This window comes from Chromobacterium sp. Panama, assembly GCF_003052555.1.
Lineage (GTDB): Bacteria > Pseudomonadota > Gammaproteobacteria > Burkholderiales > Chromobacteriaceae > Chromobacterium.
In genome coordinates this window covers 2,930,318-2,987,050 of record NZ_QARX01000001.1, presented here as the reverse complement: position 1 = coordinate 2,987,050, position 56,733 = coordinate 2,930,318, and the positions used below count along the sequence as shown (strand labels likewise).

At 63.0% G+C, this 56,733-nt stretch carries 52 protein-coding genes (2 of these 52 only partly in view); 34 read left to right on the top strand and 18 right to left on the bottom strand.

Features of this window, described 5'->3' with window-relative positions:
• Positions 1-253: the end of an AMP-binding protein gene (locus DB032_RS13500; RefSeq protein ID WP_107799947.1), read on the top strand. It extends 1,436 nt beyond the left edge of the window; the window shows 253 of its 1,689 coding nt (coding positions 1,437-1,689); the start codon falls outside the window, past its left edge; it ends in the stop codon at positions 251-253.
• Between the two features lie 93 nt (positions 254-346).
• Positions 347-1,018 (top strand): UPF0149 family protein, encoded by a 672-nt coding sequence (locus DB032_RS24615; protein ID WP_146176675.1) that lies wholly within the window; start codon positions 347-349, stop codon positions 1,016-1,018.
• 89 nt (positions 1,019-1,107) lie between these two features.
• On the opposite strand, the gene DB032_RS13490 is transcribed toward DB032_RS24615, so the two are convergent.
• The 4 genes from DB032_RS13490 to DB032_RS13475 all read right to left on the bottom strand — a co-directional run bounded on the left by DB032_RS13490 (position 1,108) and on the right by DB032_RS13475 (position 4,541).
• A complete protein-coding gene (locus tag DB032_RS13490; RefSeq protein WP_146176674.1) occupies positions 1,108-1,530 on the bottom strand; it encodes a hypothetical protein in 423 nt (140 codons plus the stop codon).
• Positions 1,531-1,963: 433 nt separating this feature from the next.
• Positions 1,964-3,064: an N-ethylmaleimide reductase gene (nemA, locus tag DB032_RS13485; protein ID WP_107799944.1), complete on the bottom strand. Its 1,101-nt coding sequence runs from the start codon at positions 3,062-3,064 to the stop codon at positions 1,964-1,966.
• 48 nt (positions 3,065-3,112) lie between these two features.
• On the bottom strand, positions 3,113-3,853 hold the full coding sequence (locus DB032_RS13480; RefSeq protein WP_107799943.1) for an NADPH-dependent oxidoreductase: 741 nt from the start codon (positions 3,851-3,853) through the stop codon (positions 3,113-3,115).
• Between the two features lie 91 nt (positions 3,854-3,944).
• Positions 3,945-4,541, bottom strand: a complete 597-nt coding sequence (locus DB032_RS13475) for a TetR/AcrR family transcriptional regulator (protein WP_107799942.1) — start codon at positions 4,539-4,541, stop codon at positions 3,945-3,947.
• 369 nt (positions 4,542-4,910) lie between these two features.
• Here DB032_RS13475 and DB032_RS13470 point away from each other — a divergent pair, with 369 nt between their 5' ends.
• The 8 genes from DB032_RS13470 to DB032_RS13435 all read left to right on the top strand — a co-directional run bounded on the left by DB032_RS13470 (position 4,911) and on the right by DB032_RS13435 (position 14,157).
• A complete protein-coding gene (locus tag DB032_RS13470; protein ID WP_107799941.1) occupies positions 4,911-5,753 on the top strand; it encodes a ChaN family lipoprotein in 843 nt (280 codons plus the stop codon).
• Positions 5,754-5,844: 91 nt separating this feature from the next.
• On the top strand, positions 5,845-6,615 hold the full coding sequence (gene exbB, locus DB032_RS13465) for a tonB-system energizer ExbB (protein ID WP_233246708.1): 771 nt from the start codon (positions 5,845-5,847) through the stop codon (positions 6,613-6,615).
• The gene (exbD, locus tag DB032_RS13460) at positions 6,616-7,035 is read left to right on the top strand and encodes a TonB system transport protein ExbD (protein ID WP_107799940.1); all 420 of its coding nucleotides are present in this window, start codon (positions 6,616-6,618) and stop codon (positions 7,033-7,035) included.
• A 1-nt stretch (position 7,036) separates the two neighbouring features.
• Positions 7,037-7,801 (top strand): energy transducer TonB, encoded by a 765-nt coding sequence (locus DB032_RS13455; protein ID WP_107799939.1) that lies wholly within the window; start codon positions 7,037-7,039, stop codon positions 7,799-7,801.
• 86 nt (positions 7,802-7,887) lie between these two features.
• Positions 7,888-10,023 carry a S9 family peptidase gene (locus DB032_RS13450; RefSeq protein ID WP_107799938.1) on the top strand — a complete coding sequence of 712 codons (2,136 nt, stop codon included), beginning with the start codon at positions 7,888-7,890 and terminating at the stop codon, positions 10,021-10,023.
• Between the two features lie 159 nt (positions 10,024-10,182).
• Complete coding sequence (locus DB032_RS13445; RefSeq protein ID WP_199225892.1) at positions 10,183-12,438, top strand: TonB-dependent receptor domain-containing protein; 2,256 nt, start codon at positions 10,183-10,185, stop codon at positions 12,436-12,438.
• 170 nt (positions 12,439-12,608) lie between these two features.
• Positions 12,609-13,457: a 5'-nucleotidase, lipoprotein e(P4) family gene (locus DB032_RS13440; protein ID WP_107799937.1), complete on the top strand. Its 849-nt coding sequence runs from the start codon at positions 12,609-12,611 to the stop codon at positions 13,455-13,457.
• Positions 13,458-13,593: 136 nt separating this feature from the next.
• The gene (locus DB032_RS13435; protein WP_107799936.1) at positions 13,594-14,157 is read left to right on the top strand and encodes a MarR family winged helix-turn-helix transcriptional regulator; all 564 of its coding nucleotides are present in this window, start codon (positions 13,594-13,596) and stop codon (positions 14,155-14,157) included.
• 10 nt (positions 14,158-14,167) lie between these two features.
• Here DB032_RS13435 and DB032_RS13430 read toward each other — a convergent pair whose 3' ends face one another.
• Positions 14,168-14,647, bottom strand: a complete 480-nt coding sequence (locus DB032_RS13430; protein ID WP_107799935.1) for a VOC family protein — start codon at positions 14,645-14,647, stop codon at positions 14,168-14,170.
• Between the two features lie 297 nt (positions 14,648-14,944).
• Here DB032_RS13430 and pgaA point away from each other — a divergent pair, with 297 nt between their 5' ends.
• The 4 genes from pgaA (at position 14,945) to pgaD (ending at position 21,111) form a co-directional block, all read left to right on the top strand.
• On the top strand, positions 14,945-17,368 hold the full coding sequence (gene pgaA, locus DB032_RS13425) for a poly-beta-1,6 N-acetyl-D-glucosamine export porin PgaA (RefSeq protein ID WP_107799934.1): 2,424 nt from the start codon (positions 14,945-14,947) through the stop codon (positions 17,366-17,368).
• A complete protein-coding gene (pgaB, locus tag DB032_RS13420) occupies positions 17,368-19,326 on the top strand; it encodes a poly-beta-1,6-N-acetyl-D-glucosamine N-deacetylase PgaB (RefSeq protein WP_107799933.1) in 1,959 nt (652 codons plus the stop codon). Before pgaA ends, pgaB begins: the two co-directional genes overlap by 1 nt.
• Positions 19,327-19,393: 67 nt before the next feature.
• On the top strand, positions 19,394-20,641 hold the full coding sequence (gene pgaC / locus DB032_RS13415; RefSeq protein ID WP_227107376.1) for a poly-beta-1,6-N-acetyl-D-glucosamine synthase: 1,248 nt from the start codon (positions 19,394-19,396) through the stop codon (positions 20,639-20,641).
• A complete protein-coding gene (gene pgaD / locus DB032_RS13410; protein WP_107799932.1) occupies positions 20,638-21,111 on the top strand; it encodes a poly-beta-1,6-N-acetyl-D-glucosamine biosynthesis protein PgaD in 474 nt (157 codons plus the stop codon). The genes pgaC and pgaD overlap by 4 nt, the downstream gene beginning before the upstream one ends.
• Position 21,112: 1 nt before the next feature.
• Here pgaD and DB032_RS13405 read toward each other — a convergent pair whose 3' ends face one another.
• Positions 21,113-21,688, bottom strand: a complete 576-nt coding sequence (locus tag DB032_RS13405; protein ID WP_158274302.1) for a YIP1 family protein — start codon at positions 21,686-21,688, stop codon at positions 21,113-21,115.
• 82 nt (positions 21,689-21,770) lie between these two features.
• On the opposite strand from DB032_RS13405, the gene DB032_RS13400 reads away from it, so the two are divergent.
• Positions 21,771-22,193 carry a MarR family winged helix-turn-helix transcriptional regulator gene (locus DB032_RS13400; RefSeq protein WP_107799930.1) on the top strand — a complete coding sequence of 141 codons (423 nt, stop codon included), beginning with the start codon at positions 21,771-21,773 and terminating at the stop codon, positions 22,191-22,193.
• Between the two features lie 238 nt (positions 22,194-22,431).
• On the opposite strand, the gene DB032_RS13395 is transcribed toward DB032_RS13400, so the two are convergent.
• Together DB032_RS13395 and DB032_RS13390 are read right to left on the bottom strand one after the other, a co-directional pair.
• On the bottom strand, positions 22,432-23,184 hold the full coding sequence (locus tag DB032_RS13395; protein ID WP_107799929.1) for an ABC transporter substrate-binding protein: 753 nt from the start codon (positions 23,182-23,184) through the stop codon (positions 22,432-22,434).
• A gap of 80 nt (positions 23,185-23,264) precedes the next feature.
• Positions 23,265-23,870, bottom strand: a complete 606-nt coding sequence (locus DB032_RS13390; RefSeq protein WP_107799928.1) for a LysE family transporter — start codon at positions 23,868-23,870, stop codon at positions 23,265-23,267.
• Positions 23,871-23,970: 100 nt separating this feature from the next.
• On the opposite strand from DB032_RS13390, the gene DB032_RS13385 reads away from it, so the two are divergent.
• Positions 23,971-24,843 (top strand): LysR substrate-binding domain-containing protein, encoded by an 873-nt coding sequence (locus DB032_RS13385; RefSeq protein ID WP_107799927.1) that lies wholly within the window; start codon positions 23,971-23,973, stop codon positions 24,841-24,843.
• Between the two features lie 141 nt (positions 24,844-24,984).
• Here the strand turns inward: DB032_RS13385 and DB032_RS13380 are convergent, their stop codons facing one another.
• The 4 genes from DB032_RS13380 to rtcR all read right to left on the bottom strand — a co-directional run bounded on the left by DB032_RS13380 (position 24,985) and on the right by rtcR (position 28,489).
• A complete protein-coding gene (locus DB032_RS13380) occupies positions 24,985-25,389 on the bottom strand; it encodes a hemerythrin domain-containing protein (protein WP_107799926.1) in 405 nt (134 codons plus the stop codon).
• Positions 25,386-26,477, bottom strand: coding sequence for a hypothetical protein (locus tag DB032_RS13375; protein ID WP_107799925.1), 1,092 nt, complete (start codon positions 26,475-26,477; stop codon positions 25,386-25,388). Before DB032_RS13375 ends, DB032_RS13380 begins: the two co-directional genes overlap by 4 nt.
• Positions 26,474-26,806: a metal-sulfur cluster assembly factor gene (locus tag DB032_RS13370; protein WP_107799924.1), complete on the bottom strand. Its 333-nt coding sequence runs from the start codon at positions 26,804-26,806 to the stop codon at positions 26,474-26,476. Before DB032_RS13370 ends, DB032_RS13375 begins: the two co-directional genes overlap by 4 nt.
• Before the next feature lie 78 nt (positions 26,807-26,884).
• Positions 26,885-28,489 (bottom strand): RNA repair transcriptional activator RtcR, encoded by a 1,605-nt coding sequence (gene rtcR, locus DB032_RS13365; protein WP_107799923.1) that lies wholly within the window; start codon positions 28,487-28,489, stop codon positions 26,885-26,887.
• Between the two features lie 549 nt (positions 28,490-29,038).
• On the opposite strand from rtcR, the gene DB032_RS13360 reads away from it, so the two are divergent.
• The 6 genes from DB032_RS13360 (at position 29,039) to DB032_RS24875 (ending at position 35,229) form a co-directional block, all read left to right on the top strand.
• A complete protein-coding gene (locus tag DB032_RS13360; protein WP_304529383.1) occupies positions 29,039-29,299 on the top strand; it encodes an RtcB family protein in 261 nt (86 codons plus the stop codon).
• Positions 29,300-29,537: 238 nt separating this feature from the next.
• Positions 29,538-30,704: a tyrosine-type recombinase/integrase gene (locus DB032_RS13355; protein ID WP_107799922.1), complete on the top strand. Its 1,167-nt coding sequence runs from the start codon at positions 29,538-29,540 to the stop codon at positions 30,702-30,704.
• Between the two features lie 6 nt (positions 30,705-30,710).
• On the top strand, positions 30,711-32,321 hold the full coding sequence (locus tag DB032_RS23750) for a hypothetical protein (protein WP_146176673.1): 1,611 nt from the start codon (positions 30,711-30,713) through the stop codon (positions 32,319-32,321).
• Complete coding sequence (locus DB032_RS13350) at positions 32,318-34,183, top strand: tyrosine-type recombinase/integrase (RefSeq protein ID WP_146176672.1); 1,866 nt, start codon at positions 32,318-32,320, stop codon at positions 34,181-34,183. Before DB032_RS23750 ends, DB032_RS13350 begins: the two co-directional genes overlap by 4 nt.
• Positions 34,183-34,602, top strand: coding sequence for a hypothetical protein (locus tag DB032_RS24425; RefSeq protein WP_199225891.1), 420 nt, complete (start codon positions 34,183-34,185; stop codon positions 34,600-34,602). The genes DB032_RS13350 and DB032_RS24425 overlap by 1 nt, the downstream gene beginning before the upstream one ends.
• 264 nt (positions 34,603-34,866) lie before the next feature.
• Complete coding sequence (locus DB032_RS24875) at positions 34,867-35,229, top strand: helix-turn-helix transcriptional regulator (RefSeq protein ID WP_370445198.1); 363 nt, start codon at positions 34,867-34,869, stop codon at positions 35,227-35,229.
• On the opposite strand, the gene DB032_RS13335 is transcribed toward DB032_RS24875, so the two are convergent.
• Both DB032_RS13335 and DB032_RS13330 read right to left on the bottom strand, forming a co-directional pair.
• Positions 35,226-39,845, bottom strand: coding sequence for an NACHT domain-containing NTPase (locus DB032_RS13335; protein WP_233246707.1), 4,620 nt, complete (start codon positions 39,843-39,845; stop codon positions 35,226-35,228). The genes DB032_RS24875 and DB032_RS13335 overlap by 4 nt on opposite strands.
• Positions 39,846-40,045: 200 nt before the next feature.
• Positions 40,046-40,924, bottom strand: coding sequence for an HNH endonuclease (locus DB032_RS13330; RefSeq protein ID WP_146176671.1), 879 nt, complete (start codon positions 40,922-40,924; stop codon positions 40,046-40,048).
• A gap of 280 nt (positions 40,925-41,204) precedes the next feature.
• Here DB032_RS13330 and DB032_RS13325 point away from each other — a divergent pair, with 280 nt between their 5' ends.
• From DB032_RS13325 to DB032_RS24805, 4 genes are all read left to right on the top strand, one after another.
• Entirely contained in the window at positions 41,205-42,182 is a 978-nt protein-coding gene (locus DB032_RS13325) for an RtcB family protein (RefSeq protein ID WP_304529382.1), read from the top strand.
• Positions 42,183-42,326: 144 nt separating this feature from the next.
• Positions 42,327-43,151: a nucleotidyltransferase domain-containing protein gene (locus DB032_RS13320; RefSeq protein WP_107799918.1), complete on the top strand. Its 825-nt coding sequence runs from the start codon at positions 42,327-42,329 to the stop codon at positions 43,149-43,151.
• A 104-nt stretch (positions 43,152-43,255) separates the two neighbouring features.
• Positions 43,256-43,888, top strand: a complete 633-nt coding sequence (locus DB032_RS13315; protein ID WP_107799917.1) for a lytic polysaccharide monooxygenase auxiliary activity family 9 protein — start codon at positions 43,256-43,258, stop codon at positions 43,886-43,888.
• A 67-nt stretch (positions 43,889-43,955) separates the two neighbouring features.
• On the top strand, positions 43,956-45,386 hold the full coding sequence (locus DB032_RS24805) for a glycosyl hydrolase family 18 protein (protein WP_107799916.1): 1,431 nt from the start codon (positions 43,956-43,958) through the stop codon (positions 45,384-45,386).
• Between the two features lie 66 nt (positions 45,387-45,452).
• On the opposite strand, the gene DB032_RS13305 is transcribed toward DB032_RS24805, so the two are convergent.
• Together DB032_RS13305 and DB032_RS13300 are read right to left on the bottom strand one after the other, a co-directional pair.
• Complete coding sequence (locus DB032_RS13305; protein WP_107799915.1) at positions 45,453-46,487, bottom strand: ABC transporter substrate-binding protein; 1,035 nt, start codon at positions 46,485-46,487, stop codon at positions 45,453-45,455.
• A 395-nt stretch (positions 46,488-46,882) separates the two neighbouring features.
• Positions 46,883-47,467 (bottom strand): cupin domain-containing protein, encoded by a 585-nt coding sequence (locus tag DB032_RS13300; RefSeq protein ID WP_233246706.1) that lies wholly within the window; start codon positions 47,465-47,467, stop codon positions 46,883-46,885.
• 138 nt (positions 47,468-47,605) lie between these two features.
• Between DB032_RS13300 and DB032_RS13295 the strand changes: the two genes are divergently transcribed.
• Positions 47,606-49,561, top strand: a complete 1,956-nt coding sequence (locus tag DB032_RS13295) for an FAD-dependent oxidoreductase (protein ID WP_107799914.1) — start codon at positions 47,606-47,608, stop codon at positions 49,559-49,561.
• Between the two features lie 37 nt (positions 49,562-49,598).
• Here DB032_RS13295 and DB032_RS13290 read toward each other — a convergent pair whose 3' ends face one another.
• Complete coding sequence (locus tag DB032_RS13290; RefSeq protein WP_107799913.1) at positions 49,599-50,480, bottom strand: NAD(P)H-dependent oxidoreductase; 882 nt, start codon at positions 50,478-50,480, stop codon at positions 49,599-49,601.
• A 94-nt stretch (positions 50,481-50,574) separates the two neighbouring features.
• Between DB032_RS13290 and DB032_RS13285 the strand changes: the two genes are divergently transcribed.
• The 7 genes from DB032_RS13285 to DB032_RS13245 all read left to right on the top strand — a co-directional run bounded on the left by DB032_RS13285 (position 50,575) and on the right by DB032_RS13245 (position 56,060).
• The gene (locus DB032_RS13285) at positions 50,575-51,510 is read left to right on the top strand and encodes a LysR family transcriptional regulator (RefSeq protein WP_107799912.1); all 936 of its coding nucleotides are present in this window, start codon (positions 50,575-50,577) and stop codon (positions 51,508-51,510) included.
• A 726-nt stretch (positions 51,511-52,236) separates the two neighbouring features.
• Positions 52,237-52,758 (top strand): hypothetical protein, encoded by a 522-nt coding sequence (locus DB032_RS23745; RefSeq protein WP_146176670.1) that lies wholly within the window; start codon positions 52,237-52,239, stop codon positions 52,756-52,758.
• Positions 52,759-52,921: 163 nt separating this feature from the next.
• The gene (locus tag DB032_RS13270; RefSeq protein ID WP_107801856.1) at positions 52,922-53,398 is read left to right on the top strand and encodes a peptidylprolyl isomerase; all 477 of its coding nucleotides are present in this window, start codon (positions 52,922-52,924) and stop codon (positions 53,396-53,398) included.
• Between the two features lie 514 nt (positions 53,399-53,912).
• Positions 53,913-54,176, top strand: coding sequence for a type II toxin-antitoxin system Phd/YefM family antitoxin (locus tag DB032_RS13260; RefSeq protein WP_019101444.1), 264 nt, complete (start codon positions 53,913-53,915; stop codon positions 54,174-54,176).
• Positions 54,176-54,430 (top strand): Txe/YoeB family addiction module toxin, encoded by a 255-nt coding sequence (locus tag DB032_RS13255; RefSeq protein WP_081575981.1) that lies wholly within the window; start codon positions 54,176-54,178, stop codon positions 54,428-54,430. The genes DB032_RS13260 and DB032_RS13255 overlap by 1 nt, the downstream gene beginning before the upstream one ends.
• Before the next feature lie 433 nt (positions 54,431-54,863).
• A complete protein-coding gene (locus tag DB032_RS13250) occupies positions 54,864-55,109 on the top strand; it encodes a hypothetical protein (protein WP_233246705.1) in 246 nt (81 codons plus the stop codon).
• A gap of 537 nt (positions 55,110-55,646) precedes the next feature.
• Positions 55,647-56,060, top strand: a complete 414-nt coding sequence (locus DB032_RS13245) for a hypothetical protein (protein WP_146176669.1) — start codon at positions 55,647-55,649, stop codon at positions 56,058-56,060.
• A 119-nt stretch (positions 56,061-56,179) separates the two neighbouring features.
• Here DB032_RS13245 and DB032_RS23740 read toward each other — a convergent pair whose 3' ends face one another.
• Positions 56,180-56,733, bottom strand: the 3' portion of a protein-coding gene (locus tag DB032_RS23740; protein ID WP_146176668.1) for a hypothetical protein. Its footprint extends 61 nt past the window's final position; 554 of the gene's 615 nt are visible here — the last part of the coding sequence; the start codon falls outside the window, past its right edge; it ends in the stop codon at positions 56,180-56,182.

Genomic DNA, 56,733 nt, shown 5'->3' with positions numbered 1-56,733 from the left:
GCAGGTGATCGGGGTGCCGGACGAGCGCTTCGGCGAGGAGTTGTGCGCGTGGATCCGGCTGCGCGACGGCGAAAGCGCCGACGCCGACGATATCCGTGCTTTTTGCCAGGGGCAGATCGCGCATTACAAGATTCCGCGTTACATCGAATTCGTCGATAGTTTCCCGATGACCATCACCGGCAAGATTCAGAAATTCGTCATGCGGGAGAAGATGAAGGAGAAGTTGGGTCTGGCGGACGGCAAAACCGCCTGACCCGTCTCAAACAATGGGAGCAAAAGCCCCGGCTTGCCGGGGCTTTTTGGCTTACAATGCCGCCAGACTGATCTTTAAGCTGAGGAATCCATCATGACTACCGTATTCAACGACGCCGATCTGCTGCGTCTGGAAAACCTGCTGACCCCCTTGTCCGCCAGCGGCAGCACCATGCGCCCGGACGAAGTGCAGGGCTTTTTCGCCGCGCTGGCGTGCGGTCCGGACGCGGTGGACGCCGATTTCTGGCTGGAAGAAGTGCTGGGCGACGCGCCGGCCTTTGAAAACGCGGACGACGCGGCGGAACTGAAAACCCTGCTGCAGAAGCTGTACGACGCCACCGCCGCCGCGCTGGCGGCCGGCGACGAGCTGGATCTGATCCTGTACGCGGAAGACGACAGCGACAGCGACGAGCCGGACTACTGGCCGTGGGCCAACGCCTTCCTCTACGCGCTGGACGTGGTGGACACCGATTGGTTCGAAGTGGCCGACGAGGACGAGGGCTTTGAAAGCCTGATGATGCCGATGCTGGTGTTGGGCGGCGCTTTCGAGCAGGAAGACGGCGAAGACCTGCTGACCTTCAGCGACGAAGAAGTGGAAGGCTACAAGGAAGAAATGCTGGAAGCGCTGGCCGCGGTCCACACCTACTGGCGCGCCAAGGAACAGGCGCCCAGCACCGTGCGCCGCGAAGGCGACAAAGTGGGTCGCAACGACGTCTGCCCGTGCGGCAGCGGCAAGAAGTACAAGGCCTGCTGCGGCCGCAACTGATTGTCCCGCGCGTTGCGCCGGGCGTTAAAAAAAGGAAGCCGGGAGGCTTCCTTTTTTCATGCCGGCGCGCTTGGCGCTTGCTGAAATTGTTAAGTACCGGCCGCGGCGGCGGGCTTTAGCGCGCGTTCCGCGGCCTCCCGGGCGTTGAGCCGGTCGATGTAATCGAATACGTCCAGCAGCGAGGTGGTCAGCGCCAGCACTTGCTCAAGCAGGCTGAAGAAGCCTTCCCAATAGCCTTTGGCGGCGCTGTCGTCGCTAAAGTCTATGTCCGCGGCGATTTGGGCGAGCAGGTTTCGCAGCCCGTCGTCGGGATTGTCCTGCAGATACTTGATGAAATGTCCTGCGAATTCGCGGCCCAGCAAATGCGCGGCGTGTTGGTCGTCTATGGGCGGAACTTGCCAGCAATGAACGCCGCGCCGGTTGGACGCGTTGGCTGCAAACGGCAATTCCGCGCGGGACGTCGGGTCCGGGTCTGGACGGTAATGGCGGCGGGATGGGGTTTTGATCGACATGATCACCTCCGTGTAGCGGTTTTTCATTGCCACCCCCACGGCCAAGCGGAGGTGGCAGACCGAACAGGGTTGGCCGACCGGACTACACGACTCCGGCACACCCGCTAAGGTGTCCCCACCCGGCCCGCCATTGTGAGCGCGCACGAGTGCAGCGATCCAAACGCAAAGCTCAAGCGCTTGTTCGCAGTGTAGTTCGCCGGACGGCCAAGTCCGGTGCCGCGAGGAACGGCACGGCAGCGATTGTGCACAGTTGCCCGCTGCCCGGTCAAGGCGCAGGCCGGGCGTTAAAAGCCCGTCAATGCTCGCTTACGCGGCCGGTATCGGCCGCGGGCGGAAAATAGCCGGCCGGCAAGCCCGGATGGGTGCGGCCATGAAAAAGCGGCGCGCTCCCTTGGGGGGAGGCGCGCCGCGTGCCTGGCGGTGAGCGGCAGGCTTAGCCGTTCAGCGCCGGGTAGTCGGTGTAACCGCGCGCGTCGCCGCCGTAGAAGGTGGCCAGGTCCGGCGGGTTCAGCGGCGCGCCGCTTTGCAGGCGCTCGGCCAGGTCCGGGTTGGCGATATAGCTGCGGCCGAAGGCGGCGGCGTCGATATAGCCTTGGCGGATCAGGGTTTCCGCCTTTTCCGCGGTGTAGGCGCCGGCGCCTATGATCACGCCCGGATAACGCTGGCGCAGCGCCTGGCGGAAGCCCTCGTCCAGCACCGGGCCGCCGGCCCAGTCCGGTTCCGAGATGTGCAGGAAGGCCAGTTTGCGCTTGGCCAGTTCCTCGGCCAGATAGAGCGCCATCTCCAGCTGATCGGTATTGCTGATGCCGTTGAAAACGCCCAGCGGCGAGATGCGGATGCCCACGTGCTCGGCGTCCCATTCCGACACCACCGCGTCCACCACCTCCAGCAGGAAGCGCGCGCGATTGGCCACGCTGCCGCCGTATTCGTCGGTGCGGACATTGGCTTGCGGCGACAGGAACTGGTCCAGCAGATAGCCGTGGGCGCCGTGGATTTCCACCAGGTCGAAGCCGGCGCGGCGCGCGTTGTCGGTGGCGCGGCGATAGTCTTCCAGGATGTCGGCCAGCTCGGACACTTCCAGCGCGCGCGGGGTGTCGCACTGCTCGCGCACCAGGCTGCCGTCCGCGGCGCGGATATTGGTGCGGCTGTCGGCCTGGATCGCCGACGGCGCCACCGGCGCTTCGCCGTCCGGTTGCAAGGAGCGGTGGGAAATGCGGCCGGTGTGCCACAGTTGCAGCGCGGTCAGGCCGCCCTTGGCGTGCACCGCGGCGTTGACCTTGGTCCAGGCCGCCACTTGCGCTTCGCTGTAGATGCCCGGCGCGCCGGCGTAGCCCTTGGCGGTGGGGGAGATGTGGGTGCCTTCCGCCACGATCAGGCCGGCGCCGGCGCGCTGGGCGTAATAGGTTTCCGCCAGCGCGGTGGGCACGTCGCCCGGCTCGGTGTTGCGCAGCCGGGTCAGCGGCGCCATCGCCACGCGGTTTTTCAGGGTCACGGCGCCTACGCGCAGCGGGGTGAACAGTTTGTCGGCTTGCATTGCGATGTCCTTGGCTCTATTTAAGCGGGGAAAAGTGGGCGGGCGCGATCACAGATCGAAACCGAAACCCTGTTTGCGCGCCACCGGCGCGACCTGCGGGAAATACACGTTGCGGTAATACTGCGCGGTGTTGGCGGACCAGGGCTGGCCGTCGGCGCGCTGAATGCTCTTCCAGTAATCCATGATGGACGCGTCGTACTGCGCGATCATAGCCGGCAGTTCCGCCGCCTGGTAGCGTTCGCGGTGCACAAAGCTGGCGCGCGGCAGCCGCGGCTTGACCGCGCTGTCCTGATCGGCGTAGCCCAGCACCACGCCCACCAGCGGGAAGGTCAGTTCCGGCAGCTCCAGCAGTTCCACCATGGCTTGCGGGTCGCGGCGGATGCCGCCGATGGGCACCACGCTCAGGCCGGCGGAACGGGCCGCGGTCATGAGGTTGCCCAGGGCGATGCCGGCGTCCACCGCGCCGACGGCGAAGGCTTCCACGCTGTTGTGGATCACTTGCTCGGCGCCGGCTTTTTCCACGCCGATCCGGGTTTTGTAGAAGTCGGGAACAATGGCGACGAAGACCGGCGCCTGGGCGATCCACGGTTGGCCGCCGGCGATTTCGGCGATTTTTTGGCGACGCTCCGCGTCCTGCACCACCACCAGCGACACCTGCTGGCCGTTGATGGAGGTGGGGCCTTTCCAGGCGGCGTCCAGCACCGCGTCCAGCACCTCGGCGGGAATGGGTTTGTCCTGGTAGCTGCGCACGCTGCGGTGCTCTTGCATTAGTTCCAGTGTCGAGTTCATGCTTGGGACTCCTTCAAGTAGACCAGTCGTCTAGTTTTAATGTCAAAATAACCCGCTCCGGGGAGCGGGGGAGGGCGCGGCCTCGCCTTGGTTAGGGCGCGCGCAGAATTTGTTGCGTGTGCGCCATCGCCGCCAACAGCGGCGCGCGCGAATGTTGAGTCTTGAACAGCAGCGCGCTGCCCACCCACAGGCTGTACAGCGCGCTGGCGGTCTCGTCCGGCAGCAGGTCCGCGTCCAGCGAGCCTTCCTGCTGGCCGCGGCGGATGCAGGCGGCCAGATTGCGCACCACGAAACCCATGCCTTCCGCCAGCGCCTCGCGCATCGGCTCGGACAGGTCGGAGACCTCGGCGGCCAGCTTCACCGCCAGGCAACAGCGCTGCGGCTGATCGCAACGGTGGGTTTCCAGCCAGCCGTCGAAATAATGCAGCAGGCAATCGCGAGCGCTGCCGGCGTCCTTGGACAGAAAGCTCACCAGTCTGCCGTCGTATTTCTCAAAATAACGACGCAGCAGTTCCACGCCATAGCCTTCCTTGCTGCGGAAGTAATGGTAGAACGAACCCTTGGGCACCCCGGCCGCGCCGAGGATTTCCGCCAGGCCCACGGCGGAGAAGCTCTTGCCGAGGATGATGGCTTCGCCGGTGGCCAGCAGGTGTTCGCGAGTGTCTGAAAACTGGTTGGGACGTGACATGGGCTGAAGTCTACTAGACCGGTCGTCTAGTTTCAAGAAATTTTTCAATCCTTGGGAGAGGCGCGCGCTGGCGACAAGGGCGAGGCCGGCGAATCAGGCGGGCTTGGCATGCTTTTAGCATGGTAAATATTGATAATAAGAATCAATTGCAACTACAATGCCGGGTTTTACGCTAAGCGCCTGTTCATGATCCCGCGAGTAAGAGCGAGACAAGGCGAAAACGAGCGAAAAGACAAGGCGAAAACGAGCGAAAAGCGGAAGGTACGCGTGGCATATGAGTATTTTGAGCGGGTGCTCACCGTGCAACGCTGCACGAAGCGCAGCAGATTTTTGAACAGGTTCTAAGCCGACGATGCGAGAGGAAACCCTATGAAGTCAATCTGGAAGCTGCTGGCCATCGTCCTGCTGAGCGGCTGCGCGGCCCTGTCTCAGGAGGCCGAACCGGCCGGGGACCCGCCCGGCCGCATTGTGGACCTGCGCAGCGGCGAAGTTTTGCAGCCGGCACAATTGTTGCAGCGGCTGGCCCCGGCGCCGCGGCTGCTGGTGGGGGAAAAGCACGACAACCGCGAGCACCACCGCATCGAACGCTGGCTGGCGACGGAACTGGCGGCGCAGCGGCCGCAGGGCAGCGTGCTGCTGGAAATGCTGACCCCGTCGCAGCAGGCCAAGGTGGAACAGGCGCAGGCCCGGCTGCGCGCCGGCCAGCCGCTGTCCGGCGCCGCGCTCGCCCAGGCGGTGGATTGGCTGCCGGGCTGGCCGTGGCCCTTGTACGGCAAACTGGCCGAGCATGTGATGCGCGCGCCTTATCCGGTGCTGGCGGCCAATCTGGACAGGAACGAGATGCAGGCGGTATACCGCAGCCAGGTGCAATTGCCGGGCCAGGCCTCCACGCGGCCTGAGGTGCGCGCCAAGCTGAGCGAACTGATCCGCGAGGAGCACGGCGGGGAGGTCAAGGCCGAGCACCTGGCCTCGATGCTGGCGGTGCAGCAGGCGCGGGACCGGCGCATGGCCGAGCGGCTGCTGGCCGCGCCGGCGCCGGCGCTGTTGATCGCCGGCGCTTATCACGCCGCCGCCGACATCGGCGTGCCGCTGCATGTGCGCGATTTGCAGCCGCAAACGCCGTTGCGGGTGCTGATCCTGGCGGAAGAGGGCATGAAGTTGGACGCGCGCCAGGGCGATTACGCCTGGTTCACGGCGCCGGCCCGGCCTTGAGCGCGGTTGCGCTGCGCTTATATATTGATAATGATTCTCATTACGTACAACATTCTCAACTCGAACAAATAAAACTTCGCTTGGATTTCCGATGATGAACACCATGAAACGAGCGGCGACAGGCTGCGCGCTGGCAGGCGCGTGCTGGCCGCTGACGGCGCTGGCGGAAGCCGGCGCAGCCATGCCGGCCGACCTGAGCGCGCTGGGCATGTACCGCGCAGCCGACCCGGTCGTGAAGACCGTGATCCTGGGCCTGCTGCTGGCGGCGCTGGCCTGCTGGGTGGTGCTGCTGGTCAAGGGCGCGGCGCTGTGGCGCGCCGACCGCGCCACCGGCCGCGCGCTCAGCCTGCTGGGCGAGGCCGCCACGCTGAGCGAGGCCCGCGCCGGCTGCGCCGCGCAGCCGGCGCACGAGCCGGCCCGCGGCTTGCTGGCCGAAGCCGACGCCGAGCTGCGCTTGTCCTCGCCCGGCGCGCCGCGCGACAGCGTGCAGGCGCGGGCGGGCTTCCGGCTGGAGCAATGGCAGGCGGAGCAGGGGCGGCGCTTGGCCGCCGGCATCGGCCTGCTGGCCACCATAGGCGCGGTGGCGCCCTTCGTCGGCCTGTTCGGCACGGTGTGGGGCATCATGAACAGCTTCGTCGGCATCGCCCGCAGCGGCAGCAGCTCCTTGGCCACCGTGGCCCCGGGCATCGCCGAGGCCTTGCTCGCCACCGCCGTCGGCCTGGTGGCCGCCATCCCAGCCGTGGTGATCTACAACCTGTTCAGCCGCGCGCTGGCCCGGCACAAAGGCCGCAGCCAGCAGGCGGCCGGCCTGGCGCTGTTGCTGCTCAGCCGCGAGCTGGATGTCCGCGCGGAGACCGTTTGAATGGCCGGCGGGTTTCCCAGCAGCCAGGACGAGGGCCTGGCGGAGCTGTCCGATATCAACGTCACCCCCTTCATCGACGTGATGCTGGTGTTGCTGATCATCTTCATGGTGGTGGCGCCGCTGTCCACCGTGGACACCCGGATCGAACTGCCGGCCTCCAGCGCGCGCCAGCAGCCGCGGCCGGACAAGCCCCTTTATTTGACGATGAATCAGGACCGCTCGCTGCAACTGGGCAAGCAGCCGGTGACCCTGGCGGAGCTGGCCGCGAGGCTGGACCGCGACAGCGGCGGCCGTCGCGACACCCCGCTGTTTTTCCAGGCAGACCGCCAGGCGCGCTACGAAGACGTGATGGCGGTGATGGACGCTTTGCGCGAGGCCGGCTATCTGAGCGTCGGCCTGGTCGCCCGCGAGGGCGGCTGAGATGGCCGTCGCCGCATGGGACCGTCCGCCGCTGCCGCTGGCCAGCTGGGGCAACGCCTGTCTGCTGACCCTGGGCGCGCCGCTGCTGGCGCTGCGCCTATACCTGTCCGTGGCCGAGCCGGTTCCGGCCCCGGCCGCGCCGGCCGCCGTGATGCGGGTGTGGGCCGCGGAGGTCAGCGCCGAGCCGTCCAGCCGTCCGCTGCCCACCGGCGCGCAGCAAAGCCTGGCCGCCGCCGCCAGCCGGCCCAAGGCCGAGCGCCGTCCGGAGCGGCTGCCCAAACTGGCCGAGGCGGAAGCGCCGCGGCTGTTGGCGGCGCGGCAAAGCCGGGAACCGCCCGCGGACAAGGCGGAGGCGCGGGACAGCGAGCAGGCCTCGCAATCCGCGCCGGCCGCCAGCAGCGCCGCGCCGCGGGCCGACGCCGGGGAGGTCGCCGCCGCGCCGTTCAATAGCGAGGGCGCGGCGCGCGCGCTGAAGCAGAGCTGGGAGGGACGGGTGCAAAGCCATCTGGCGCGTTTCCGCCGCTATCCGGAAGACGCCAGCCGCCGCCGCCGCGACGGGGTGGTCAAGATGAGCTTCGTCGTCGACGCCGACGGCCGGGTCTTGTCCAGCCAGCAATTGGCCGGCTCCGGCACCGCCTCGCTGGACCGCGAGGCCGCCGCCATGCTGCAGCGCGCCCAGCCCTTGCCGGCGCCGCCGGCGGATCTGCTCAAGGGCGGCCGGGTCAGCGTCAGCCTGCCGATGCGCTTCGAGCTGAGCGAATCTTAAGCCCGGTTCCGCTCCCGTCCTGTAGCGCCTATCCATCCGGTTTTTCGCGTCGCCGCCGGCGGCGCGCATCCTGAATCGAGGTTCGCATGAAGTTGAATTCCCATCTGTCCGCGGCGGCGCTGGCCGGCGTCTTGCTGGCGTTCGCGCCGGCCGCGTCCGCGGACGCGCCGCCGCAGGCCGAACGCCGGCCGCAAAAGTTGGAAGCGCACGGGGACGTGCGCGTCGACGACTACGCCTGGCTGCGCGACGACAGCCGCAGCCGGCCGGACGTGCTGGCTCATCTGGAAGCGGAAAACCGCTACGCCGAAGCCCAGCTGGCGGCCGCCGCGCCGCTGCGCCGCACGCTGTTGGCCGAGATGCGGGCGCGCATCGGCGAGCGCGACAGCTCGCCGCCCTTTGTCGACGGCGGCTGGCGCTATCGCGAAAGCTATGCGCCGGGCGGCCAGCAGCCGCGGCTGGAGCGTCAGCCCGCCGCCGGCGGCCGCTGGCAGTTGCTGCTGGACGGGAGCGAACGCGCCGCCGGCCAGCGTTACTACCGCTTGGGCGCCTGGAGCGTGGCCGCCGGCCGGCCCATGCTGGCGGCGGCGGAAGACCTGGGCGCGCGCGGCGCCTCGCGGCTGTCGCTGCGCGATCTGTCCAGCGGCCGCTGGCTGCCGGAAACGCTGGAGCAGGCGTCCGGCAGCCTGCAGTGGAGCGCAGACGGCGGCAGCCTGTTCTACGTCAAGCTGCACCCGCAAACCTTGCGCCCCTACCAGCTTTACCGCCATCGCCCCGGCCAGCCGCAGAGCCGGGACGCGCTGGTTTACCAGGAGGACGACGAGGCCTTCTCGCTGAACCTGTCCAATACCGCCTCGCGCCGCTATCTGCAATTGATCGCCAGCAGCGCCGACAGCTCGGAAACCTGGCTGCTGGACGCGCATGCGCCGGACGCGCCGCCGCGGCGCTTCGCCGCGCGCCGGCCGGGCCGCGAATACTATCTGGATCACTACCGCGACCGCTTCTACCTGCGTTCCAACCACGAGGGCGGGCGCTTCGGCCTGTACCGCGCGGCGGCGCCGGACGCGGATTGGGAGGCGGTGCTGCCGCCCGACCCCAAGCGCGAACTGGACAGCTTCCAGCTGTTCCGCCGCTACCTGGTGGTTAAGGAGCGCGCGGACGGGCTGACCCGCATCCGCCGCATCGCCTGGCGGGGCGGCGAGGAGCGCAGCCTGGCTTTCCCGGACCCGAGCTACCGCGCCTGGCTGGCCTACAACCCGGACCCGGACAGCGGCCGCCTGCGTTACGGCTATTCCTCGATGAGCACGCCGACCTCCACCTATGAATGGGACATGGCCGGCGGTGGCAGCCGTCTGTTGCAGCGCAAGGCGATCGCCGGCTATCGGGCCGGGGACTATCGCAGCGAGCGGGTCTGGTTGACGATGCGCGATGGCGCGCGCGCGCCGGTGTCCTTGGTCTACCGCAAATCCTTGTTCCGCAAAGGCGGCAATCCCTTGCTGGCCTATGGCTACGGCGCTTACGGCACCAGCATGGACGCCGCCTTCGGCAGCCAGCAGCTCAGCCTGCTGGATCGCGGCTTCGTCTTCGCCATCGTCCACGTGCGCGGCGGCGGGGAACTGGGCGAGGACTGGCACCGCCAGGGCAGGCTGGAACGCAAGAGCAACAGCTTCAACGATTTCGTGGACGCCGGCCGCGGCCTGCTGCGCCAGGGCTACGCCGCGCCCGGCCGCTTGTACGCGATGGGCGGCAGCGCCGGCGGCCTGCTGGTGGCCGCGGCGATGAACCAGGCGCCGGAGCTGTTCCGCGCGGTGGTGGCGCAAGTGCCCTTCGTCGACGTGCTCTCCACCATGCAGGACCCTACGCTGCCGCTGACCACGGGCGAGTACGGGGAGTGGGGCAATCCGGAACGGGCCGACGCCTATCGCTGGATCAAGGCTTACAGTCCTTATGACAATGTGGCCGCGCGACGCTACCCGCATCTGCTGGTCAGCGCCGGCCTGCACGACGGCCAGGTGCCGTACTGGGAGCCGGCCAAATGGGTGGCCAAGCTGCGCGAGCGGCAATGGCCGGGCCAGCGCCTGTTGCTGTTCACCGACATGAGCGCAGGCCATCGCGGCCAGTCCGGCCGCTTGAACCGGCTGGAGGCGGCGGCGCGCGATTACGCTTTCCTGCTGACGGTGGACGCCGAGCCGCCGTCCCCGCCCGCGGCGCAAGCCGGAAGCTAATCTTGATCCCCGCCGCCGGCCGCGCCGGCGGCGGGCTGGAGCCTGTCGCCATGTCCATTTCGTCCCCCGCCTGGCCGCCTGGCCCGCGGCTCTCCTGTTCCAAGCCGTCCGTTTTCGCGCCTGACGCGGCGGACGGCGATCACTGTGGAGAGTTTGCTTGTGAAAAAGAAAATGATGGTCCGGCTGGTCGGCGCCGCGCTGGCGGTGGCAGCCGCTCCGGCCAGCGCGGCGGAGAACGCCGCCGGGCAGGGGAATGTTGAATTCAAACCTTTGGTGGTGTCCGGAGACGCGCTGAGCGACGAGCAGCGCGCGCTGGAGAAACCCGGCGCGGTCAGCAGCCGCGGTGAAAACACCAAGCTGCAATCGCTGGACAGCATCCTGCGCGGGATTCCCGGCACCTATACCCAGATCGACCCCGGCCAGGGCGCGGTCAGCGTCAATATCCGCGGCCTGAGCGGCCTGGGCCGGGTCAACACCATGATAGACGGCGTCAGCCAGAACTATTACGGTTCGGCGCCGTCTTCCTTGAGCCACGGCGCAGCGCCGTCAAGTTCCTTCGGCGCGCTGATCGATCCCAACTTCATCGTCGGCGTCGACGTCACGCGCGGCACCGGCGGCGGCGCCAGCGGCGTCAACGCGCTGGCGGGCAGCGCCAACTTCCGCACCTTGGGCGTGGAAGATGTGATCTTCGACGGCCAACAGCAGGGCGCGCGCCTGAAGTACAGCGTGGGCAGCAACGGCCTGGGCCGCAGCGGCATGGCGGCCGGCGCGGCGCGGACGGAACTGGCGCCCGGCGTGCGCTTAGGCTTGCTGGGGGCGATCAGCAGCAGCTCGATAGGCGGCAATTATCGCAACGCGCAGGGCGTGGACAGCGAGGCCTTCGGTTTCGGCTACGACGAGCACTTCCCCCAGAACCCGCAGTCGCAGATGTTCAAGGCCAATCTGCGCGTGGGCGATGTCCACGAGGCGGAACTGTCCGCGCGGCGCTATCGCAACAACTTCGTGCGCCGCGACATCCAGAGCGACGACTTCTACCTGAAGTACAACTACACCCCGCATTCGGAATGGCTGGACTTTTCCGTGCTGGCCAGCCACGGCCGCGGCCGCCAGGCCTATCAGCGCGGTTCGCTGTTCAGCTTCTACAACAGCAGCACGGACAACATCGGCGACGCGCTGGAAGCGCGCAACAGCAGCCGCTTCAGCCTGGCCGGCGGCGACGCCACGCTGAGCGTCGGCGGCAAGTGGATGCGCAACCGCTTCACCCGCAATGTGAACAGCATGGTGCAAAGCACCGACGACAACCCGGACGCCAACCAGCAGGCGATAGAAAACAATATATTCGCGCCGGCCGGCCGCCAGGAAATCCGCAGCCTGTTCACCGGCCTGGAGTTCCGCCGCGGCATTTACTCGCTGCAGGCGGATCTCAACTACAGCCGCTTCGCGCTCAGCGGCCATAAACCGGCTTGCGATCCGCGCGTGGAATGCTTCCCGCAAGGCGCGGCCGACATCAAGCTGGAAGAAAGCGCGTTCAACCCCTCGCTCTTGCTGTCCGCCGAGATCAAACCCTGGTTCCAGCCCTTCGCCAGCTATGCGCGCACCATGCGCGGGCCGAATCCGCAAGAGGTCTTCTTCGCCAATTCCGGCGGCCAGTCGATGAACCCCTTCCTGAAAAGCGAACGCGCCGAAACCTACCAATTGGGCGTGACGTCGATGTTCCACGGCCTGCTGAGCGAGCGGGACACCCTGCGCACCAAGGCGCTGTTCTACCGCAGCCGCATCGCCGATTACATCTCCAGCCAGGCCTTCAATGTGTGCAAGGGCGGACGCAAGTGCACGCTGGACGAGTTTTGGTCCAATAGCTCCGACGACTACAACGACGGCATGACCATCTACACCAATTCGCTGACCCCGGTGCGCACCCGCGGTTTCGAGCTGGAGGCGGACTACGACGCCGGCTTCGTCTACGCGCGGCTGTCTTACAGCCGCGAGCACACCAGCCAGCCGACCTCCTTCGCCAGCGGCATGTTCTCCGTCGGCAATGTCAGCGAGCTGCCGGACGAGTACTACACGCTGGATCTGGGCAGCCGCTGGCTGGAGCGCAAGCTGGAAGTGGGCGCGCTGTTCAAGCGCGACGGCGCCAACCGCCGGCTGTCGCCGGACCAGTTGCAGGACGACAGTACCAGCGCCTATCTCAAGGAGGAGCAGAAGGCCAATCCGGTCATCATCGACCTCTACGCCAGCTATCGCGTCAACAAGCAATGGCTGATCCGCGCCGGCGTGCGCAACCTGGCCAACCGCAGCTACTCCGAGCCGCTGAACACCTTGAATTCGCTTCCGTCGCAGTCGCCCGACATTTCGCCCAACAGCACGGCGCGCGGCCGCAGTTATATGCTGGCCACCGAACTGCGCTTTTAAGAAGCTGCGTACGATTTGCTGCGCGCCGGCGATACGGCGTTGAAAACGCCTTGTCTCGTCTGAGCTCGCGAGATCATAAACAGGTTCAAAGCCAGGTGGTCTCAGGGTAGATTGTCCAGGTTCCGGCATGACCGGAACCTGGACAAGACCAAACGACAAAGGAGATCTCCATGAACAAGCTCAGCCGCGCGGCCATCGCCGCCTTGTGCGCGCTCAGCGTAGGACACGGCGCGCAGGCCGCCGAGGCCGACAATCGCAACGGCCCGTCCGGCAACGGCGGCAATAATCTGCTGATCGCCGCCGCGGCCTGGAAGCAGACCGCGGCGGAATACCGCGCGCTCTACCATCAGGCTTTCAATCTGGCGCGGATGCGGCTGGATCAGGCGCTGGCGGCGCGCAAGCCCGGCGACAAACCGCTGGCGGTGATCACCGACATCGACGACACCGTGCTCAACGCCGTCAATTACTGGGGCTATCTGATCCAGCAGGACCGGGATTTCTTCGACGACGCGATCTGGGACAAATGGATTCCGGAAAACAAGCTGACCGCCACGCCCGGCGCGCTGGACTTCTTCAACTACGCCCAATCCCAGGGGGTGGAAGTGTTCTACGTCAGCAGCCGCGACCAGGGCGACAAGACCTATGAGTACGCGCTGGGCAATCTGCGGGCCGCCGGTTTTCCCTTCGTCGACGAAAAGCACGTGACCATTCTGCGCGACAGCTCCAACAAGGAGCCGCGGCAGAAGGAGATCGCCGCCCAATACCATGTGGTGGCGATGTTGGGCGACAATCTCAATGATTTTCAGCGCAAATACTATGTGAAGGATGTGGACGAGCGCGCGCGTTTGATGGAGGAGGACCGCGAGCTGTTCGGCCGCAAATTCATCCTGATGCCCAATCCTACCGACGGCCACTGGATGCGGGCGATCTTCGGCGATTCCGAGCCGCCGGCCACGGACCGCAACCGCGAGATCTTCAAGAAGGCGGCCAGCAAGTCCGCCTGGAAGCCGGCGCCTTGAGCGGCCGGGCCCGGCGGGCGTTTGCGTCGCGCCGGGCCGGCCACTATGATAGCCGCGGGAGCGCCGCGCGCTGCCCTCGCTTCCGCGGCCGGCAAGGCCCGCCGCGGGTTTGATTCCTCCTCAATGTCTTGAAGCCATGTCCGCCGACGCCACCGCCCCTCTTTCCCCGTCCGATTCTTCCGCCGCGCGCGAACTGGAGCCGGCCATCGCCCCTCATTTGCAATTGCTGGCGCACAGCGCCGGCGAGGAGGTGAGCCGGACCCGCGCCGGGCTCGGCCTGCTGCTGCTGTGGCTGAGCGACGACGTGCTGGGCGCGGTGAACGCGGATTTGCAGGCCTTGGACGTGACCGAGAGCAAGCTGAACGTGTTGATGCTGTTTTCGCTGCAAGAGCAGGGCTGGTGGCGGAACGGGCCGCTGACCCCGTCGGCGATCGCCGATTATCTGGGCGTGACCCGCTCCACCGTCACCGGCCAGCTGGACTGGCTGGAACGGCGCGGTCTGCTGCAACGGCAACTGCGCGACGAAGACCGCCGCAGCCTGGGGCTGAGCCTGACCGAGGCCGGCCGGGAACTGCTGAGACAGGCGCTGCCGGGCTTCTGGCGCGCCTGCCAGCGCCTGACCGAGGCGCTGGACGAGAGCGAATGCGCGGCGCTTTGGCCTTTGCTCGCCAAAGTGTGGTGCCGGCTGAAAGCGGACTGAGGCCGCTTTCTCAGCGCGGCGCGCTGGGCTGAGCGCCGGACGCCGCCAAGGCGTCCGCGCGGGCGCGGTCGCTGGCCTTGCAGCGGCAATGGCCGATCTGGTGCAGCTCTATCAGGTGGCCGGCCGGATCGCGCAGGAACAACTGCGTCAATTCCGGCGCGGCGACGTTGGCCTGCCGCCAGTGGGCGATGCCTTGCCGCAGCAATTCCGCCTCCGCCTGGGCGATGTCCCGCACCGCCAGCGCCACATGATTGTCCACCGGATCCTGATCCGCGCCCTGAGCGTACGGCGACACGCCGTCGTTGCCCAGCAGATGGATCTGGCAGTCGTTGCCCAGGTCCAGGAAAAACCCGGGCACCCCGGGGATGTGCCAGCGGCCGGCGTCGGCGTCCAGGCCCAGCACGTCGCGGTAAAACGCGCCCATGGCCTCAACCAGGCTCAGAGGCATGCGCAAGCCATGATGGTGCAATTCCAATACTTCGATAGCCATTAGTGTGCTTCCTTAAGTGGAGGGTGACGATAGAGGCGGCCGCCTGTCGCTATATAGTACGTTATACGTACTATACGTCAAGCGTATTTTAAGCGGGACAGACGGAAACCTCAGCCAAGCCAGCAAGCCGCGCGCCAACGGCTATATTGCCTTCATGCAATGCGGGTAGTTTTTCATGCGGATTATTTTAAATAACAAATTTAAATAGAAAAAAAATTTGCTATCTAATTGGATGGAATCTAATATCTGTTTAATGACTTGTAACTTGATGTTGAGATAGACCTTGACGGGCCAAGCATGACGCGAAATCTATTCACCAGCCTGGCGGCTGGTTTGTTGTTGGCCGGCGGCGCGGCGGGAGCGGAAACGCCGGTCTGGAAACAGCCGGAGTACGCGGCGGCCATCGTCCAGGCCCGGGCGGGGCAGACCGCGCCGGCGCTGGCGCTATTGGAGCGGGAGCGCGCGCGCGGACCGCTGCCCGCGCCCTTGCTGGACGATTATCTGACCCTGCTGTGCTGGAGCGGACGCGGCGCGGAGGCCCTGCGGCTGCTGCCCGGACATGAGGCCGAGATGTCGGCGGACACCCTGGCGCGCTTGGCGCGAGCGGCGCGCGATCAGCGCGACGCGGCGGAAGCGACGCGGCTGTACCGCGTGTTGCTGGCGCGTCAGCCCGCGGCCGGCTATCGCGCCGGCCTGGCCATGGCCCAGGCCGAAGCCGGACAGGCCGCCGCCGCGCTGGCCACGCTGGACGCCGCGCCGTCCGGCGCGCCGGCCGACGAACTGGAGCTGAGCCGCGCGCGCGCTTACGTCTTGCTGCAAAGCGGGGACCTGACCCAGGCGCTGGATTATCTGATCCGCGCGCGGACGCGCTTTCCCGGTGACCCGGAACTGGAACGCAGCTATCTGGGCTGCCTGTTGCGCCTGGGCGCGCCATGGCAGGCGGACCAGGCGTCCGTCGCGGATCCCCGGCTGGCTTTGCAGATCGATTTCGACCGCGCGGCGACCTTGAGCCGTTGGGGACGCATTCAGGAAAGCCAGGACAGCGGGCCGGGCCGGCACACGCAAACCGACGCAGCGCTGAAGCTCAACCAGGACATCGCGGCGCGGCCGGAAGCCGCGCGGCCGCCGTTCGCCGCGCTGGCGGCGGACGACCGCGTGCAAATGCTGCAGCAGCGCGGCCTGTCGGCGCAGGCCGTCGCCCTGGACCGGCAGAGCGCCGGCCAGGCGTGGTCGCCGTACGCCCGCGCGGCCTTGGCCGACGCCTATCTCAACCAGCGCCAGCCGCTGCGCGCCGAGGAACTGTACCGCTCGGCGCTGCGCGACGCGCCGCAGGCGGACGAGGCCTTGGATTGGCGCATCGGCCTGGTCTACGCCCTGCTGGAGTCCGGCCAGCACGCAGCCTGCCGCCGGGAACTGACCGCCTTGCAAGCCGCCACGCCCCGGCAGAAGACCGAGCGCGCCAGCGGCCGGCGCGTGTTCAATCCGGCGTTTCAGCGCGTGGCCTTGTTGGACGCGATGGTCACCGCCTATCAGGAGGACACCCGCGGCGGCTGGGAGCGGATGGAAGCCCTGCTGGACGAGGCGTCGTTCAACCCGGAGCTGCGGCAGAACCAGGGCAGCCTGGCCCTGATGCGCGGCTGGCCGCGGCGGGCGCGCGGCGTGTTCACCCGGCTGGGCGTGGACGAACCGGACCAGCCGGAAGCGGCGGCGACCGGCTTGGCCGGCGCGGCGCTGGACCTGCAGGAGCTGGACGAGGCGGACCGTCAGTTGCAACGGCTGAACGAACTGGACGTGGACAACGCCGGCGTGCGCCAGTTGCGGGAGCGCGCCCGGCTGGAACGGCGGCCGGAGCTGGTGCTGGAAGGGAAGAAGGATTTGAGCGGCGGCCAGGGCGCGGGCGAGCAGAACGCCTGGGAGAGCTCGGCGCGCTTGTATTCGTCGCCGTTCGGCCACTGGCGCTTGTTCGGCCTGCATCAGCTGCAACGCGCCAGTTATGTGAACGAGACGGCGTCGGCCCGTTACGAGGCGCTGGGCATGGGCGCGGAATGGCGGGGCGAGCAGGGGCGAGGCGAATTCGGCCTGACCGGCCAGATCGACGGCGGACGGCGCGGCGGCGCTTTCGCCGGCTACGACTGGACGCCGGACGACTATTGGACGCTGGGCGCGCGCTTTGAATTGAACAGCGCCGAAGCGCCGTTGAAAGGCCGCCTGGACGATGTGCGCGGCAACCGGACCCAACTGAGCCTGCAGTACCGCGCCGACGACTACCGCAGCTACGCCTTGCAAGCCGAGGCCCTGTCCTTGTCCGACGGCAATCTGCGCCGCGCGGTGTCCGCCAACTGGGACCAGCGCTGGGTCAGTGGACCGCGCTACAAACTCAACACCATTTTGACGCTGGCGGCCAGCGCCAACGACGCGGTGACGTCCGCCCGCTATTTCAATCCGCGCGCCGACGGCGAGGCCTCGGTGACGGCGATGCAGGAATGGAAGCTGTGGGGCGAATACGAAACCACCTGGCATCAGCGCCTGGGGCTGACGCTGGGCACTTACACCCAGCGCGACTTCGGCGCCGGCGGCGTGTGGGGGCTGCTGTTGGAACAGGAGTGGCGTTGGGGCAGCCGCGGCAGCCTGCGTTACGGCTTCACCCGGGTGCGCCACCCCTATGACGGCAAGGCGGAAACCGGCAACAAGGTTTATCTCAATCTGGATTGGCGCTTCTGATGAAAATGAAACAATGGCTGGCGGCCCTGACGACGGCCTGCCTGTTGTGGACCGGCTGGGCGCAAGCGGCGGCCGGGCGCTTGGTGATTCTGTGCTACCACGAGGTGGACAAGACCGACAGCGACGCCTCGGACCCGTTCGCGGTGGACGCCCGCGCGCTGGTGAAGCAAATGGAGTGGATGCGCGGCCAGGGCTACAGCTTCGTCAGCCTGCAACAGGTGCTGGACGACCGCGCCGGCGGCAAGCCCTTGCCGGACAAGGCGGTGCTGCTGACTTTCGACGACGGCTACCGCAGCGTGTACACCAATGTCTATCCGGTGCTGAAGCTGTTCCGGGCGCCGGCCGTGATCGCGCTGGTGGGCAGCTGGCTGGAAGCGGCCGAGGGCAGCCAGGTCAGCTACGGCGACGGCGTGGCGGGGCGGAGCAAATTCCTGAGCTGGGCGCAGATCCGCGAAATGCGGGCCAGCGGCCTGGTGGAAGTGGCCAGCCACAGCTACGCCTCGCATCTGGGCGTATTGGCCAATCCCCAGGGCAATCTGGAACCGGCGCTGACCGCCCGCGCCTTCCGCGCCGGCGGCTATGAAAGCGAATCGGCCTATCTGGCGCGCATCCGCGACGATTTGCGCCGCAACAGCGCGCTGCTCAAGGCGCGGCTGGGCGTGGCGCCCAGGGCGATGGTATGGCCCTACGGCAGCTACTCGCCGCAAGCGGCGGGGGTGGCGGCGCAGGAGGGCATGCCGGTGACCATGGGTCTGGGCGCGGGCATCAACGTCCGCGACACCCCGCTGTCCTCGCTGCGCCGGGTGTTGCTGGACGCCAATATGGATCTGGGCGATCTGGCTTATCAATTCAAGCAGCTGAACGGCTGGCCGGACGGCGTCCGGCCGGAACCCAGCCGCATCATGCACGTGGACCTGGACTACATCTACGATCCCGATCCCAAACGCCAGGACGAAAACCTGGGCCGGCTGCTGGACCGGGTCAAGGCCATGGGCGCGAGCACCGTTTACCTGCAGGCCTTCGCCGATCCCGACGGCGACGGCGTGGCGCAGGCGCTGTATTTCCCCAACCGCCATCTGCCGATGCGCGCGGACCTGTTCAACCGCGCCGCCTGGCAATTGCAGACCCGGGCCAATGTCAGGGTCTACGCCTGGATGCCCTTATTGGGCTTCGCGCTGCCGGCCGGCCATCCGCTGGCCGGCGAGCGGGTGCTGGCGGAGCAGGGCGGCGGCGCTCAGGCCAAGGTGCAGGGCTATGCGCGGCTGACCCCGTATTCGCCGCCGGTGCGCCAACTGATCCGCGAGATTTACGAAGACCTGGCGCGCAGCTCGCGTTTCAGCGGCCTGCTGTTCCACGACGACGCCACCCTGTCCGACTTCGAAGACGCCGGCCCGGCGGCGCGGCAGGCGCGGCAAGGGCGGGGCCTGGCCGCCAGCGTGGCCGACGTGCGCGCGGACCCGGAGCAGATGGTGCGCTGGACGCGCGACAAAACCGCCTTGCTGGACGATTTCAGCATGGAGCTGGCGGCCGTGGTGCGCCAATACCAGCCGGATTTGCGCACCGCGCGCAATCTCTACGCCGAGGTGGTGCTCAATCCGGAGTCGGAAACCTGGTTCGCCCAGTCCTTCGACAGCGCGCTGAGCCGCTACGACCGGGTGGCGGTGATGGCGATGCCCTATATGGAAAACGCGGCCCAGCCCAAGGCCTGGCTGCGGCGGCTGTTCGACAAGGTGGCGGCCAAACCCGGCGCGCTGGAAAAAACCGTGTTCGAACTGCAGGCCGTCGATTGGCGCAGCCGCAAGCCGATTCCCACCGCGGAGCTGGCGGCCACGGTGCGCGAACTCAACACCCTGGGCGCGCGGCACATCGCCTACTACCCGGACGACCTGTTCCAGGACCAGCCCAGGCTGAAGACGTTCAAGCGAGTGTTTTCGCTGACGGCGAGGCCGGAAGAATGAAGGCCGGCGGCGGGAGACCGCATGGACGATTGATGACCCGTCGCATCAAGGGGCGAGGAGAAGTGTTGTGAACCTGGCATTGATACTGCTGCTGGCATATGCCTTTTTTTATCCGTTGTTCATGGCTTATCTGTGGATGGTGGGGGCGGTGCATTACTACCTCCACTACGAAAGAAAAGATCCGCCGCTCAATCAGCCGCCGGCGCTGGACTATCCGCCGCTGAGCGTGGTGGTGCCCTGCTACAACGAGGAAGACAATGTGCGCGAGACTTTGGCCTACGCGCTGGCGCTGGACTATCCGGACTTCGAAGTGATCGCGGTCAACGACGGCAGCCGGGACGCCACCGGCGCCATCCTGGACGAACTGGCCGCCGCCCATCCGCGGCTGCGGGTGGTGCACCAGGCCACCAACCAGGGCAAGGCGGTGGGGCTCAACACCGCGCTGGCGCTGGCGCGCCACGAATACCTGCTGTGCATAGACGGCGACGCGCTGCTGGACCCGTACGCGGGCAAATGGCTGATGCGCCATTTCCTGACTTCGCCGCGCGTGGGCGCGGTCACCGGCAACCCGCGCATCCGCAACCGCACCACCCTGCTGGGACGGCTGCAGGTGGGCGAATTCACCGCCATCATCGGCCTGATCAAGCGCGCGCAGCGCACTTACGGCCGATTGTTCACCGTCTCCGGCGTGATCACCGCCTTCCGCAAGACCGCGGTTTACCAGGCGGGCTACTGGAGCGAGGACATGCTGACCGAGGACATCGACATCAGCTGGAAACTTCAGCTCAAGCACTGGAACGTGCGCTTCGAACCGCGCGCGCTGGTGTGGATTCTGATGCCGGAAACCCTGCGCGGGCTGTGGAAACAGCGGCTGCGCTGGGCCAAGGGCGGCACTCAGGCGCTGATGCGCAACGCCTGGGTGCTGCGCACCTGGCGCCACCGCCACATGTGGCCGGTGTATTCCGAGTACTTCCTCAGCGTGGTGTGGTCCTACACCATGGCCGGCATCATCGTCTATTGGCTGCTGAGCCTGGTGTTGGGCGACTGGCTGCCCCAGATGGGCACGCCGTTGATTCCGCGCTGGCACGGCATGGTGCTGGGCGGCACCTGCATGCTGCAATTCATGATCAGCAAGATGATGGACAGCCAGTACGACGCCAAGCTGGGCAAGAACTACTACTGGATGGTGTGGTATCCGCTGGTTTACTGGCTGCTCAACGTCTGCACCACCATCGTGGCCTTCCCGCAGGCGGTGTTCCGCAAAAAGGGCAAGCGCGCGCGCTGGGTCAGCCCGGACCGGGGGGTGAGGGCATGAGCCGGCTGGGAGACGGCCTGATCATCCAGGCCGCGCACAATATGAGCGCCTTGCAGCGGCTGCTGTCCTGGCTGATGACCCTGGCGTGCTGGCTGGCGTGGATCTATCTGTGGCTGCCGGCCCTGGCCTATGTCGGCTACCTGATCTGGGGCCGGGACGTGTTGCCGGCGGCGCTGCGCGCGCAGGACGCGCCGGAGCACCTGGGCAGGCTGCGCGATTACGGCTTCGAAATCGCGCTGATCGGGCTATGCCTGCTGCTGTGGTCGCGCATCAACTACTGGCGCTTCGCCGGCAAGCAGAAACGCAGCCCGATCCCCAACGTCACCCTGGAAAAACTGGCGGAAGACCTGGGCGTGTCTCCGGACGAGCTGCGCGAGGGCCAGGCCGCCAAGGTGGCGGTGGTCCATCATTGCGGCGAGGGCGGCATCGCCCGCATCGAAACCGTGACGCGGCTGCCGCCGCCCGGCTGAGTCACCAGCCGCCGAACAAGGGCAGCAGCACCAAGGCCAGCAACAGCGCCCAGGCGGCCGCGCCGGCGCACAGCGCGCTGTACGCGAAGTGCTGCGACTCCACCTCCTCCTCCAGCCCCAGCATGGCCGGCGCGCCGTGGTAGAGCAGGGCGAAGGCCGCGGCCAGGCCCAGCAGCGCGCCCAGCAGATTGAAGGCGAGATCCGGCGCCAGCAAGGCCAGGCTGGACAGCCACAGCGGCACCGCCGCGCCGGCCGCCAGCAAGAAGCAATCCTTGAAGCTCGCGGCCAGCTTGTGGCTGGCGGCCAGCGTTTGCAGCGTCCAGGCCATCAGCGGCACGGTGGCCAGTTCGGCGACGAAGAACAGCGCGGCGGCGGCCAGCCAGCGCTCCATGCCGGCGTCGGGGGCGTAAAGCCGGCCGTGAGCCAGGCCGGCGTAGCAAATCATCAGGGCGGGCAGCAGCGAGAACGGCAGCACCAGCTTCCACATCAGGCGGCGCGGCGACGGCGCGCGCCCGCGCAACTCGTCCCAGCCGCCGTGGCTGGAAAACAGCATCTTCGGATAATGGCTCAGTTTCATGGCGAAGCTCCTTGAGGACGGGTCTGGCATGGCGGGCGGAACATACTCTCAATATGTATCATGATGTGATATAAATTCAAGCATGAATCCCTTTCCAGACTCCCCCATCCTGAGCAAGGCGGATTTTGAACGCCTGTCCGAATTCCGCCATCAACTGCGCGTGTTCCTGCGTTTCAGCGAAGACGCCTGCCGCGGCCACGGCCTGACGCCGCTGCAATACCAACTGCTCTTGCACGTGCAAGGCTATCCGGGCCGCGACTGGGCCACCGTGGGCGAACTGGCCGAGCGGCTGCAATCCCACCACCACGGCGTGGTGGCGCTGGTCAGCCGCTGCGAGGAGCTGGGCCTGGTGCAGCGCCGGCCCGGCCGCGAGGACCGGCGGCAGGTGGAAATCCACCTGACCGAGGCCGGACGCAATCAGGCGCAGGCGCTGGCCGCGCTGCACCGCGACGAAATCCGTCTGCTGCGCGACAAGCTGGCGCCGCCGGGCTTCGACCCGGCTTAGAACCTGTTTACGATCTGCTGCGCGTCGGCGATACCGCGTTAAAAACAAACTCAAAATGCTCATGTACCGTATGTACACTCCGCTTTTTCGCCTTGTCTCGCCTTAGCTCGCAAGATCGTAAACAGGTTCTTAGACCCGCTAACAAAAGCCCCTGATCCTGCGTTGTACGGGTACTGTAGCTTCGCAGAAACTTCGTTTTCTGCGTCGGCGCGTCTCTGCGAGGTTTTGTTCGCGGCTCTCAATCGCCCAGATAGCGCCGGCGCAGCAGCCGCAGCCGGCCGTCGGCGGCGAGGCGGTTCAAGGCCTGCTGCAAACGCCGGGCGCGCTGGGGCGGCGCGGCCGGGTTGAGAGCGAACCAGTACTGGCCGCCGCCGTCCAGCAAATAGGCCGGCGCCGCCGTGCGCGGCGGCAGCTTCAGCTTGTCCAGATGCCAGCGCATCGCCCAGTCCAGCATCGCCACCAGATCGACGCGATCCAGCAGCAGTTTGTTCAGATTGGCCGCGTCGTCCTGGCCGGCGTCCAGCCCCTCGCGCCGCGGGTCCAGCGCCGCCAGCCGGTTGAAGGCGGCGGAGCCGGCCAGCGCCCCCACGCGATAGCGCCGCGCGTCCGCCGCGCCGCTCAGACGGATGTCGCGGCGGGCGGACAGCCGGTACAGGAAGACGCGGCGCGGGCCTATCGGCCCCACCCACTGGAATTGGGCTTCCCGCTCGGGCGTGCGCACCATGGCGAACAACAGCGCGTCCGGCGTTTTTCGCACCGTGGCGTAAGCGCGCAGCCAGGGCTGCACCTCGATTGCCAGGCTAAGCCCGGCTTCCTCCGCGACCAGGCGCAAAACCTCGGCGGCATAGCCCTTGACCTTGCCGTTTTCCACATAGCTGAGCGGCGGCAGGTCCTCGGTATAGGCCTTGATGTCGGCCGCCGCCGTCGTCAGCGCCCAGCATGCGCCGAGCGCCGCCAGCAGCGGGCGGATGAGAGTCCCCGGTATGACCATTTCTTGTCCGTTATGCGTGATGGTTCACAGCATGGCAGTTTGCCAGACAAAAGGGCCGGTTTGATGACAAATGGGCGGTTTCAGCGCAGCGCCAGCGTGGCGCCCAGGCCGATCAAGGCGCAGCCTATGACGCGGTTCAAGCCGCGCTGACGGCGCAACATGCCGGCGTGCAGCCGCGGCTGGGTGAACAGCAAGGCCACCAGCGCGAACCAGGCCAGATGGGCGGCGGAGATGAACAGGCCGTAGCCCGCGCGCAGCGACAGCGGCGTGTCCGCGTTGACCGCCTGACTGAACAGGCTGAGCACGAACAGTGAAGTCTTGGGGTTGAGCGCATTGCACAGCAGGCCGGCGCGCAGCGCGGCCCAGGCGCTCTGCCGGCCGCCGCGGGCGGCGGGGCCGGCGGCCAGTGGCGGCTGGACGAAGGTGCGGTAGCCGATGTAGAGCAGGTAGGCGGCGCCCAGCAGCTTGAAGCCGGCCAGCAGCCAGGGCGTGCGGCTGAGCAGCAGACTGACGCCCAGCAGCGCGCACAGCACGTGGAATTGCACGCCCAAAGCGATGCCGAAAGCGCCCAGCAGCCCGTGGCCGCGTCCGTATTGCAGGCTGTTGCGGGTGATGACGGCGAAGTCGGCGCCGGGGCTGATCACGGCGAGCAGGGTCAGCAGGGCTACGGTCAGGAGTTCGTTCATCGCGACAAGGCTTTCAAAGGGAGACGCGGCGATTGTCGCGGGCTTGGCGCGCGGTGAAAATCGATTTATTGTCCTTGCATTGCGTGAGGAAAAATCACAGATGAGCTATCGCATTCCGGCCTTGACCGCCGTTCGCGCCTTTGAAGCCGCCGCCCGCCACGGCAGCTTCGTCAAAGCCGCCGCCGAGCTGTGCGTGACCCACGGCGCGGTCAGCCGCCAAGTCAAGCAATTGGAGGAAGGGTTGGGCGTGGCCCTGTTCGAGCGGCGCAACCGGGCGGTGTTTCTGACCGCGGCCGGCGAAAGCTTCCGCCAAAGCTGCGCCGAGGCGCTGCGCGTGCTGGAGCAAGGCGCGGCCCGCGCGCAAAGGCAGGCGGACGCGCCCTTGCGGCTGTCCTGCGAACCCACCATCGCGATGCGCTGGCTGATTCCGCGCTTGCCGGCCTTCCAGGCCGAACATCCCGACATCGAGCTGCTGCTGTCCGCCGCCGGCGGGAAAGTCGATTTTTCCTCACAGAGAATCGACCTGGCGCTGCGCCGCGACGACAGCGGCTGGAACCTGGGCGACCACGTGGCCGAAGTGGCGCGGGAACGGATGGGGCCGGTGTGCGCGCCGGCGCGGCTGCAGGCCGCGGGCGGAGACTGGCGCGCCTTGCCCCTGCTGCACGCGGACAGCCGGCCGGAAGCGTGGAGCCGCTGGCTGGCGGCGCAGGGAGAGGCGGCGGCGGGGGAGGCCGGACGCTTCGAGCATTTTTACCTCAGCCTGCAGGCGGCCGAGGCCGGTTTGGGGCTGGCCATCGCCTCGCTCTATATGGCGGCGGACGCGCTGGCGTTGGGGCAATTGACGGCGCCGGCCGGTTTTCGCGAGGACGGCTCCAACTATGTGCTGCTGTCGTCGCGGCCCTTCGACGGCGACCCGCGCCGGCGGGCGGTGCTGGATTGGTTGCGCCGGCAGATGGAGCGGAATCTGACTTAAGAACGTGTTTACGATCTCGTGAGCTCAGGGGAGACAAGGCGTTGCGGCGGAGAAAGCGGAATGTACGCGTGGCACATGAGCATTTCGAAAGGGGGCTCACCGTGTCACGCTCCACGACGCGCAGCAGATCGTAAACCGGTTCTAAGAGCTGAGCGGATCGCCGGCCGGGAGACCCGCCTGAAAGCGTTCGAACAGCTCGCGCTCTTCGAAGCGCACATGGTCTTGCAGCAGTTCGGCGAAGCGCGCCAGCGTCGTCGCTTGCGGCGCGGCCAATTCCGCGATCAGCGCGCGCAGCCGGCGGTGTTCATCCAAGGCCCGGGCGGCCAGCGCCGCGTGTTCCGTCTGCGCCAGTTGCGGCAGCAGCGTCGCTTCTTCTTCCGCGAAATGCGGCTCCAGCGCCTCCGCGCTCCAGGCGCGCAGCGCGGCGGCCAGCTGGGTTTGCCGCTCCGGATCGCCGGATTCGACGGCCAGCCGGGCCTGGCGCGCCATTTTCAAGGCGTGGTGGTGTTCGCGGGACAATTCCAGCAGCGCGGGGTGTCGCTTCATGAGGTGGCTTCTTTCTGGCCTGGCTTCGCCGGCGCGCGGCCGCGCCGCAGGCTGCTCAGCAGCAGGATGATGAAAAACAGCAGGGTCAGCGCATTGAGCAGGCCGGCCGCGCGCCGCCAGGCGAAAGCGCCGTCCAGCATGCCGTACAGCCGCAGCAGCAAGGACAGATGCAGGGCCGCCAAGGGCGCGTAGAACAGCGGGCGGTAAGGCAGTTTCAGCCGCGTCAGCGCCGGAATGATGATGGGCGCGTGGCCGAACACCATGGAAAACACAAAGCCCAGGCCCACCGCGTGCAAGGCCGCGTCGCGCCAGGGATGGCCGGGCAGCAGCGCGCCGGCCAGGCCCAATGCGCCGGCGACGGCCAGCCAGCCGTAGCCGCAGAGCAGGGCGACGGCGATATAGCGGGTCAGCCCGCGCTGGCGCGCATTGCGCCGGGCGATGTCGTGGCGCAGCAGCCAGACGGCCAGCGCCAGCAAGGCCGCCGCGTACAGCCGCAGACCGGCGTCCGGCCGCCACAGCGACAGGACCGCGCCGCCGCCCAGCGTCAGCGCCGCCAGCGCGAAGCCGCGCCGGGCCGTGGAAGACAGCGGCAGCAAGCGGGTCAGTTCCAGCCGTTCGCCGGCAATGGTCAGGATCAGGAAGGCCAGCCACCAGGGCACGGCCGTCTGCAGATCGCCGCCCAGCTGCCAGGCCAGCGCGCCGATCAGCCAGCACAGCGCGGCGGCGGCCAGGGTCAGGGTGAAGGCGGCGGCCTGACGCCGCAGCACCTGGACGCTGCCGGCCAGCAAGACGGCGGCGGCCAGCGTTTGCAGCCACTGCGCCGCCGGCGGCGGCAGGCCGGCGATCAGGCACAGACCGGACAAGCCCGCGGCCGCCGGCGCCAGCAAGGCCCAGCCGCGGTTCAAGGCCACCGCCCGCTCCAGGCTGATCACGCCGCCGAAGAAGGCGCCTATCATCAGCGCGCCGTGCCAGCCGGCCAGCGCCGCGGCGGCGGCCGGCACGGCCCAGCCCAGGCGCGCCAGACCGGCCAGCGCGCCGCAGAGCAGGGCCAGCGCGGCCAGACCCAGCCAGGGCAGCCGGGCCTTCATGCCTGCCAGCCGAAATGGCGGCGGCTGTCCTCGCTCATTCTTTCCGGCGACCAGGCCGGCTCCCACACCAGATTGACGTGGATGCGGCGCTGCGGCGGCAGGCCGTGGGTGAGCGCGAACTCCACCTCGTCCAGAATCATTTCGCCCATCGGACAGGCGGGCGAGGTCATGGTCATCTCGATCAACAGCTGTTCCGCTTGCGGATCGATGCGATAGACCAGGCCGAGGTCGATGATGTTGACGCCGATTTCCGGGTCTATGACCTGGCGCAGCAAGCTGCGCGCCAAGTCCACTTCCTGTTGCTGTTCGGCTGAGAGCGGGTCCGGCATGGTGGTCGCCTTTAAAGGTATATGTTTATTACACCTTATGGATGCTACGCCGGCGGCGGGGAGCGGGCAATAGCCCGTTCAGCCTAAATCGCGGCGGCGCACTCGCTCCCAATCCAGGCCGAAGCGCGCCAGATACTTGCGCAGCCGGTCCGCGTCGTTGGGCTGGGCCTTGAGCTGGCGCGAGGCGGCGAACAGCCGGCGGCCGGCTTCGGACAGCGTGGCGGCGTCGCGACAGACGCGCAACACGCCTTCCAGCTGCATGCGGTCGAACAGGTCCAGCTGCGCCAGCCGCTCCGGGTCCAGCGCCGCCAGTGCCTCGTCCCTTGCCTCGTCCTGCGTCTCGTCTTGCCAACCGTGACGCAGCCGCGCGATCTCCTCGCTGACGCCGTCCTCGTCGATGCGGCCGGCGTCGGCCAGCGTGGCCATGCGCGTCACCGAGGCGGACAGCTCGCGGAAATTGCCCTGCCAGCGCGCTTGCGGCGAGGCGGCGAAGGCGAGGTAGGCGCGGCGCGCCTCGGCGTTGAAGCGGGCGCGCAGGCCGTGTTGCTCGGCGTGGCGCGCCAGCTCGAACTCCAGATTGGGTTCAATATCCTCGCGGCGCTCGGCCAGGCCGGGCAGATCGAAGCTCCACAGATTGATGCGCGCGTACAGATCCTCGCGGAAGCGGCCGGCGCGCACCCATTGGCGCAAGTCCCGCACCGTGCCGCAGATCAGCTGGAAATTGCTGTGCACCTCGCAATCGCCGCCAAAAGGGAAGAAGCGCTTCTCCTCTATGGCCTTGAGCAGCATCGCCTGCTCGTCCAGGCCCAGCTCGCCTATCTCGTCCAGAAACAACATGCCGCCGTCCGCGCTGCGCAACAGGCCGGCGCGCTCGCCGTGCGCGCCGGTGAACGCGCCCTTCACATGGCCAAACAGCGCGGACATCGCGCTGTCGCCGCGCAGGGTGGCGCAATTGACCTCGACAAAGCGGCCGTCCAGCCGGTGACGCGTCTTTTTCAGCTGGTAGAGCCGGCGCGCCAGCTGGCTCTTGCCGGCGCCGGTGGGGCCGCTGAGCAGGATGGGCGCGTCGGAGCGCACCGCCACCCGTTCGATCTGCTCGATCATGCGGTTGAAGCGCGTGTTGCGGGTGGCGATGCCGGACTTGAGAAAGGACACGGTGTCGTCGCTCTCCTGACGGAAACGTTGCGCGATCTGGTCGTAGCGCGACAGATCCAGGTCGATGAGGCTGACCTCGCCGGCCAGGCGCTGGCCCTGGCGCGCCGGCGAACTTTGCAGCAGCCGCGCCGGCAGGTGGCGGGATTCGGTGAGCAGAAACCAGCAAATCTGCGCCACGTGGGTGCCGGTGGTGATATGAACCAGGTAATCCTCGCGCTCGGTGTCGAAGGCGTAGTGCGCGGCGAAGTCGTGCAAGGCCGCGTACATCTCCTCGAAATCCCACGGGTCTTGCAGATTGACCGGATGTAGCCGCACCTCGGTGCCCGGCGACACCGCGGCGATATCCTGCGCCGTCAGTTGCGCCAGCCGCGCATGATGGTTGTCGTGCAGCAACTCCAGCCGCCGCAGCGGCATGTCGGGCTGCGCGCAAATGCCCACCGAGGGCCGCCATTTCTTCCAGCGCTCGGCGCCGTGGCCGCGCCGGTCCAGCACCGTGCCCAGGAAACCAATCGCCACTCTATCGTGCATATATTATCTATTTGGATAATTGAATAGACTATTTTATCAAAAAAGACTTGATGACGGTTTTGCCGAAACCGACGGCGCGGACCTGGGTAGAAGGATTGTTATTGTTAAATCAATGGCTTGAATGTTTAATTTCAAGTTGTCATGAAGCTGGCACGATTCTGGCAATACGCGGAACGGGCGCGGCGGCGCAAGCCTGCCCGCGCCTTGGGGCGAAGCGCGCCGGAGGCGCGCTAAGAACCTGTTCACGATCTGCTGCGCTTCGTGAAGCGATGCACGGTGAGCACAAGCTCAAAAATGCTCATGTACCACGAGTACATTCCGCTTTTTCGCTTGTTTTCGCCTTGCCTCGCTCTTGCTCGCGAGATCGTGAACAGGTTCTAAGACCCGCTAACAGAACCCCTGATCCTGCGTTGCGCCTCCTTGTCGTACGACTGGTGCTGTCGCTTCGCAGACACTTCGTTTTCTGCGTCGGCGCGCCTTGGCTCAGGTAGGCAGCGCGGTTTTGTTAGCGGCTCTAAAAAACAGATATGCACAGAGAAAGACAAGAATATGACCGTGAATCCCTATCAAACCCTGCTGGCGGCCAACGGCGCGCCCATCAAGATGTGGACGCAAGGCGTGCCTGTGGAAGACGCCGCGCGTCAGCAACTGTTGCAAACCGCGCAACTGCCCTTCATCTTCCGGCACCTGGCGGTGATGCCGGACGTGCATCTGGGCAAGGGCTCCACCATAGGCAGCGTGATCCCCACGGTGGGGGCCGTCATTCCGGCGGCGGTGGGCGTGGACATTGGGTGTTCTTACGACATGTAATTGAAACTTCCTTTAGAGTATCTTCTAGGGGTAGATAGAACTACACGCATCTTCCGACGTCTCCTTGAAACCTTGAAACAATCTCAGTACTCTCCTGTTCCGGCATGGCGACGTTAGCCTGCCTTGAACTCGGAGGAAGTTTGAAAAGGCTCTGGATGTTTAGGAAGCTTGGGTTAGATGGGCCGTGCTGGCTTGACCAACATACTTGGTGGGATGCACGTTTGCTTGGGGCAGAGTTGTGAACCTCTTCTTAAGCGATTCACGGTTCGAAGTCGGTGGTCAGCCCTACAAAGGCTTCCCAATCCTTATCGACGCCAACGGAGCAGTTGTGGAAGTGGCGCTCCAGTTCTTTGTCGACGAACTTCTTGGTAAAGCTGGCGCGCGAGACGAAAAAACCTGGGAGTCCTACGGCCGCCACCTCTATGACTACTTCGGCTATCTAGAGGCGAAAGGGCTTCGCTGGGACTATATCCCGGGAACGATGAGCGGTGATGTTGCACCGTTGGCGCATTACGTTCGTTGGTGTGACAAGACGGTCGGAAACAAGCCCGGTTACATCAATGACAAGGTCGGTCTTATTAGACGCTTCTATCTCTGGGCCTGGCGAGAAGGTCTTGTTGATGAGCTTCCTTTTCAGAACATTGAGGTGGTGTCGTCACATCGAGATGGAATGCTGAGCCACACGTCGGGCCGTGCAGGGAAGCGCCAAACGACTGACTTGCATATGCGCGAAGCAGATGAGCCATTGGTTGTACTCTCGAGAAACCAGATTGATGCGGCGTTGAGCGCCGTATCAAATCCCACCCACCATGTAATGCTCCACCTTGGTCTCAACGCGGGACTTCGTGCAGAAGAGATTATTACGTTTCCATCCAGATACGTGGTGGATTGCAGTAAGTTGTCCGCAAAGGTCAAATCGGTCGCTGTGTATCTGAATCCACGTGATATGGCAACGAAGAACGATAAGCCGAGGATTGTGCGGATTTCGGTCCCTTGCATGAACCGCCTCTGGCAGTATCGAGAGGCTGTCCGACCAGAGCTGGAAAAAGTTGGAGATTCGAAATCTCCTAATCTGTTCCTCACGCGTTTTGGCAGGCCATTCGCAGCTGATGGCCTAGTCGCACCGTTGAGCCGACTCGGCAAGCGTTTGGGATTCCACATTCATCCTCATATGCTGCGGCACACTTTTGCGACCCATACACTGGCTGCGTTGGAGGACTTAAAGCGGGCTAAACGGCTGAGGGGGTCGCCTATCGTGATTCTGATGGGCTTACTCGGTCACTCCTCGGTTACGATGACGTCACGCTACCTTCACTTTCTGGATGCCATAGATGATGCATACGGGACGCGGTACCAGTCCGAGATAGATTCACTGGTTCTGGACTACTTAGAAAAGCAAAAGTAAGTGTAGATGGCCAAGAAAAAAGATTTTGGGATTGGCGGCCCCCTGCCGGCACCTGTAATTCCTATCTCTGTCGCAAGGGCGGTCAGTATCGCTAGTTCTGCCAAGTTTTCGATTCCGCTTCCGGATGGCCGAGAACAGGAGGCGGATTTCTCACCATATCTTGGCCGAGGCTTCGACGATACGGTATTTGGAATTGTGGGAGTTCTCACCGCGATGGTGGCTGCTGGGCGACCTGAGCCGCGGACATTGCAGACTATAGTAAGCAGCGGTTTGGCAAATTGGTGGCAGTTCTGCTGTGAACTAACAGAGCAAGGAAGACCGCCTGCGCTCTCCAGTATCAACCTTTCGCTTATGGAGGAGTATGCTGGCTGGCTGACTATGCAAGTAAAACCTGACGGTGAACGTTGGGCGAAGAATACAGCTCGGACCAATTTCTCAAAAACAAAGACTGTCCTTGCTGAACTCGCGCGACGAAAGCTCCTGTTGGACTCCGACATTTTCCCGCGCAATCCCTTCCCTGGAGCTACAGGGCTTCAAAATAGGAGGGGATATATCCGTCCTTTATCGGATGGCGAAAGGGAACGCCTCATACAGCCCCTTGCGTTCGAGGTATCTCAGGTCTTTGACGGCACGCATCCTGGAAGCCTGCTCACACGTCTGGCTTTGTGCGTTTTTGCAGTATTTCTTAAGACTGGGGTTAACGCTACGCCTTTCCTGGAAATCCCAAGGGACTTGTCCCGCTGTTTTTTGGACCACCCCCGCATCAATCGCAAGATACTTGTGATGTTTAAACGCCGCGCTGGGGCATTTACGACGACCCCTCTGGAATCTTCCGAAACCAAAGTCGTTTCCTTGGACGTGTACAAGCTCTGCCAGCGTGCAATTGAATTGACGGAGGGTGAGGCAAAAGCAGCGATAGGAACGGCACTCGAAGGGAGATTGTGGCTGTACCGCCTGACAGATGGGAGGCTGCGCACTTTGAGCACTCAAGAGCTTAGCAGAGTAGCGGACACATTCACGGAACGGCATCAGCTACTACGAGACGATGGAACGCGCCTTAAGATGAGCAGTCAGCTATTCCGGAATACCAAACTTAACAGGGTTTGGCGAGCGTCCAATGGTGATTTACTTGCGACCGCTAAGAGTGCATCGAATACGCCCGCTGCTGCGGAGCGATACCTTTCCGTGACGCCTAACATGCTGGTGGAACATCGCTTGGCGGGCGAGGTTCTGGTTGCGACGTTATCGGAAGGTGGCCATCACGAAAACACTCCGCATTCTGGATGCCGCGACACGTTGAATGGTGAGTTTGCTCCAAAAAATGGTCAACACTGCGTTGATTTCCTTTCTTGCTTTCGTTGCAAATCCCAGGTCATAGTTCAGGATGACTTATATAAACTCTTTAGTTTTTATTGGGCGGTGTTGGAGCAGCGAGGCCGTATCGGTGCAGATAACTGGAAAAAACTCTTCGCCTGGATTGTTCGAGTGATTGACAGGGATATTGCCCCCGGATTTGACGCTCAAGTGGTCGAATTTGAGAAACAGCGTGCTCGTGTAGAACCTCATCCGATGTGGAGGTCGAGTACGGTGCTGTCAGCTTTGAGTTCTGTTCTATGAGTGAGTTGTCTTACCAGAATCATAGTGCTCCTATGCTTCACCGCAGCGAGCGTGATTTACTCGTTATGACCTATGTAAAGACGGTCGATGGCTCATTCTTGCCCCTGTCGTACTACGGCGATATGGTTTGGGACTACACGCCATACTTTCCGCATGCTGCTCGAGGAAAATGGGACAAGGTAATTCAATGGCAAAAGACTCCACCAGAGTGGATAGAGTCTCTGAAAGGGGTGATTTCTGCCTTTACCTATCGCAAACCACCAGGCGGGGTTCAATTGGACCCAGCGACCATCCCCAAGCGGACCATTACGTTGAACGCATTCGTTAAGTGGTGTAGTGCATCAGGTATTCAACGGTTCCAAGATGTACGAGCGTTTGATATAGCTCGTTACCTCCAGAAATTGCGCGATGATGGTGTTGTAGACCGCACTCTGGCCGGGCATATTTCCATCCTGAGGCGAGTGCATGAAATGCGAGCGTTCATGGTCGACAGTCTTACTGCTGAGGCCGCTGACGCACTGCGTTTCGACCAGGTAGGCGCTCTCTGGGAGCCCTGTGCGGCTGAAGAGAGGCGTACGGAGTTAATTCCTTTGCGGGATGCCGCACGACTATTCAGCGCAGCGCTAGCGCATTTAAACAAGGCCAAAGATATACTGCGCCTTCGGGACGACCTAAATGCTGACTGGTGCGTAGCCAGCACGCGAGTCAGCCGTAAACACTGGGGCAACACCTTTAAGAAGCCACGGGTCCAACAAGTTGGCTTCAAAGATGCTTACGAGTTTGAATCGGCGTTAGCCGACCTCCGTACGGCAGCTTACATTGTGCTCGCACAGTCTACCGGCTGCCGAGTACATGAGCTTGGTGACATCCGAGTTGGCTGTATCTATTCAGAGGTCATCGATGGCGAAACATATTGGTGGCTTAAATCAGCAACTCGAAAGATTGGTGATGGACCTGAGCGATGGCTGGCACCCGAGGTTGCGCAAAGGGCAGTGACGATACTGGAACGGCTTTCCGAGCCGTTGAGGCAGCGAGTAGCAGATGAATTGGCCATGGTTGAGCGTGAGTATCTGGCGGCTGAATCGGAAAGAGAACGTGTTCGGCTGGCGGTTCGCCTCTTGGAGCTCAAGAGGAACTCGACCCGTCTTTTTTTGAGCGAATCGCCGAGAGGTGCGGTATCCACCGATACTAAAGCCCATAACAAGCAGCTTCAGGCGTTTGCTCGGAGGAAGGGAATACATTTTGAGTTGCCTCTTTCGACTCACCGCTTTCGAAGGACCTATGCAGTAATCGTGGTTCACCTGAACAAAGGTTCACGTATTGACTTGGTTGCACTACAGCACCACTACAAACATTCATCGGTGTTGATGACGGAGTGGTACGCGGCCCTGCCGGAAACAGATAAGGAGCTGTATGAGCTCATCGAGGACGAAACGAACTATTTCGACCTGGCCTTAGTTGACCACTGGATGGAGGCGGCGACACCGCTGGCTGGAGGCCTCGGAAAGCGCATCAAGGCCTATCCAGGGCGGCACCACCAGCCGATGTTTTTCAAGAGCCGTCGTGCTTTCGTTGAAAGCATCCGCGAGGGGCTGAATATTCGGAGTACCGGCCATAGCTGGTGTTTGGCAGAGGCACGAGACTGCGGTGGGCGCGGGTTGTTTGAAGCACCAAGATGCGGCGACTGTGCTAATGGTGTGATTGATGACCAGTTCTCGGACATCTGGCGGAACATCAGGGCACAGCACATTGAACTCGTCGGAATGCCGGACATCGGTCCCGGTGGGCAAGAAAAAGCAAGGAGGGGCCTTGCTGTTGCCGACGCCGTCCTTTCACAACTAATTCCGAATGAAAATATTTGATGTCTGAAAGTCAAGAAACCAGAAAACGAATCTCCCTTGCGTTCAAAAAGCTAAGGCGAGATGCAGGTGCCCAAGGTAAAGGGCCGTCTATCAGCGCAGTAGCTAGGGAGGCAGGTGTAAGCCACACGCTCATCCACACCAAATACCCCGACATCGCTGAGGAAATCCGGGTGGCAGGCGGAAGGGGACCCAAGCAGCAGTTGGAGAGGCAGCGCGAGAACCTCCGGGTTGCTGAGGAACGCACGGGTCAGTTGAGGGATGAACTCGCCGACGTTAGAAAGCTCAACCGCGGCCTGGCCAGCGAGAACGCGAGGCTGACGCTACTAGTGAAACGTCTCGAGAAGGAAATAGCCGCCCTTGAGGCTGGCGCAGTCCCGCTGCGTTTGAGGCGCGCGCGGGAGGGGGATATATCAACATAAGACGCTGCTAATGTGGAATTGTATGTATCTCGGACAGCCCCTCTCTACAGAAACACTACGCTCGGGGCATGCAACCGAAAATGCGGCTACCCCTTCGCCTTCATCAACTTGTATGTACCACGGGCCATCGGTGCGGGCCTGCGTTAACGGTTATCCTGGTAAAGGACTACACACAGAATATTGCCATGCGTACGCACATTACTCCATTGCAACAACAGGCAAAAAAATGCCCTTTACTGTTGATAATCGTGGTTAAAAGGAATAATGTTGCCGGTTGTTGCGGGCAGTTTTTGGGAGGCATGTATGGCGATGAACAACGTGCAAAGGCATCAAACGGTGAGCGAAATGGAGGTAGAGTTGGGGGGGCGATTGAAGACCCTTCGTATACATCGGAACCTCGACCAAGCAACGCTTGCAGAGCGTGCGGGTATCAGCGTCCGTACGTTGCGGAATCTGGAAGCCGGCTGTGGCTCGTCGCTACGAACGTTCATTCAGGTTGTTCGTATCTTAGGTCGGGAGTCGTGGTTTGAGACGATTGCTCCCATTCCAAGTATTAATCCGCTCATGCTGACACGGACGGCGGCTCCCCGTCAGCGTGCCAGCAAAACCAAAAAGGAGGGTGACTAGACCAGCGCCTCAGTCCAAGCTAACTCATGATTGGGCTCTGGATGGCGTGTCTCATCAATTGGTCGCCCATCTTCCCGGCGCATGCACTCTAGGCACGCAAGCATACGACGCGCCCCTTCAGTTGCAGGCCCGTCCCCTCTTGTACGTTGATAAAGATGCTGCCTTAGTGGATTACACGCTTTCGGGGATACCTCGAACTGGTTTCCCCCCGCAGGGACCTTACGGGAAAACATACTCATAAGTAACCGATAAGCCGGCATGTCCGAATGATTTGCACGCCCGGCGTCTGCTGCCGCCAAGCCAATCTCCATTCGCGTCTCTTCAGCCGCACTCACTGCTGACAGCACTTTCCACGCCAAGGCATCTGCGAGAGGCGATGCATTTCTTCGACATGCATCCATCAACAGCGACAGGTGTTCTGGTGCGTTCTGGACTAGTCTTGCCACACTGGGAGCAATATGCTCGACAGTCCATTCATTCCTGCACCAGGAAAACAGCTTTCCTTCCGAAATCAGATTGGCAAACTCTGCGAAATGCTCAGAGGTGAGTGACGAAGTGAGGGCGTACACGAACTCGTCGGGAAGACAAGCTTTTGCCGAAAGGTCTGTCTCTAGTATCAACAAGGATGACCATGCATGTTTGCTCTTTATGTGACCAAGGGTTTGTATGAGATAGGAGGGGGGTGCAAACCGCTGTCCCTGGTTGAGATAGTATTCGAGCGGGGCACTTAAGAGCGTCAAAGGCTCCACGATGAACATGAACTGACACAACTCCCCAACTGCGTGGGTTGTCGATTGGTCAAGCCAAGTAGGGCTAGACTCGCGCTGATAGAGCGCCTCAAGCTCGCGGACCACGTTTGCATCCGAGAGACTCCATCCCTGCTTGATGAGGCCTTTTAGCGCATTAACAAAGTCAAAAGTGCCGAGTAGGCCACTGCCAAGGGCGCGGGTAACCGGCGCAATGCAGTCAGGGCTAGGAAGGTTGGCAAGGACCCTAGTAAGACGACCTAGCTGATATTTGGCCTGCTTCGCATTCCATTTTGGGTTGTGCTCTCTTTCGAGAAGTTGTCGGTCTAGTTCATCGTTAAGAACCTTGGATAGCGTCCGAGCAGCATCATCCGTTGCCGACTGATACTCCACGGACGGTTGCTGAAAGTTGAGTCCTGTCTCACTCCGGTGCTGGCCATCCTTGATGTCAGTGCTGACATTGCTGGATAGCGACTTTCTCTTGCTGTCCCATGGCAGGCACGCGATGTGCCCAATAGCTTCTGGCACCAAATCCATCGCACACGGATGTGACATGAACTGCAGAAGGCTGGGCAGCGAAGCCATTCCCCACTTGGCAAGCGCGGCAACCACATTGTTGCCCAGCATGGGGTTGTTTGGTCGTGGTCCTTCGTGACTTGTCAGCCATTCCTCTAGACGAGTTCGATAATTAGACCAAGCCTCAAGATGTCGGTGTAGAGCCTCTAGTAGCAGCGGCCCAAACTCTGCTGGTGCTACGTGGCTTGCAATGTTAGCGAGGAGTATGAATAGTTGGTCCTGAGGATTTCGCGACCGTTCCTCCTTGCCACTGAAAACAGCGAACAGTTGCCGAAACTCGTCAGGCGTCGGCAACCACTGATTCCCAGAAGAATGCCTTCCCGCATCTCGGGACACTCGGCGTAAGAGAACTTCTACGAGCTCCTCCGATTCCTCGTATGACGCATCACCGCCACGTTCTATGACGACGTTGAGCAGGTCGTATCCTGGTGCATGGGTAAGAAGAGCCCCAATCATCCGACCACGCTCATGTTCTGCATCAGTAAGCTTGTTACGCCGTTCTTCGCAATAGCGTAACCAAGCTACGATGTTTCTTTCTGTCTGGTGCCTGTTCGCGAAGGGGCCGACAACCTCTGCGCTTAACATTCTCGCTCCGCCCGCTTCAAGTGCGAGCCATGCTCGCTCGAAGGCGTTCTCCCGCACCTCGGGTGCTTCGTCGCGCAACACCTCGCCGACCCACTCGGGCGTCCGTATGGGGCCTCCAGAGAGCTCAATGGCAAGAGTCCGCAAAGGGTCCGGAGCATATTTGCGTGCGATAGCCACGAGCGACTCCGAATTTTCGCGTCCTTCTTCACTCCTTAGTTTGGCAAGGACGAGGTCTATCGCGACTGGTCCAAATTCGTCGGGGAGCACAAGAGCAAGCTGCAAGCGAATGTCATGCGAGACGTCGCTCACTCCAATCACTCGAAGCTGCTCGCGAATTTCGTGGTCTTTAACATCCTGTTCAAGTGCGTAATCGATGTAGTTTATTAAATCGCGACTGGTCTGCACCTCAAGTGGTGCAGAGAGCCATGCATTGACCGCTGCTGTCGATGCTGGGAAGTTCCAGAACAAAGCCGAGATAGCGGCTGCCCGAACATCCGGGGAGGCATCAGTGTGGGCGACCTCGACAAGAAAGTCGTAATTGTCGGGATTGTCCGCAATCTCGTGCATCAGTTCAGAACGCCGAGCCGGATGCCATCCACTGATGCGCTTTGCCGCTTGGGGACCAAGCTGAACAATCGACACCGGAGAACCGTTGAGCCTATGGGTATAAAGTCTGGTGTGCTGGTCATCACTCTCAAGGAGAGGCCATAGACTTTCCGCGAATGCGGGAAAGCGAGACGCAATCTGGCAAGCCGTGCCGAGGTTCTGTACCTCGCTGAGAGGGGACTTGTATAATTCGTTGATGCGTGAGACCAACTGGCGATAGAGGGTAGGGTCATCGGTCTCTCCAAACGCACTCAAGCCTGCTAAGTCGCTCGCGTAGGACAGGTCGACTGCTGCCGCTGCACGGACTAGCCTGACCCGGGCGGCGACAGCGCCTACCGGGGGCTTGAGATTTTCGGCCACGAGCGCTACAGAGTCAGCCCACGCAGGCTTATTGACCGCATCCTTGAGTAAGTCCACCGACTCGCCTTCTGTCGTGCAGATGTGAAGCAAGCGTGATGCTGCAAAATACTCCTGAAACCGTTGGTGTGCGAATCGCACTAAACCGTCCTGGGTATGCAAGACGTGTTGGCTGGAGAGAATATCCAATATGGTTGCAGGTGCCGGAGCCGGGCCAAGAATATGCTGCGCGACCAAGCGGTTTGCAGCTATGCCTATGGAAGATAGCGCATCTGCTATGGAAAGGTTTGTCGCCCCATGTACATTGAGCCTACAGGCAAGTTCTTCGAGATAGTGTTGCTGCAAGGAGAAGAGGGGAGCTTCCGCCAATATAAGCCTACGTTGGCCGTCCTTTTCTAGGTCGGTGATAACGGCCCCAAGAAGGTCGTACAAAGTGGCCGAAGCCTCGCCTTCCCCTTTGGCTTGCGCAATCAAGCCACGCAGAACTAGCGGACTCCTTGCTGCGTGACGCCTCCGGGTGTCCTTCGACAGAACATCAAGCAAGGAGTGCGCTGCTTTTTCGCCAAGTTCCGCGCGAATGACCGCAGACAGGCCTTGCCAGGTGAGGCCGCGAACGGCTACTCGACGTGCTGTTGGCAAGTTTGCTGTGTCATGGGGCGTTCGTGATGCTACAACCACCGCCAAGTCGGGGGCTGTGGATGTTAAGAAGTTGAAGAGGCTGTGACAGTACGCTTTTCGGTCCGCAGGAATCTCGTTCCACCCGTTGACTATTAACGCCAAGAAACCGCCCTTTGCGAATCGAGCAAGCTCTCCGGGAGATAAGCCAAGAGCCTGTGCTTGTGGGCTGCCTGCAATGTAATCAAGCATCCCCACGCGGGACTCTGCCCAAGGAGCTGCGTCGACGTATAGGGGGATACGCTGGCCTGCCTCGGGGGTACATAGCGAAGCCAGCTCAAGCAAGAACGTTGTCTTCCCAATGCCGCCATCGCCAAATAGCACGACTTTGGCGCCAGCTTCGATGTCCTTGACGAGTTGGGCGGGGTTAATCGGGCTAGCTGCTCGGTCATCACCAATGTTATGAACTTCAAGCGTAAGTGGAGCGAGGAACGCAGGCATTCTCCAGGTGGCACGGCCCGCCTCCTGTAGCTGTGCCGAAAGGGTCTGTAGGCGAACAATATCGGGCCTGGTAGGTGACGTGCGCAGTTCAGGGTGCTGCAAGGCGAGCACCCCAGCAGCGGTTCGCTTTACTAGGGCTTTATCGAGGGTTTGCCGGCCGTCCTCAGTCGCCTGAAGTTGCCCAGCGACAAGCGACACCACAAGGTTGAGAGGGCCTGATGCCAGCTTCCGACTCTCACCTGTGGCTTGTTCGTATTGTTTGGCAAGGTCATCAAGTGCATGCTCTGCAAGTTTTGGGTCATCTCCGCTGCTAGAAATAAGGACTTGAATGAACTGCTGTAAGCACTTGTCAGTTAATAGCCACTCGCGAAAGGAGTCACCCTGCAGACCTAAAGGAAGAGCTGATGGACTTTTGGTGAGCTTTTTCAACTCATCCTTGATGATGCGCTCAAGCGTCCCCTCTTTGGACAGGTCTTCGCCCTTCATCGCCCGGTCGCGCGCACGTATCCTGGCTATTTTGCCTTTGATTGCCTGCCATGCGACTGAGAGCAGCTTCCCAGCGAATGTCTTTGCGAGCCCTATAAACTCCACTCCCATCGTCTGCAGCCTTGTCTCCAATAATGTTGGCATTCTGACGGATACGCAGCTTTAATTGCTAGAATTTGTGTCTCATTACTCGGTCCGCCCACTCTTTAGGTGTTGAAGACTACTCCTAGAGCAGGCCGGTATATATTTCATCTGGCATCGTGGTTGGCATTCAAGCATAGTGATGTTTACATTGGTTTTGGCCGCAAGCCTTGAACGGCCTAGGCTGCGCTGCGGAACGAAAATTACGGAGCCAGTAGCGTTTCCTCAAAAGTCCTACGTGCAGCATCAATGACTATGAGCCGTCTGTGCTCGTTAGCCAACTGCAGTTCGGGCGCCGGTACGGTCAACGTAATCTCGAACAGAGGCTCGTTGAATAGCCGTACCCCAGTTATCAGATTGCCGTCGAGGGCTACGCAAGCGATGAGGTGATGTGTGTGTGGCACGCTCTTCTTACACAATGAACCTTCGAGCGGGCGTAAGCCCAGAGCCTCAAGCGCAGCAGAATTTGGCTCGGCATCAATCCAGCTGCGGTATCGCACGCCGGCGGCCGTCGAGAGGAATTCGTCTCCGACAGTCCAGACTGTTGCCAGATAAGCAATCTTCGTGAGGCCTTGCATGACTTCAGCCAAGTTGTGTTCGAACCTGCCGCGTATGGTCGGCTCGAGTGTCTTGGCTTCGTCAGGTTCAAGGATGTGTCCTTTCCGGTTCAAGTCCTTGGTAACGCGAGCCAACTCTGCTTTGGCATCTGCACCGAACCCTTTTATTGCGCGAATTTGCCCCGTCTCCGGGTCGGTCTCAACTGGTTTTTGAAAGCGCACAGCCATCGAATCAGCGCTTCCGACGATGTTCACTGCGGAGCCATCTGCGAGAAGGTTGCCTTTGGCTCTCCATGTGGCAGGCCTTGTTCTAGTTTGCACCCTGGCACGTGCTGCCAACATTCCCAGGATTGGTGAATTGATAAGGCGGCTGTCCACGGTCGAACCATACGTCGAGTTTCGCTTGGTATCCGCGGTTAGCGCAAAATCAGCCGGGCCGCCGAGTGCATCAGGCACAATGTGCTCACAGCTGGTGGCGATTTCGGAAATCGGCCGGCAGGTGTACGGGCAGAGTTTGTTGTTCATGTTGGGTTCTGTGTGCTTTTAAATATCCAAGAACGGTGCAGGAAAATAATCTTCTCTCTAAGTCTCTCCAGGATAAATTCTGAGACGACGCCCTACCCATGAGCAAGTTATCAAATCATAGGTTGCTCTGTCTTTTAATGAAGATGTAAGAGGTAACAATCATGGACAGAGTATCTATTGGTCACTGTCTCTTGGTTGAAAACTGTTACCTTGGCTGAGAGCCTCTCCCTCGCTAAAGTCTTTAAGGTAACAGTTACCACGTAGTAAGAGTGGGTGCGGCATGATGGCGGCGCGCACCACCTTGAGCGCCGCGGACCTGCCGGACCAGCTGGGCGGCTTGCGGAGCGCCATTGAAGCCGCGGTGCCGCACGGCCGCAGCGCCCCCCGCTCCGGCCGCGACAAAGGCGCTTGGCAGCGGCCGCCGGCCGGCGTGGACGCCGCCTGGGCGCGGCTGCTGCCGGGTTTCGACGCCATCGCGGCCAAATACCCCAAGCTGGCGAAAACCAATAACCACCTCCACCTGGGCACGCTGGGCACCGGCAATCACTTTGTCGAAGTGTGCCTGGACGAGGCGGACCGGGTCTGGTTCATGTTGCACTCCGGTTCTCGCGGCGTGGGCAACGCCATCGGCAATCTGTTCATCGAACTGGCCCAGGCGGACATGCGCGGGCATATCGCCAATCTGCCGCACCGCGAGCTGGCCTATTTCGAAGAAGGCAGCCGTCATTTCGACGACTACGTGGAAGCAGTGGGCTGGGCCCAGGACTACGCGCGCCAAAACCGCCTGTTGATGATGCGCCAGGCGGTGGACGCCGCCCGCGGAGTGATAAGCAAGCCCTTCGACGCCGAAGTGGAAGCGGTGAACTGCCACCACAACTACGTGCAGCGCGAGACCCACTTTGGCCGCGAGGTGCTGGTGACGCGCAAGGGCGCGGTGGCCGCCCACAAGGGCCAGCTGGGCATCATTCCCGGCTCCATGGGCGCCAAGAGCTTCATTGTGCGCGGCCTGGGCAATGAGGAAGCCTTCTGTTCCTGCAGCCACGGCGCCGGGCGCGCGATGAGCCGCTCCGAAGCCAAGCGCCGCTTCGACCTGGAAGACCAGCGCCGCGCCACCGCCCATGTGGAATGCCGCAAGGACGCCGAGGTGATTGATGAAATCCCGATGGCTTACAAGGACATCGACGCGGTGATGGCGGCGCAGTCCAGCCTGGTGGAGGTGGTGCACACCTTGCGCCAGGTGGTGTGCGTGAAAGGATGAGCGGCGGTTCATGATCGGGCGCGCGGCGGGGCGGGCCAGCGCGGGAGCGGTTTTTAAGCTTCTTTGCTAGCCGTCCGGCCTGCGCGCGGCGGACATTGAACAGCAGCTAAAGCAAGCCCCTAGGCAGGGCTGGAGACAAAGATAATGCGAGAATTTTTATTTCAACATCCGCTGGAAGACGCGATGCGCGAGCGGGTGCGGCGCGAACTGGACGCGCTGGAAGGACGGCACCGGGTGCGAGTGCTTTACGCCTGTGAATCCGGCAGCCGCGCCTGGGGTTTTCCGTCGCCGGACAGCGATTACGACGTGCGCTTCATCTACGTGCACGAGCCGGAATGGTATTTGCGCGTGATGCCGCAGCGCGACGTGATCGAACTGCCGATCAACGATGAGCTGGACATCAGCGGCTGGGAGCTGCGCAAGGCGCTGCGCCTGCTGCAAGGCTCCAACCCCACGCTGTGCGAATGGCTGCAATCGCCGCTGGTGTACCGGGCGGACCCGCAGGCGCTGCGGCTGCTGCGCGGCCTGGAGCCGGACTTCCGCTCCGACCTCAAATGCCGTTGGCACTACCTGGCGATGGCGCGCAAAAATTTCGACGCCCATCTGCAGGGCGACAGCGTGTGCCTGAAAAAATACCTGTACGTGCTGAGAGCCCTGTTGGCGGTGCGCTGGCTGGACGCTGGCCGCGGCATGCCGCCGACGCGTTTCGCCCAACTGGCCGCCGGCACCGTCGACGACGCCGAACTGGCCGCCGAGATCAACCGCCTGCTGGCGGTGAAGATCGCCTGCGGCGAGACCATGCGCGGACCGCGCCGCCCGCGGATCCACGCTTTCATCGAGCGGCAGCTGGCGGCGGCGGAACCGGCGCCGGCCCTGGCGCGGCCCAGCGGCGACAACGCGCGGCTGGACCAAGCCTTGTGGCGGCTGGCCAGGCCGCTAGACCATGAGCTGAAATTGGTGTCCAGCTGAAAGGACAGCATTGCGTATTCCATCGGGATAATAAGATGTGGGCGGCGGGCGGTCCGGACTTGCGCCGGACGCCGCCGTTCTGACATCAACCCGGGGGTATCCTGATGAGCTACACCAATGTCGAATCCAGGCCTGGCCAACAGCCGCGCCATGGCCAAGTGTTCAAGCCGGAATCGCGCGGCCAGTTCTGCGTGGACGGCGTCAACGCCCAATGCCCGCTGCAAAGCTGGCAGGTCAACGGCCTGGAAGGCGGCAAATTCTTCCCCGCCGGCGCGGGCGGCCTGCGCGACCCGCTGGCGCCGGACGACGTGGCCAATGTGGCCCCGCCGGCGGACGGCAAGATCGCCAGCGCCGGCCAGGCCTTCGCCGCGGTGCTGGACGAGCAGAGCGCCGAGCGTTGGCACAAGCACCCGGTCAAATCCGGTCAGGCGCAGGAATTCCATTGGAGCTATCACGCCGTCCACCTGACCCGGCGCTGGAACTACTTCATCACCAAGCCCGGCTGGAATCCCAACCAGCCGCTGAGCCGCGCCCAGTTCGAGTCCGAGCCTTTCTATAAAGTGGAACTGACCGCCCAGCCGTACTGGTCCCACGGCGCCGAACTGATGCCGCCGGACCCCACCATCCACAACGTCAGGCTGCCGGAGCGCCAGGGCTATCACGTGGTGCTGGCGGTCTGGGAAGTGGCCGACACCGGCAACGCCTTCTATCAGGTGATCGATTTCGACTTCAGCTGATCGACGCGCATCGCGCAAGGCGCGGCGGCCTGGGCCGCCGCTGTCGTCTCCATGAAAGGAAGGGCAGATGAATCAATTCGCCAAGCCGGAACGGCGCGCGCTGAGCGACGACGCCTCATTGATGCCGGAGATCGCGGGCAACTTCTTGATGGGCTTCTGGCACAACTGGCCGTCGGAGCCGGGCAACGGCTACCAGCGCGGCCAGTCCGCGGACCTGCCGCTGGCGGAAACCCCGGCCGACTACAATATCGTGGCGGTGGCCTTCATGAAGGGCGCCGGCATTCCCACTTTCAAACCCTACAATCTGAGCGATCAGGCTTTCCGCGAACAAGTGGGCGAGCTCAATCGCCAGGGGCGGGCGGTGCTGATCTCGCTGGGCGGCGCGGACGCCCACATCGAACTGCATGCCGGGCAAGAGCAAGCGCTGGCCGACGAAATCATCCGCCTGGTGGAAACCTACGGCTTTGACGGCCTGGACATCGATCTGGAGCAAAGCGCCATCGCCGCCGCCGACAACAGCGCGGTGATCCCGGCCGCGCTCAAACGGGTCAAAGACCATTACGCCGCCGAGGGCCGCGGCTTCATCATCAGCATGGCGCCGGAATTCCCCTACCTGAAGACCGGGGACAAATACGCGCCCTATCTCGCCGCGCTGGACGGCTATTACGACTTCATCGCCCCGCAGTACTACAACCAGGGCGGCGACGGCGTCTGGGTGGACGAGCTGAACGCCTGGCTGTCTCAGGACAACCAGGAGCAAAAAGAAGACTTTCTTTATTACCTGACCGATAGCCTGATCAACGGCAGCCGCGGCTTCCTGCGCATTCCGGCGGACAAGTTCGCCATCGGCCTGCCGGCCAACAACGACGCCGCCGCCACCGGCTACGTGGCGGATCCCGGCGCGGTGTACCGCGCCTTCAGCCGCCTGGCCGCCGACGGCAATCCCATCCGCGGCTTGATGACCTGGTCGGTTAACTGGGACGCCGGACGCGACGCCGGCGGCCGGCCGTACGACTGGGGCTTTGTCCGCGACTACGCCGAACTGATCCACGGCGAAAGCGGCGGCAACCGGCCGGGCGCGCCGCAAAACCTCAAGGTGGACAGCCGCAGCGACACCGCCATCAGCCTGAGCTGGGACGCCTCCCAGGGCGGCGAACAGCCGGTGGCGCATTACCAGCTGCACCGCGACGGCCAGCCGGCGGGGGAGACCAGCGCGCTCAACTACCTGGACAGCGGCCTGCGGCCCGGCACCGCCTACCGTTATTTCGTCACAGCGCTGGACGCCGCCGGCCACGCCTCCGGCCCCAGCAACAGCGTGAGCGCCAGCACCGGCGGCGGCGGGCCGGAGCCGGAGTTTCCGGAGTGGTTGAACGAGCACGACTACCAGGTGGACGACGGCGTCAGCTACCAGGGCCAGCTTTACCGCTGCCTGCAAGCGCACCGCTCCAACCCCGGGTGGACGCCGGACGTGGCCTTCACCCTGTGGCGGCTGGCCTGAGCCTAGCCTGGCGGCCCGCCGCGGCGGCGGCGGGCCGATTAAAGTTTGCGGGGTGAGCGGCGCCGCTTACGGCCGCTTGGCCGCCCAACTGGCGAAGCGCTGCTCCAGCGCCTCGCCGTGATCGGTCCAGAAGGCGGCGTCCATCGCCAGCGAGCCGGCCATATTGGCCGGGTGGCTGGGCAGCTCGGACTGAACCGCCGCCGGCAACAGGCTGAGCGCCTTGCGGTTGCTGGGGCCGTAGGGCATCTGCTCCGAATACAGCTTTTGCTGCTCCGGCCGGCTGGCGAAGGCGATGAACTTCAGCGCCTCGTCCTTGTTGGGCGAGCCCTTGGGAATGGCCCAGTAGCTGAACTCGCTGATATTGTTGCGCCACACCATGCGCAGCTTGCGGCCCTCGCGCCGCGCCAGGCTGATGCGGCCGTTGTAGGAAGAACTCATCACCACGTCGCCGGACAGCAGGTATTGCGGTGGCTGCGCGCCGCTTTCCCACCACTGGATATAAGGTTTGAGCTGATCCAGCTTGCGAAAGGCGCGGTCCACCCCGGCCGGCGTGGCCAAGGTTTTGTAAACCTCGGCCGGCGGCACGCCGTCCGCCAGCAGCGCGATCTCCAGCGTGTAGGGCGCGCCGCGGCGCAATGCCCGCTTGCCCGGAAAACGCTTCACGTCCCAGAAATCGCGCCAGCTTTGCGGCGCGGTTTTCAGCTTGTCCTCGTTGTAAGCCAGCACCATGGAGGCCAGGAACATGCCGATGGCGCAAGGCTGGGCCGCGCCGGGCACAAAGTCCGCCTTGTCGCCTATCCGCCGGTAATCCAGCCTCTCCAGCAAGCCCTCCTCACAGCCGCGCCCCTGCGCCGCGGCGTCCACCTCCACCGCGTCCCAGCGCGAGCGGCCGGTGGCCGCCATCGCCTTGATCTTGGCGAACTCGCCGTTCCAGGCGTCCGCGACGATGCGCACGCCGCTTTGACGTTGATAGGGCGCGTAATAGGCGCGCGATTGCGCCGCCTGGTTCTCGCCGCCGTAGGACACCACCACCAGTTGGTTGGCGGAGGCGACGCCGCCGGCCAGCAGGCAGGCGGCGATGCTCAGATGCGTCAATTTCATGATCGGTCTCCTCTGATGCTGCGTGGCCGGCTTATCCGCGCCGGCCGGGACAGTCTAGGAAACGATCAAAAAACTGTAAAATTTATTTTGATTTTATTAAAAAACTGTTGCGGCATCGGCAGGCTTTGGCGGGCCGGGCGCTGCGCAAGCCCGCGCGGGAAAAAACGAAAGCCGCTGAGGGAGCGGCTTTGCTTGGGGGGTATTTCGACGCGGTACTCGCCGTGCAACGCTTCACGACGCACATTAGATCGCAAACAGGCTCTTCAAAGTCTCGCGAGCAAGAGCGAGACAAGGCGAAAACGGGCGAAAAAGCGGAATGTACACGTGCTACATGCGCATTCTGAAGATGGTTTCAACGCCGTATCGCTGAAGCGCAGCAGACTTTGGCCTGGTTCTCAGAAGCTGGGCGGAGTAATCACCCATATCACGATGGTCTCGCCGCTGCCCGGATTGCGGTAGCGGTGCGGCTCGCTGCTGGAATAGGCGAAGCTGTCGCCCTGTTCCAGATGAAACTGGCGCTCGCCCACAAACAACTCCAGCGATCCCTTGAGCACAAAGCCGGCTTCCTCGCCGTTGTGGCTGTAGCCCTCGTCGCAGCTGGCGCCGGGAGGAATCAGGCAATGGATCATCTCCAATTGGCGCTGGTTCTTGGGCGTCAGCAAATGGTCGACGAAACCGCTCTGGTAATCCAGCCGCGGCCGCTGATCGCGGCGCACGATGTAGTCCTTCTCGTCCTCGGCCTGCTCGGCGGCGCCGTTGAAAAACCACTGCACCGTCACGCCCAGGCTGCGGGCGATATTCACCAGCGCGTTGATGGACGGCTGGGCCAGCTCGCGTTCGATCAGGCTGATGTGGCCCACGGACAAGCCGCTGGTTTCGGCCAGCCGGCTCAGCGTCAGGCCCTGGCGTTTGCGCAGTTGTCGGATGCGGGCGCCCAGCTGCAGCGGGGCGTCGGCGGCGGATGTTGCGTTTTTGCTCACGATGAAATCCTGTGCCGCGGCGTGTGTTCGCGGTTCTGACTTGTATTTTATTAAAAAAATTTGCAATAAATTTTAATTTAAGCAAAATCAAACTGCCATAGAGCTGGCGTCCGCCAAACCCGATCAAAGGTCCACGCGATGAGCACCTTGTTCCCCTTGCTGTTCTCCCCGCTGCGCATCGGCCCGGCGCTGCTGAAGAATCGTATCATGTCCACCGGCCACGACACCGTGCTGCCGGTGGACGGCCGGGTCAGCCCGGCGCTGGTGGCCTACCACCGGGCGCGGGCGCGCGGCGGCGTCGGCCTGATCGTGCTGCAAGTCTCCGGCGTCCACGAAACCGCGCACTACACCTCGCACGCCCTGATGGCCACCGACGACAGCTGCGTGCCCGGCTACCGGCAACTGGCCGAGGCCGTGCACGCCGAAGGCTGCAAGCTGTTCGCCCAGCTGTTCCATCCCGGCCGCGAAATCATGGAAAGCGCCGACGGCCTGCTGAGCGTGGCCTACGCGCCTTCGGCGACCCCCAGCGAGCGCTTCCACGTGCAGCCGCGCGCGCTGAGCCGCGAAATGATAGATGAAATCATCGCCGGCTACGGCGCGGCCGCAAGGCGGCTGCGCGCCGCCGGCGTGGACGGCGCCGAGATCGTCGCCAGCCACGGCTATCTGCCGGCGCAATTCCTCAACCCGCAAGTCAACCGCCGCCAAGACGGCTACGGCGGCGGCGACGCCGGCCGGCTGCGCTTCCTGCGCGAAGCGGTGGCCGCCGCCCGCGCCGGCGGCGGGCCGGGCTTTGTGGTGGGCCTGCGCATCTCCGCCGGCGAGGAAGAAGGCGAGGGCATGGACGCCGAGCGGGCGCTGGCGGCCACGCGGGCGCTGGAGAGCGAACTGGACTACGTCAGCCTGGTGGCCGGCAGCTCCGCCACCCTGGGCGCCGCCATCCACATCGCGCCGCCGATGGCGCTGCCGGCCGCCTATTTGGCGGCGCAGGCGGCGCGCTTCAAGCGCGCGCTCAGCATCCCGGTGCTGCTGGCTGGGCGCATCAACCAGCCGCAAGAGGCCGAGCAAGTGCTGGCCGGCGGACAGGCCGATGCTTGCGGCATGACCCGCGCGCTGATCTGCGACCCGGAGCTGCCGGCCAAGGCCGAGCAGGGCCGGCATGAGGACATCCGCGCCTGCATAGGCTGCAACCAGGCCTGTATCGGCCGCTTCCACCGCGGCCTGCCCATCTCCTGCATCCAACACCCGCAAAGCGGCCGCGAACTGGAATACGGCGAATTGCGGCCGGCCGCCGCGCCGCGGCGAGTGCTGGTGGCCGGCGGCGGCCCGGCCGGCATGAAGGCGGCGGTGATCGCGGCGCAGCGCGGCCACCAGGTCAGCCTGTACGAAGCCGGCCCGCAACTGGGCGGCCAGGCGCTGCTGGCGCAACTGCTGCCCGGCCGCGCGGAATTTGGCGGGCTGATCACCAATCTGGAACGGGAACTGCAACTGGCCGGCGTGGAAGTGAGGCGCAATGTCAGGGTGGACCGCGAACTGGTGCGGCGGCTGGCCCCGGACGCGGTGGTGGTGGCCACCGGCGCGCGGCCGCGCTGGCCGGCGCTGGAAGGCGGCGGCGCCATGCAAGTGCTGGACGCCTGGCAAGTGCTGCGCGGCGAAGCAGTGCGGGGCGGCAAGGTGCTGGTGGCGGACTGGCGCTGCGACTGGATCGGCCCCGGCATCGCGCTGCGGCTGGCCGCCGCCGGCCACCAGGTGAGGCTGGCGGTCAACGGCACCCATGCCGGCGAAGCGCTGCAAATGTATGTGCGCGACCACCTGGCCGGCCAACTGCAACGCGCCGGCGTGGCGGTGACGCCGTACGCGCGCCTGTACGGCCACGACGACGACAGCGTGTACTTGCTGCACACCGCCAGCGAGGAGGCGATGGTGGAGAGCGAAGTGGACTGCCTGGTGCTGTGTCAGGGGCACCAGGCCGAGGACGGTTTATGGGAGGAGCTGAGCGGCTGCGGCGCCGAACTGCACGCGATAGGCGATTGCCTGGCGCCGCGCACCGCGGAAGAAGCCGTTTATGAAGGCATGCGGCTGGGCTGGCGTTTGTAGCCGCCGTCAGCCGGCGATATGCGCCGTCAGAACCTGTTCAAAGTCTCGCGAGCAAGGGCGAGACAAGGCGAAAACAAGCGAAAAAGCGGAATGTGCTGTACATGAGCATTTTGAGCTTGTTTTTAACGCCGTATCGCTGAAGCGCAGCAGACTTTGAACAGGTTCTCAGGCCGCTGGCGTCGGCGGCTACCTGTTCGCCCAAAGTATGGCCGTCCGGGTAATCGCCGCCGTTCTGGCGGCGGAAGGGAATGGGCGCTTCGTCGAACACCCCAAGCAGCCTTTGCCGCCAGGCGTCCTTGGCCGCGTCCATATCGGCGGCGGAAAGACGGTTGGCGTCGTACACCGCATGCGTGGGCAGCACCTCCATGCCGGGGTAGAACAGGCAGCCGTGTGTCACAGGAAACAACAGTTGCTCCAGCGGCCCGTTGATGCCGCGCGGGCCGTAGTCCCGCTCCTGTCCGCCCACCATCGCGGCCAGCATCGCGCGTTTGCCGCTCAGCGCGCCGTCGCCGTAGCGCCAGCGATTGCCCTCGTTGCGGTAGCCATAGGCGAAGCCGTAAGCGTAGACTCGGTCAAACCATCCCTTGAGCAAGGCGGGCAGGCCGTACCACCATAGCGGAAACAGCATGATCACCAAGTCCGCCGCCAGCAGTTTTTGCTGTTCGGCCGCCACATCGGCGCTCTGCCGGCCGTTGGCGTAAGCGTGCTGGGATTCGGAGATCAGGAACAGCCGCTGCGGATTGAGCCGGTCCGGGAAATCCTGCGCGTCGGCGCCGGCTTTCCAAGCCATTGCGTAGAGGTCGGACTCCATCACGCGGTAGCCCTGTTGTTGCAAGGTTTGTCGCGCCAGCGCGGCGAATTGGGCGGTCAGCGACGCCGGGTCCGGGTGGGCGTGGATGATGAGAGCTTGTCGGTTCATGCGGCCTCCAAGAGTTTCACGGTGGAAAGCCGCCAGTCTGACGCGCGGTCAACTATTCGTGAAATCACGGTTTTTATTGCTTACTATTCATCAGATGGATACCAAACGACTCGACCTCAATCTGCTGGTAACGCTGGAAGCCTTGCTGGTGGAACAGAACGTGACGCGCGCGGCCGCGCGGCTGAGCTTGAGCCAGCCGGCGGTGAGCGCGCAATTGAACCGCCTGCGCGAGTTGTTTGACGACCCGCTGCTGGTGGCCGTCCACCGCGGCATGTATCCCACGGCCAAGGCGCTGGAAATGTTCGAGCCCTTGCGCAAGGCGCTCAACGAAGTGCGCGCCACCGTGGCCGGACATCAGGATTTTGAGCCGGCCAGCGCGGACCTGACCGTGGCCATCGCCTGCACCGATTACCTGCAAGCCGCGTTGCTGATCCCGCTGGCGCGGGAACTGCGCAAAAGCGCGCCCGGCGTGAGGGTGGCGGTGCGCGCGCTGGACCTGCACCGGCTGGAAGCGCAACTGGAGCAGGGCGATCTGGACCTGGCGCTGCTGACCCCGCCGGCCGCCCCGTCCAAGCTGCAAAGCTGCCGTCTATTTGACGAACACTATGTGCTGATAGGCCGCCGCGACCACCCCACCCTGAAAGAAGGGCTGAGCGTGGAAGAATACGCGGCCTTGGACCACGTCATTGTGTCCTTGGACGGCAACGGCTTCTTCACCCCGGTGGACCGCACGCTGGCGGCGCTGGGCCTGCGCCGCAACGTGGCCTTGTCCGCCGCGTCCTTCCTGTTTGTGCCGGAAATGGTGGCCCAGTCCGACTTTGTCGCGCTGGTGCCGCAGCGCCTGGTGCAAGACCGCGGCGACGCGTTGAAGCAAGTGGAGTTTCCGCTGCCCACCGAAAGCTTTGAAGTGGGCATGGCCTGGCACGACCGCACCCAGCAGCACCCCGGCCATCGCTGGATGCGGGACTTCATCATCACCCTGGTCAATGCGCAGGCGGGGTTGGCGGCGGATGCGGTGCCACTCTCTTAGACCCGCTAACCAAACCCCTGATCCTGCGTTGCGCCTCCTTGCCGTACGACTTGTACGGCCTGCGTCGGCGCGCCTTGGCTCAGGCTCTCTGCGAGGTTTTGTTAGCGGCTCTTAGAACCGGTTTACGATCTGCTGCGCGTCGTGAGACGTGGCACGGTGAGTACCGCTTCGCAATGCTCATGTACCGCGCGTACATTCCATTTTCTCAGCCGCAACGCCTTGTCTCGCCTTAGCTCGCGAGATCGTAAACACGTTCTTAGAACCGGTTACGTTCCGCTGCGCTAATGGCTTGTTCCTGCCGGGGCCGGCGGCTGGTGGGTATCGCCTGCGGCTCCACCCACCCTACCCATGACGAGCGGCCGCGCGTAGGGTGGGTGGAGCGTAGCGATACCCACGCGGAACCCCGCTGCGCCGCACAAGATGATGGCGGCGATCCACCTTACCGGATGCCGCCGGCTTGACGCCCTCCCGCTCCTCCCCAACAATAGCCCCCGCGCCGCAGCAATCGCGGCGCTCGGGATTGGTCTCCTGAATTGTGCTACCGTCGCGGATCCGCTGTTTCCACAGCGTATCCGCGGCCATTGCTTTGCCTATTCGGGCGGGCCGTGGCAAGTGGCGCCCTCGCGGGCGCGCCGGCTTTGTACGGTAGCACACCGGTAGACCAACTCTTGTCATGTGCCCGCCCTGCCGCCTTGCGGCCGGGCCCTTCTGCTCAGGAGGTTGCAAATGGTAAAGCTAGTCCGTCCGGTGCTAGGCATCGAACTCACTTCGTCCGCTACTGAAACCCAAGACGTCCATCAGGACGCCTCTCCACTCCCGCCGCTTGGGCCGCGCTCGCGCTACCGGTTTGCCGGTCCCCACGCCAAAGACCTCAGCCTGCCCTTCATCCGCCGCATCAAAGGCCGCACCTATCCGCATTACTGGCAGCCGGCCGAGGCCAAGGATGAATGTGAAGCCCGTGCCTTGGGCCATCAGTACGCCGCCCATCTGGCGCAGATGCTGAAACTCAACCGCCAGCACTCCGCGCGCGGCCTGCTGTTCCGCATCGCCAGCGATATGGATTTCAGCGCCCGCGGCCACCGCCGCCGCCTGTGCAAGAGCTTCTTCAACTATCTGGAGTTGTTGTTGAATCTGGGGGTGGAGCAGGTGGACCTGCCGAGGCATGTGGAGGCGGTGAACCGCCTCCATCTCAGCCTGGACGAGTTGGAGGCCTTGCCGCGCAAGTTGGGGCGGAAGAAGAGGGGGTAAGCTGGGAAGGGCAGCCGGCCCCTTCGGGGCTGGCTGTTGGGGAAGGATAGGGTTCTTCCAGCAAACAGCCGCATCCGTATCCAGCAAGGCAGGGGCATTTCGGTTGACACTCCCTCGCTGAACTGAGAACCTTCCCGCTTCCATTTTTTTGTTATTGCCCGCCATGAAAATCACCGCCAACACCGCCGTTACCCTGCGCATGAAAGTCACCGACAGCCAGGGCCTGGTTTACGACGATGGCAAGAAGCCCGTCTCCTACCTGCACGGCGATTACGACAACCTGTTCGCCAAGCTGGAAGCCGCGCTGGAAGGCCAGGAATCGGGATTTCAAACCACGCTGGAACTGGCTACCGAAGACACCTTCGGTGAACGCGGCGAAGCCCTGGTCACCACCATGCCCAAGTCGGACTTCCCGCCCGGCGTGAAGGTAGGCGGCCAAATCCAGCGCATCGGCCCGGACGGCGAGCCGCGTTACTACTTCGTCACCAAGATCAAAGGCCCCACGGTATTGTTGGACGGCAACCACCCGCTGTGCGGCAAGGCCCTGCGCTTTGTCGTCAAAGTGGTGGACGTGCGCGCGGCCACGGCCGAGGAAATCGCTCACCAGCATGTGCATGGCGAGCACGGGCATCAGCACTGATTCCCCCGCTTCATACAGACAAAGCCCTCCCCGTTTGGGAGGGCTTTGTTTTGTCTGGACCCCACCTATTATTTGGCGTTGCTTATCGGCAGGGCGGCAGTTTTCGGACTGCGGCCCGCAGGCTCTGACATATTCGGAGATGGAGGCGTGGGCACATGTCACCCGGCGGCGGCGTACTGGGAGGTAGGCCTGCTTCGGCGTCTGGATATTGCGTACCTACTCATTCAAGCGATGGATGAAGGCGAGTTTATGCAAGATGTTCTTGAAGACGGCGAGGCCGCGGGCCTTGATGAGAATGCTTAGAACGTGTTTACGATCTCGCGAGCTAGAGCGAGACAAGGCGTTGCGGCTGAGAAAGCGGAATGTACGGTTGGTATATGAGCATTTCGAAGATGGTTTCAACGCCGTATCGCCGACGCGCAGCAGATCGTAAACACGTTCTTAGTGCGTGAACCATGCCGCCTGGGTTGTGCTATGATTTGTACAATCATTGTCGATTTGAGCGAGGAATACCGTGAAAGCGCTTACCTACAGCCACACCCGCCAGCACCTGGCCGAAGTCATGCGTCAAGTGAACGAAGACCGGGCGCCGGTGATCGTCACCACCCAGCGCGGTGAACCGGTGGTGATCATGTCGCTGGCCGACTACAACGCGCTGGAAGAAACCGCCTACCTGACGCGCTCCCCTGAAAATGCCAAGCGTCTGGCCGATGCGGCGGCAAGGTTTCACAGCGGGGCGGCCAAAGAGAGAACGCTTCTCGAAGACGAGGGCGAGTAATGCAGATCAAGTTTGATGACAACGCATGGGAGGATTACCTCTACTGGCAGCAGAGCAGCAAGCCTACCCTCAAGCGCATCAACGCTCTGATCAAGGACATCCAGCGCAACCCGTTTGAGGGGATCGGCAAGCCTGAGCCGCTTAAGCACCAGTTTGCTGGCTTCTGGTCGCGTCGCATCGATGATGAGCATCGGCTGGTCTACGCTGTCCAGAGCAATGTTCTGACCATCTTGCAGTGCCGCTACCACTACTAAGAGCCGCTAACAAAAGCTCGCAGAGAATCTGAGCCAAGGCGCGCCGACGCAGGCAGTAACGTAGTACGACAAGGAGGCGCAAGGCAGGATCAGGGGTTTTGTTAGCGGGTCTAAGAACCTGTTTACGATCTGCTGCGCGTCGTGGAGCGTTACACGGTGAGTACGGCTTCGAAATGCTCATGTACCAACCGTACATTCCGCTTTCTCAGCCGCAACGCCTTGTCTCGCCTTAGCTCGCGAGATCGTAAACACGTTCTAAGCACAATTGCCAAGGCATTGAGTCCGCTGCGCGGATGATGATTTAGTAGGGGCCGCGGCCTACCGTGCACGGCACACAGTGCGCGGCTACTTTGGTCTCGTAGGATGCCGCCGGCTTGATGCCCTCCCGCTCCTCGACACCTTCGGCGCGTGCGACGAAGCCCTGGTCACCACCATGCCCAAGGCCGACTTCCCGCCCGGCGCGAAGGTAGGCGGCCAAATCCAGCGCATCGGCCCGGACGGCGAGCCGCGTTATGACTTCTTCACCAAGATCAAAGGCCCCACGGTATTGTTGGACGGCAAGCACCCGCTGTGCGGCAAAACCCTGCGCTTTGTCGTCAAAGTGGTGGATGTGCGCGCGACTACGGCCGAGGAAATTGCTCACCAGTATGTGCACGGCGAGCACAGGCATCAGCATTGATAGTACCGGCCTCACACAAAAAAAGCCCTCCTCAAGTGGAGGGCTTTTTTTATCTGGGGTCTGGTGGTTTGGGGGGTATCTGTTCTTGAGTGCTTTGTCACTTGTGAGATTAAATTTGATGTCTCAAAGCATATTCTCTTTGATGGCTAACATTAGGTATTTGTGTTGATGCTAGTTTTTGATTGCGGTGAATTCGTCAGAGATTCGGTCGCTTCTGTTTCCAAAATCCCATTGCCATTGCTGGGGCAGGGGGCTTTACAAAAGCTAAGGTAAGGTACTGAGAGTATACGTTCAAACATTCATAAAATTTGATGGCCAGAATCATGGATGCTGAGAGTGGAACCAAGTGGCTGCCGTCTTTTTATTGCCATTATTTGAATGGCAGTGATACTTGTCAGACTGTATCGGTATGGCTTTATAGATATACTATTTTTGGCTGATTAGCTTTGCTAGGGTTTTCAATTGCTGAAGCTGCTAGTTATGGTTCAGGTCATTGGGTTTGGTCTGGAATGTTAACGTTCACTTAAGGTGCTTGTAATGGAAAATGAGATGACTGTTGAAAATGCGTACATGGCTTTTGAGCTTGGGGCCATTATCTCTGGTGTTGATTTGGTTTCTGAGCTCTACGGAAATTCTTCTTATAACTGGAATCTGATTCAAGTTTTGACGGCATTGAGGCCACATCGTGCAGGCTATCGCATCCTGATTACAACCTCCATCAAAGAATCCAAGCGCGAAGAAGTCAAGAAATTGATTTTTAATTTTATGGGCGGAAATGAAGATTATGATTTGTTGATGCGTGCCGATGATGACAATCGCGACTACATGCAAATCAAGAATGAATGGTTCCATAATGGCAAAATAAAATATCCTGTTCGGATGTTCTTTGAGCGCTCCAATGCTCATGCCGATATGTGGCGCGGACTGGGGCTGAACAGCGCCCAGGTTTGATGAAGTAAAAAGCCCTCTTTTGAGGGCTTTTTAATGCTGTTTTAAACAGTGCAAGTTCAGCGTCGCCTCAGCTCTCTGGGTACGTGGAGAGGTCTTTCAAGCACATTTCGGGTAAGGGCTTAGATTTTGAGGGTTTTGACAAGTATTGCCTCTGCATTAGTAACAAATAAATCAACATTATCTATGTAGCGGTTCGCTAATTTATTATCTATTGGGCGCGGATTGTTGTGGGAGTTTAGGTCGCCTGCGTGAACGATTGAATGCCTCCTGAGGACTGCTGCATTTACGTTTGTGAGTAGTTTCTTTTTCTTGGAATGCTTTTCCGCGTGGCTGCACAGCCCTTTGATTCCATAAACGAGGAACAGTTTATCAATGACATGTTGTTTTTGTGTTGTGTAGTTGGATAGATAAGCCTCTACGAGTGTTCGGATTCGTCTGTATGGACGTTGCATTGTTAGCATCTCGAGCGAGGCTTTCGTATCTAAGCCCGCATCGAATAGGAGTGCTACTAGATCAGGTTTGGCACCATGTTTTTTCAAGAAGCGAACGAGTGATTCAGAAAATCGATCCGTAAAGTAAGTATCCATCCCTGCAATCGAAAGTGCGATCGCAGATCGAAGGAGGTCGTTTGGAGTAGGCATTGCTGCGAGCTGAGCAGGAGATAACGAGGTGT

Bases quoted from the DNA above. Each gene is read 5' to 3' on its own strand.
- DB032_RS24615 (WP_146176675.1), top strand. From the start codon at position 347: ATGACTACCGTATTCAACGACGCCGATCTGCTGCGTCTGGAAAACCTG.
- DB032_RS13490 (WP_146176674.1), bottom strand. From the start codon at position 1,530: ATGTCGATCAAAACCCCATCCCGCCGCCATTACCGTCCAGACCCGGAC.
- nemA (WP_107799944.1), bottom strand. From the start codon at position 3,064: ATGCAAGCCGACAAACTGTTCACCCCGCTGCGCGTAGGCGCCGTGACC.
- DB032_RS13480 (WP_107799943.1), bottom strand. From the start codon at position 3,853: ATGAACTCGACACTGGAACTAATGCAAGAGCACCGCAGCGTGCGCAGC.
- DB032_RS13475 (WP_107799942.1), bottom strand. From the start codon at position 4,541: ATGTCACGTCCCAACCAGTTTTCAGACACTCGCGAACACCTGCTGGCC.
- DB032_RS13470 (WP_107799941.1), top strand. From the start codon at position 4,911: ATGAAGTCAATCTGGAAGCTGCTGGCCATCGTCCTGCTGAGCGGCTGC.
- exbB (WP_233246708.1), top strand. From the start codon at position 5,845: ATGATGAACACCATGAAACGAGCGGCGACAGGCTGCGCGCTGGCAGGC.
- exbD (WP_107799940.1), top strand. From the start codon at position 6,616: ATGGCCGGCGGGTTTCCCAGCAGCCAGGACGAGGGCCTGGCGGAGCTG.
- DB032_RS13455 (WP_107799939.1), top strand. From the start codon at position 7,037: ATGGCCGTCGCCGCATGGGACCGTCCGCCGCTGCCGCTGGCCAGCTGG.
- DB032_RS13450 (WP_107799938.1), top strand. From the start codon at position 7,888: ATGAAGTTGAATTCCCATCTGTCCGCGGCGGCGCTGGCCGGCGTCTTG.
- DB032_RS13440 (WP_107799937.1), top strand. From the start codon at position 12,609: ATGAACAAGCTCAGCCGCGCGGCCATCGCCGCCTTGTGCGCGCTCAGC.
- DB032_RS13435 (WP_107799936.1), top strand. From the start codon at position 13,594: ATGTCCGCCGACGCCACCGCCCCTCTTTCCCCGTCCGATTCTTCCGCC.
- DB032_RS13430 (WP_107799935.1), bottom strand. From the start codon at position 14,647: ATGGCTATCGAAGTATTGGAATTGCACCATCATGGCTTGCGCATGCCT.
- pgaA (WP_107799934.1), top strand. From the start codon at position 14,945: ATGACGCGAAATCTATTCACCAGCCTGGCGGCTGGTTTGTTGTTGGCC.
- pgaB (WP_107799933.1), top strand. From the start codon at position 17,368: ATGAAAATGAAACAATGGCTGGCGGCCCTGACGACGGCCTGCCTGTTG.
- pgaD (WP_107799932.1), top strand. From the start codon at position 20,638: ATGAGCCGGCTGGGAGACGGCCTGATCATCCAGGCCGCGCACAATATG.
- DB032_RS13405 (WP_158274302.1), bottom strand. From the start codon at position 21,688: ATGAAACTGAGCCATTATCCGAAGATGCTGTTTTCCAGCCACGGCGGC.
- DB032_RS13400 (WP_107799930.1), top strand. From the start codon at position 21,771: ATGAATCCCTTTCCAGACTCCCCCATCCTGAGCAAGGCGGATTTTGAA.
- DB032_RS13395 (WP_107799929.1), bottom strand. From the start codon at position 23,184: ATGGTCATACCGGGGACTCTCATCCGCCCGCTGCTGGCGGCGCTCGGC.
- DB032_RS13390 (WP_107799928.1), bottom strand. From the start codon at position 23,870: ATGAACGAACTCCTGACCGTAGCCCTGCTGACCCTGCTCGCCGTGATC.
- DB032_RS13385 (WP_107799927.1), top strand. From the start codon at position 23,971: ATGAGCTATCGCATTCCGGCCTTGACCGCCGTTCGCGCCTTTGAAGCC.
- DB032_RS13380 (WP_107799926.1), bottom strand. From the start codon at position 25,389: ATGAAGCGACACCCCGCGCTGCTGGAATTGTCCCGCGAACACCACCAC.
- DB032_RS13375 (WP_107799925.1), bottom strand. From the start codon at position 26,477: ATGAAGGCCCGGCTGCCCTGGCTGGGTCTGGCCGCGCTGGCCCTGCTC.
- DB032_RS13370 (WP_107799924.1), bottom strand. From the start codon at position 26,806: ATGCCGGACCCGCTCTCAGCCGAACAGCAACAGGAAGTGGACTTGGCG.
- rtcR (WP_107799923.1), bottom strand. From the start codon at position 28,489: ATGCACGATAGAGTGGCGATTGGTTTCCTGGGCACGGTGCTGGACCGG.
- DB032_RS13360 (WP_304529383.1), top strand. From the start codon at position 29,039: ATGACCGTGAATCCCTATCAAACCCTGCTGGCGGCCAACGGCGCGCCC.
- DB032_RS23750 (WP_146176673.1), top strand. From the start codon at position 30,711: ATGGCCAAGAAAAAAGATTTTGGGATTGGCGGCCCCCTGCCGGCACCT.
- DB032_RS13350 (WP_146176672.1), top strand. From the start codon at position 32,318: ATGAGTGAGTTGTCTTACCAGAATCATAGTGCTCCTATGCTTCACCGC.
- DB032_RS24425 (WP_199225891.1), top strand. From the start codon at position 34,183: ATGTCTGAAAGTCAAGAAACCAGAAAACGAATCTCCCTTGCGTTCAAA.
- DB032_RS24875 (WP_370445198.1), top strand. From the start codon at position 34,867: ATGTTGCCGGTTGTTGCGGGCAGTTTTTGGGAGGCATGTATGGCGATG.
- DB032_RS13335 (WP_233246707.1), bottom strand. From the start codon at position 39,845: ATGCCAACATTATTGGAGACAAGGCTGCAGACGATGGGAGTGGAGTTT.
- DB032_RS13330 (WP_146176671.1), bottom strand. From the start codon at position 40,924: ATGAACAACAAACTCTGCCCGTACACCTGCCGGCCGATTTCCGAAATC.
- DB032_RS13325 (WP_304529382.1), top strand. From the start codon at position 41,205: ATGATGGCGGCGCGCACCACCTTGAGCGCCGCGGACCTGCCGGACCAG.
- DB032_RS13320 (WP_107799918.1), top strand. From the start codon at position 42,327: ATGCGAGAATTTTTATTTCAACATCCGCTGGAAGACGCGATGCGCGAG.
- DB032_RS13315 (WP_107799917.1), top strand. From the start codon at position 43,256: ATGAGCTACACCAATGTCGAATCCAGGCCTGGCCAACAGCCGCGCCAT.
- DB032_RS24805 (WP_107799916.1), top strand. From the start codon at position 43,956: ATGAATCAATTCGCCAAGCCGGAACGGCGCGCGCTGAGCGACGACGCC.
- DB032_RS13305 (WP_107799915.1), bottom strand. From the start codon at position 46,487: ATGAAATTGACGCATCTGAGCATCGCCGCCTGCCTGCTGGCCGGCGGC.
- DB032_RS13295 (WP_107799914.1), top strand. From the start codon at position 47,606: ATGAGCACCTTGTTCCCCTTGCTGTTCTCCCCGCTGCGCATCGGCCCG.
- DB032_RS13290 (WP_107799913.1), bottom strand. From the start codon at position 50,480: ATGAACCGACAAGCTCTCATCATCCACGCCCACCCGGACCCGGCGTCG.
- DB032_RS13285 (WP_107799912.1), top strand. From the start codon at position 50,575: ATGGATACCAAACGACTCGACCTCAATCTGCTGGTAACGCTGGAAGCC.
- DB032_RS23745 (WP_146176670.1), top strand. From the start codon at position 52,237: ATGGTAAAGCTAGTCCGTCCGGTGCTAGGCATCGAACTCACTTCGTCC.
- DB032_RS13270 (WP_107801856.1), top strand. From the start codon at position 52,922: ATGAAAATCACCGCCAACACCGCCGTTACCCTGCGCATGAAAGTCACC.
- DB032_RS13255 (WP_081575981.1), top strand. From the start codon at position 54,176: ATGCAGATCAAGTTTGATGACAACGCATGGGAGGATTACCTCTACTGG.
- DB032_RS13250 (WP_233246705.1), top strand. From the start codon at position 54,864: ATGCCCAAGGCCGACTTCCCGCCCGGCGCGAAGGTAGGCGGCCAAATC.
- DB032_RS13245 (WP_146176669.1), top strand. From the start codon at position 55,647: ATGGAAAATGAGATGACTGTTGAAAATGCGTACATGGCTTTTGAGCTT.